The organism is Photorhabdus sp. RM322S, from assembly GCF_042879395.1.
Taxonomy (GTDB): domain Bacteria; phylum Pseudomonadota; class Gammaproteobacteria; order Enterobacterales; family Enterobacteriaceae; genus Photorhabdus; species Photorhabdus khanii.
In genome coordinates this window covers 173014-230684 of sequence record NZ_JBHFKW010000002.1, presented here as the reverse complement: position 1 = coordinate 230684, position 57671 = coordinate 173014, and the positions used below count along the sequence as shown (strand labels likewise).

Annotated in this window: 60 protein-coding genes (2 of these 60 only partly in view); 30 read left to right on the top strand and 30 right to left on the bottom strand. The window is 41.4% G+C overall.

Annotated features, from left to right (window positions below; all coding sequences use genetic code 11):
* Positions 1 to 225 carry the 3' portion of a pyridoxal kinase PdxY gene (pdxY, locus tag ACGF63_RS02225; RefSeq protein WP_036849511.1) on the top strand. The gene continues 639 nt to the left of window position 1, outside the view, so 225 of the gene's 864 nt are visible here — the last part of the coding sequence; its start codon lies beyond the left edge, outside the window; its stop codon occupies positions 223 to 225.
* 71 nt (positions 226 to 296) lie between these two features.
* Here pdxY and gstA read toward each other — a convergent pair whose 3' ends face one another.
* The 9 genes from gstA to pspF all read right to left on the bottom strand — a co-directional run bounded on the left by gstA (position 297) and on the right by pspF (position 10121).
* Positions 297 to 902, bottom strand: a complete 606-nt coding sequence (gene gstA, locus ACGF63_RS02220; protein ID WP_036849512.1) for a glutathione transferase GstA — start codon at positions 900 to 902, stop codon at positions 297 to 299.
* Between the two features lie 514 nt (positions 903 to 1416).
* A complete protein-coding gene (locus ACGF63_RS02215; RefSeq protein ID WP_387628561.1) occupies positions 1417 to 2175 on the bottom strand; it encodes a hypothetical protein in 759 nt (252 codons plus the stop codon).
* Between the two features lie 415 nt (positions 2176 to 2590).
* Positions 2591 to 3379 carry an enoyl-ACP reductase FabI gene (fabI, locus tag ACGF63_RS02210; protein ID WP_036849514.1) on the bottom strand — a complete coding sequence of 263 codons (789 nt, stop codon included), beginning with the start codon at positions 3377 to 3379 and terminating at the stop codon, positions 2591 to 2593.
* A 174-nt stretch (positions 3380 to 3553) separates the two neighbouring features.
* Positions 3554 to 4363 (bottom strand): putrescine export ABC transporter ATP-binding protein SapF, encoded by an 810-nt coding sequence (sapF, locus tag ACGF63_RS02205; RefSeq protein WP_036849515.1) that lies wholly within the window; start codon positions 4361 to 4363, stop codon positions 3554 to 3556.
* Complete coding sequence (sapD, locus tag ACGF63_RS02200; protein WP_152961876.1) at positions 4364 to 5356, bottom strand: putrescine export ABC transporter ATP-binding protein SapD; 993 nt, start codon at positions 5354 to 5356, stop codon at positions 4364 to 4366. It abuts the gene before it with no gap.
* Complete coding sequence (sapC, locus tag ACGF63_RS02195; protein WP_036849517.1) at positions 5356 to 6246, bottom strand: putrescine export ABC transporter permease SapC; 891 nt, start codon at positions 6244 to 6246, stop codon at positions 5356 to 5358. The genes sapD and sapC overlap by 1 nt, the downstream gene beginning before the upstream one ends.
* Positions 6233 to 7198, bottom strand: coding sequence for a putrescine export ABC transporter permease SapB (gene sapB / locus ACGF63_RS02190; RefSeq protein WP_387628556.1), 966 nt, complete (start codon positions 7196 to 7198; stop codon positions 6233 to 6235). The genes sapC and sapB overlap by 14 nt, the downstream gene beginning before the upstream one ends.
* Positions 7195 to 8859 (bottom strand): ABC transporter substrate-binding protein SapA, encoded by a 1665-nt coding sequence (sapA, locus tag ACGF63_RS02185; protein ID WP_036849519.1) that lies wholly within the window; start codon positions 8857 to 8859, stop codon positions 7195 to 7197. The genes sapB and sapA overlap by 4 nt, the downstream gene beginning before the upstream one ends.
* Positions 8860 to 9116: 257 nt before the next feature.
* Positions 9117 to 10121: a phage shock protein operon transcriptional activator gene (gene pspF, locus ACGF63_RS02180; RefSeq protein WP_036849520.1), complete on the bottom strand. Its 1005-nt coding sequence runs from the start codon at positions 10119 to 10121 to the stop codon at positions 9117 to 9119.
* 183 nt (positions 10122 to 10304) lie between these two features.
* On the opposite strand from pspF, the gene pspA reads away from it, so the two are divergent.
* From pspA to tyrR, 6 genes are all read left to right on the top strand, one after another.
* Complete coding sequence (gene pspA / locus ACGF63_RS02175; RefSeq protein ID WP_152961880.1) at positions 10305 to 10979, top strand: phage shock protein PspA; 675 nt, start codon at positions 10305 to 10307, stop codon at positions 10977 to 10979.
* A gap of 36 nt (positions 10980 to 11015) precedes the next feature.
* Positions 11016 to 11234, top strand: a complete 219-nt coding sequence (gene pspB, locus ACGF63_RS02170) for an envelope stress response membrane protein PspB (protein WP_036849522.1) — start codon at positions 11016 to 11018, stop codon at positions 11232 to 11234.
* The gene (gene pspC / locus ACGF63_RS02165; protein ID WP_036849523.1) at positions 11234 to 11587 is read left to right on the top strand and encodes an envelope stress response membrane protein PspC; all 354 of its coding nucleotides are present in this window, start codon (positions 11234 to 11236) and stop codon (positions 11585 to 11587) included. Before pspB ends, pspC begins: the two co-directional genes overlap by 1 nt.
* Positions 11588 to 11653: 66 nt before the next feature.
* Positions 11654 to 13051, top strand: a complete 1398-nt coding sequence (locus ACGF63_RS02160) for a YcjX family protein (RefSeq protein WP_152961882.1) — start codon at positions 11654 to 11656, stop codon at positions 13049 to 13051.
* Entirely contained in the window at positions 13048 to 14112 is a 1065-nt protein-coding gene (locus tag ACGF63_RS02155; RefSeq protein WP_152961884.1) for a YcjF family protein, read from the top strand. Before ACGF63_RS02160 ends, ACGF63_RS02155 begins: the two co-directional genes overlap by 4 nt.
* A 256-nt stretch (positions 14113 to 14368) precedes the next feature.
* Positions 14369 to 15952 (top strand): transcriptional regulator TyrR, encoded by a 1584-nt coding sequence (gene tyrR, locus ACGF63_RS02150; RefSeq protein ID WP_036849527.1) that lies wholly within the window; start codon positions 14369 to 14371, stop codon positions 15950 to 15952.
* A 41-nt stretch (positions 15953 to 15993) separates the two neighbouring features.
* On the opposite strand, the gene tpx is transcribed toward tyrR, so the two are convergent.
* On the bottom strand, positions 15994 to 16497 hold the full coding sequence (tpx, locus tag ACGF63_RS02145; protein WP_152961886.1) for a thiol peroxidase: 504 nt from the start codon (positions 16495 to 16497) through the stop codon (positions 15994 to 15996).
* Positions 16498 to 16667: 170 nt separating this feature from the next.
* Between tpx and ACGF63_RS02140 the strand changes: the two genes are divergently transcribed.
* Positions 16668 to 18290, top strand: a complete 1623-nt coding sequence (locus ACGF63_RS02140; protein WP_152961888.1) for an ABC transporter substrate-binding protein — start codon at positions 16668 to 16670, stop codon at positions 18288 to 18290.
* A 15-nt stretch (positions 18291 to 18305) separates the two neighbouring features.
* Positions 18306 to 19289, top strand: a complete 984-nt coding sequence (gene zntB / locus ACGF63_RS02135; RefSeq protein ID WP_387628549.1) for a zinc transporter ZntB — start codon at positions 18306 to 18308, stop codon at positions 19287 to 19289.
* Positions 19290 to 19636: 347 nt separating this feature from the next.
* Here zntB and ttcA read toward each other — a convergent pair whose 3' ends face one another.
* Complete coding sequence (ttcA, locus tag ACGF63_RS02130) at positions 19637 to 20566, bottom strand: tRNA 2-thiocytidine(32) synthetase TtcA (RefSeq protein ID WP_387628594.1); 930 nt, start codon at positions 20564 to 20566, stop codon at positions 19637 to 19639.
* A 276-nt stretch (positions 20567 to 20842) separates the two neighbouring features.
* On the opposite strand from ttcA, the gene ACGF63_RS02125 reads away from it, so the two are divergent.
* The gene (locus ACGF63_RS02125) at positions 20843 to 21322 is read left to right on the top strand and encodes an Hcp family type VI secretion system effector (protein WP_132351581.1); all 480 of its coding nucleotides are present in this window, start codon (positions 20843 to 20845) and stop codon (positions 21320 to 21322) included.
* 137 nt (positions 21323 to 21459) lie between these two features.
* On the opposite strand, the gene ACGF63_RS02120 is transcribed toward ACGF63_RS02125, so the two are convergent.
* The 9 genes from ACGF63_RS02120 to ACGF63_RS02080 all read right to left on the bottom strand — a co-directional run bounded on the left by ACGF63_RS02120 (position 21460) and on the right by ACGF63_RS02080 (position 27165).
* A complete protein-coding gene (locus ACGF63_RS02120; RefSeq protein WP_387628547.1) occupies positions 21460 to 21867 on the bottom strand; it encodes a hypothetical protein in 408 nt (135 codons plus the stop codon).
* A gap of 213 nt (positions 21868 to 22080) precedes the next feature.
* A complete protein-coding gene (locus ACGF63_RS02115) occupies positions 22081 to 22488 on the bottom strand; it encodes a hypothetical protein (protein WP_132351577.1) in 408 nt (135 codons plus the stop codon).
* 47 nt (positions 22489 to 22535) lie between these two features.
* Positions 22536 to 22955 carry a hypothetical protein gene (locus ACGF63_RS02110; RefSeq protein WP_132351575.1) on the bottom strand — a complete coding sequence of 140 codons (420 nt, stop codon included), beginning with the start codon at positions 22953 to 22955 and terminating at the stop codon, positions 22536 to 22538.
* A gap of 29 nt (positions 22956 to 22984) precedes the next feature.
* Positions 22985 to 23392 (bottom strand): hypothetical protein, encoded by a 408-nt coding sequence (locus ACGF63_RS02105; RefSeq protein ID WP_387628544.1) that lies wholly within the window; start codon positions 23390 to 23392, stop codon positions 22985 to 22987.
* 47 nt (positions 23393 to 23439) lie between these two features.
* On the bottom strand, positions 23440 to 23859 hold the full coding sequence (locus ACGF63_RS02100; protein ID WP_387628541.1) for a hypothetical protein: 420 nt from the start codon (positions 23857 to 23859) through the stop codon (positions 23440 to 23442).
* A 1-nt stretch (position 23860) separates the two neighbouring features.
* The gene (locus tag ACGF63_RS02095; protein ID WP_387628539.1) at positions 23861 to 24751 is read right to left on the bottom strand and encodes a hypothetical protein; all 891 of its coding nucleotides are present in this window, start codon (positions 24749 to 24751) and stop codon (positions 23861 to 23863) included.
* A 688-nt stretch (positions 24752 to 25439) separates the two neighbouring features.
* Positions 25440 to 25715: a hypothetical protein gene (locus tag ACGF63_RS02090; RefSeq protein ID WP_387628536.1), complete on the bottom strand. Its 276-nt coding sequence runs from the start codon at positions 25713 to 25715 to the stop codon at positions 25440 to 25442.
* A gap of 41 nt (positions 25716 to 25756) precedes the next feature.
* Entirely contained in the window at positions 25757 to 26161 is a 405-nt protein-coding gene (locus tag ACGF63_RS02085) for a hypothetical protein (protein ID WP_132351565.1), read from the bottom strand.
* Positions 26158 to 27165 carry a hypothetical protein gene (locus ACGF63_RS02080; RefSeq protein WP_387628533.1) on the bottom strand — a complete coding sequence of 336 codons (1008 nt, stop codon included), beginning with the start codon at positions 27163 to 27165 and terminating at the stop codon, positions 26158 to 26160. Before ACGF63_RS02080 ends, ACGF63_RS02085 begins: the two co-directional genes overlap by 4 nt.
* Before the next feature lie 437 nt (positions 27166 to 27602).
* Here ACGF63_RS02080 and ACGF63_RS02075 point away from each other — a divergent pair, with 437 nt between their 5' ends.
* On the top strand, positions 27603 to 27935 hold the full coding sequence (locus ACGF63_RS02075) for a multidrug efflux SMR transporter (RefSeq protein ID WP_036849537.1): 333 nt from the start codon (positions 27603 to 27605) through the stop codon (positions 27933 to 27935).
* A gap of 48 nt (positions 27936 to 27983) precedes the next feature.
* On the top strand, positions 27984 to 28289 hold the full coding sequence (locus ACGF63_RS02070) for a DUF333 domain-containing protein (protein WP_152961897.1): 306 nt from the start codon (positions 27984 to 27986) through the stop codon (positions 28287 to 28289).
* A gap of 126 nt (positions 28290 to 28415) precedes the next feature.
* Here the strand turns inward: ACGF63_RS02070 and dsbB are convergent, their stop codons facing one another.
* Positions 28416 to 28925, bottom strand: coding sequence for a disulfide bond formation protein DsbB (dsbB, locus tag ACGF63_RS02065; protein WP_152961898.1), 510 nt, complete (start codon positions 28923 to 28925; stop codon positions 28416 to 28418).
* A gap of 179 nt (positions 28926 to 29104) precedes the next feature.
* On the bottom strand, positions 29105 to 30652 hold the full coding sequence (gene nhaB, locus ACGF63_RS02060) for a sodium/proton antiporter NhaB (RefSeq protein ID WP_387628528.1): 1548 nt from the start codon (positions 30650 to 30652) through the stop codon (positions 29105 to 29107).
* A gap of 222 nt (positions 30653 to 30874) precedes the next feature.
* Between nhaB and fadR the strand changes: the two genes are divergently transcribed.
* The 4 genes from fadR (at position 30875) to ACGF63_RS02040 (ending at position 35550) form a co-directional block, all read left to right on the top strand.
* Complete coding sequence (gene fadR / locus ACGF63_RS02055; RefSeq protein WP_132351553.1) at positions 30875 to 31594, top strand: fatty acid metabolism transcriptional regulator FadR; 720 nt, start codon at positions 30875 to 30877, stop codon at positions 31592 to 31594.
* A 520-nt stretch (positions 31595 to 32114) separates the two neighbouring features.
* The gene (locus ACGF63_RS02050) at positions 32115 to 33425 is read left to right on the top strand and encodes a D-amino acid dehydrogenase (RefSeq protein ID WP_387628591.1); all 1311 of its coding nucleotides are present in this window, start codon (positions 32115 to 32117) and stop codon (positions 33423 to 33425) included.
* A 1-nt stretch (position 33426) separates the two neighbouring features.
* On the top strand, positions 33427 to 34503 hold the full coding sequence (gene dadX, locus ACGF63_RS02045) for a catabolic alanine racemase DadX (protein ID WP_152961902.1): 1077 nt from the start codon (positions 33427 to 33429) through the stop codon (positions 34501 to 34503).
* A gap of 294 nt (positions 34504 to 34797) precedes the next feature.
* Positions 34798 to 35550: a MipA/OmpV family protein gene (locus ACGF63_RS02040; protein ID WP_036849545.1), complete on the top strand. Its 753-nt coding sequence runs from the start codon at positions 34798 to 34800 to the stop codon at positions 35548 to 35550.
* A gap of 80 nt (positions 35551 to 35630) precedes the next feature.
* Here the strand turns inward: ACGF63_RS02040 and ACGF63_RS02035 are convergent, their stop codons facing one another.
* Positions 35631 to 36509, bottom strand: coding sequence for a D-hexose-6-phosphate mutarotase (locus ACGF63_RS02035; protein WP_387628524.1), 879 nt, complete (start codon positions 36507 to 36509; stop codon positions 35631 to 35633).
* 126 nt (positions 36510 to 36635) lie between these two features.
* Positions 36636 to 37631 (bottom strand): glyceraldehyde-3-phosphate dehydrogenase, encoded by a 996-nt coding sequence (gene gapA, locus ACGF63_RS02030; protein ID WP_036849547.1) that lies wholly within the window; start codon positions 37629 to 37631, stop codon positions 36636 to 36638.
* A 465-nt stretch (positions 37632 to 38096) separates the two neighbouring features.
* Between gapA and msrB the strand changes: the two genes are divergently transcribed.
* Both msrB and ACGF63_RS02020 read left to right on the top strand, forming a co-directional pair.
* Positions 38097 to 38507, top strand: a complete 411-nt coding sequence (gene msrB, locus ACGF63_RS02025) for a peptide-methionine (R)-S-oxide reductase MsrB (RefSeq protein WP_036849621.1) — start codon at positions 38097 to 38099, stop codon at positions 38505 to 38507.
* 84 nt (positions 38508 to 38591) lie between these two features.
* Positions 38592 to 38861 (top strand): YeaC family protein, encoded by a 270-nt coding sequence (locus tag ACGF63_RS02020; RefSeq protein ID WP_036849548.1) that lies wholly within the window; start codon positions 38592 to 38594, stop codon positions 38859 to 38861.
* A 61-nt stretch (positions 38862 to 38922) separates the two neighbouring features.
* Here the strand turns inward: ACGF63_RS02020 and pncA are convergent, their stop codons facing one another.
* The 3 genes from pncA to sppA all read right to left on the bottom strand — a co-directional run bounded on the left by pncA (position 38923) and on the right by sppA (position 42628).
* Positions 38923 to 39561 (bottom strand): bifunctional nicotinamidase/pyrazinamidase, encoded by a 639-nt coding sequence (pncA, locus tag ACGF63_RS02015; RefSeq protein WP_387628520.1) that lies wholly within the window; start codon positions 39559 to 39561, stop codon positions 38923 to 38925.
* Positions 39562 to 39573: 12 nt separating this feature from the next.
* The gene (ansA, locus tag ACGF63_RS02010) at positions 39574 to 40593 is read right to left on the bottom strand and encodes an asparaginase (protein ID WP_036849550.1); all 1020 of its coding nucleotides are present in this window, start codon (positions 40591 to 40593) and stop codon (positions 39574 to 39576) included.
* A 169-nt stretch (positions 40594 to 40762) separates the two neighbouring features.
* Positions 40763 to 42628: a signal peptide peptidase SppA gene (sppA, locus tag ACGF63_RS02005; RefSeq protein WP_387628516.1), complete on the bottom strand. Its 1866-nt coding sequence runs from the start codon at positions 42626 to 42628 to the stop codon at positions 40763 to 40765.
* 170 nt (positions 42629 to 42798) lie between these two features.
* Here sppA and ACGF63_RS02000 point away from each other — a divergent pair, with 170 nt between their 5' ends.
* Genes ACGF63_RS02000 through ACGF63_RS01990 form a run of 3 tightly spaced genes read left to right on the top strand, consistent with a single transcriptional unit; the run spans position 42799 to position 46340 of the window.
* A complete protein-coding gene (locus ACGF63_RS02000) occupies positions 42799 to 43350 on the top strand; it encodes an NAD(P)H nitroreductase (protein WP_152961907.1) in 552 nt (183 codons plus the stop codon).
* A 12-nt stretch (positions 43351 to 43362) separates the two neighbouring features.
* Entirely contained in the window at positions 43363 to 44406 is a 1044-nt protein-coding gene (gene selD / locus ACGF63_RS01995) for a selenide, water dikinase SelD (protein WP_036849553.1), read from the top strand.
* A gap of 5 nt (positions 44407 to 44411) precedes the next feature.
* Positions 44412 to 46340: a DNA topoisomerase III gene (locus tag ACGF63_RS01990; RefSeq protein WP_152961908.1), complete on the top strand. Its 1929-nt coding sequence runs from the start codon at positions 44412 to 44414 to the stop codon at positions 46338 to 46340.
* A gap of 57 nt (positions 46341 to 46397) precedes the next feature.
* Here ACGF63_RS01990 and xthA read toward each other — a convergent pair whose 3' ends face one another.
* Complete coding sequence (xthA, locus tag ACGF63_RS01985; protein ID WP_036849555.1) at positions 46398 to 47204, bottom strand: exodeoxyribonuclease III; 807 nt, start codon at positions 47202 to 47204, stop codon at positions 46398 to 46400.
* A gap of 501 nt (positions 47205 to 47705) precedes the next feature.
* Between xthA and ACGF63_RS01980 the strand changes: the two genes are divergently transcribed.
* The gene (locus tag ACGF63_RS01980) at positions 47706 to 48569 is read left to right on the top strand and encodes a LysR family transcriptional regulator (RefSeq protein WP_036849556.1); all 864 of its coding nucleotides are present in this window, start codon (positions 47706 to 47708) and stop codon (positions 48567 to 48569) included.
* 377 nt (positions 48570 to 48946) lie between these two features.
* Here ACGF63_RS01980 and ACGF63_RS01975 read toward each other — a convergent pair whose 3' ends face one another.
* Positions 48947 to 49900, bottom strand: a complete 954-nt coding sequence (locus tag ACGF63_RS01975; RefSeq protein ID WP_387628509.1) for a hypothetical protein — start codon at positions 49898 to 49900, stop codon at positions 48947 to 48949.
* A gap of 221 nt (positions 49901 to 50121) precedes the next feature.
* Between ACGF63_RS01975 and ACGF63_RS01970 the strand changes: the two genes are divergently transcribed.
* Positions 50122 to 50874 carry a hypothetical protein gene (locus ACGF63_RS01970; RefSeq protein WP_387628506.1) on the top strand — a complete coding sequence of 251 codons (753 nt, stop codon included), beginning with the start codon at positions 50122 to 50124 and terminating at the stop codon, positions 50872 to 50874.
* A gap of 185 nt (positions 50875 to 51059) precedes the next feature.
* Here the strand turns inward: ACGF63_RS01970 and ACGF63_RS01965 are convergent, their stop codons facing one another.
* Complete coding sequence (locus ACGF63_RS01965) at positions 51060 to 51542, bottom strand: winged helix-turn-helix domain-containing protein (protein ID WP_239002282.1); 483 nt, start codon at positions 51540 to 51542, stop codon at positions 51060 to 51062.
* 679 nt (positions 51543 to 52221) lie between these two features.
* On the opposite strand from ACGF63_RS01965, the gene ACGF63_RS01960 reads away from it, so the two are divergent.
* The 7 genes from ACGF63_RS01960 to ACGF63_RS01930 all read left to right on the top strand — a co-directional run.
* Entirely contained in the window at positions 52222 to 52671 is a 450-nt protein-coding gene (locus tag ACGF63_RS01960; RefSeq protein WP_036849558.1) for a phage tail protein, read from the top strand.
* 63 nt (positions 52672 to 52734) lie between these two features.
* A complete protein-coding gene (locus ACGF63_RS01955) occupies positions 52735 to 53823 on the top strand; it encodes a phage tail sheath family protein (RefSeq protein ID WP_387628501.1) in 1089 nt (362 codons plus the stop codon).
* Positions 53824 to 53879: 56 nt separating this feature from the next.
* The gene (locus tag ACGF63_RS01950; RefSeq protein WP_152961913.1) at positions 53880 to 55394 is read left to right on the top strand and encodes a phage tail sheath C-terminal domain-containing protein; all 1515 of its coding nucleotides are present in this window, start codon (positions 53880 to 53882) and stop codon (positions 55392 to 55394) included.
* A gap of 48 nt (positions 55395 to 55442) precedes the next feature.
* Entirely contained in the window at positions 55443 to 56639 is a 1197-nt protein-coding gene (locus tag ACGF63_RS01945; protein ID WP_152961915.1) for a phage tail sheath C-terminal domain-containing protein, read from the top strand.
* A 16-nt stretch (positions 56640 to 56655) separates the two neighbouring features.
* The gene (locus ACGF63_RS01940) at positions 56656 to 57114 is read left to right on the top strand and encodes a phage tail protein (protein WP_132351513.1); all 459 of its coding nucleotides are present in this window, start codon (positions 56656 to 56658) and stop codon (positions 57112 to 57114) included.
* Positions 57111 to 57290 carry a DUF5908 family protein gene (locus ACGF63_RS01935; protein WP_021325530.1) on the top strand — a complete coding sequence of 60 codons (180 nt, stop codon included), beginning with the start codon at positions 57111 to 57113 and terminating at the stop codon, positions 57288 to 57290. The genes ACGF63_RS01940 and ACGF63_RS01935 overlap by 4 nt, the downstream gene beginning before the upstream one ends.
* Positions 57277 to 57671, top strand: the 5' portion of a protein-coding gene (locus tag ACGF63_RS01930; protein ID WP_036849563.1) for a hypothetical protein. The gene runs 289 nt beyond the window's last position; the window shows 395 of its 684 coding nt (coding positions 1-395); its start codon is at positions 57277 to 57279; the stop codon falls past the right edge of the window. The genes ACGF63_RS01935 and ACGF63_RS01930 overlap by 14 nt, the downstream gene beginning before the upstream one ends.

The following is a 57671-nucleotide window of genomic DNA, read 5'->3' as shown; positions in this document are numbered from 1 at the left end:
GGCGAACGTCAGCCGGTTGGTGTTGGTGATTTAACCAGCGGTTTGCTATTAGTTAATCTATTAAAAGGAGAGTCTTTACAAACGGCTCTTGAACATGTCGCTGCTGCGGTTTATGAAGTTATGATAACAACCAAAGATATGGATGAATATGAGTTACAGATTGTAGCTGCTCAAGACAGAATGGTGACGCCTGACCATGAATTTCGTGCGACACAATTAGATTAATACGTAATTAGATTAATAATGTATTTAACCGTTCCACTGATGTTGTGTGGAACGGTTTGTTTATCTGTAGATCAAATTAATCCTTCAGCTTTCAATGCATCACGAACGTTTGGACGTTCTGCAATTTTTTCCTGATAGGCTTTAAGATGTATCAGGCCGGATAAATCTAACTGAACCAAAGGTGCCCAGTTGCTGACCGTAAATAAATAGGCGTCAGCAACAGTAAAATTATCTCCGGCAATGTAGGGCTGGTTTGCCAATACTTCATCTATATAATGGAATTTTTTAAGTAGATAATTAATAGCAACAGGAAGATAATTGTCTGGTGTTCCTGGTAAAAATAGTGGTGAATACCCTTTATGAATCTCACTGGAAATATAACTAAGACATTCGAGCTGGTGATATCGCTCCATCGTCCCGGCGGGTGCAATTAATTTTTTCTCCGGTTTCTGGTCTGCAATATATTGAACAATAACAGATCCTTCGGTAAGGATCTCATTGTTATCTAACAGAAGAGTTGGTACCTGGCCTTTTGGGTTAACTGCGAGAAAATCGTCGCCGTTCTCTGTTTTTTTCGTTTTTAGATCAACTTTAATAACGCTGAAATCAAGCCCTGCTTCACGGAGTATGATGTGAGGAGATAGGGAACACGTTCCAGGTTGGTAATAAAGTTTCATGTATCGCTCCTTAAAAGTTTCCGGTAGTAAATACAATTTAAATTACAGGTTCTGGGACAAAGGAACTCAGCAAGGCTTTTGTCATAGCCTTGATATATATTATCACGATATATGGAAATATGTTATGTCAAATTGATATACCCGTTATCTTTCAAGTTACCTCTTTGTTGGCTGCACTCGCTCACCCCGGTCACATAGTTCGCTATGCTCCCGGGGATTCGCTCCCTTGCCGTCGCGATGCATCTTGAAATCTATAGGGTATAATTAAATAAATATAAGGTGTGTGATTGTATCGTGATGAGATTTTTTTATCTCTTTGTTTATATCATTGGTGTTCTGTTTTTTTAAAATATTTTTGAATAGATTGGTGGCTAATATAGAAGTTTAGTGTTAGTTCTGGATGCAGTTAATTATCCAGAACTGACTTGTATTTTGTGTTATATAGCATATTTTCAACTAATTATATTATAAAAAGTAAATAATAGAGATTGTTGATAATTTCATCTTATATTGGCTATAAGATGATTAATACATTATTCTTATTAAATAACTTATAATCATAAGAAAATAAATTGAATTTATCCGTAAAGTTACTAAAGTAAACCATGCATTGTCTATAGTTTCTTGTGAAAATATCTTTTTTATTTTCCTCGTTAAAATATTCAATTAACTCATTGTAAGTGTCGTTAATTGTTTTTATTTGTCCATTAAGCCTATTAACTGAATTGTTTATAGTTTCCAGGCTAAATGAAACATCTGATATGTTTAAAATGATTTCTTCCATCAATAGGTAAGTTTTATATATTTGATTTTTATCTTCTCCGTTGGGAATATTTTTTAATAATTTCTGAATTTTTATATGTGTTTTTCTGGCGAAATTTTTCTTATGCTCAAAGTTAATTTTAGATATTTCAAATGATTGTGGTATTTTTGAAATAAAATTATTTACTTTACTAAAATCTGATTCAATTTCTTTCAATGCATGACTGACTATGGCAATATAGCCATGACCTAAATATCCACAGCTAAGTGATCCTAAATAAGTTGTTACTTTTTTTATATTCTTAATAATTGTGTCAATATCTTGTTCATCGAAATTATATGCATATTCATAATTTTCCAGTGCTGATGGCCAGCCATATAATGATCCACTAAATTCACGCCAAAAAGAATCAATTTCTTGTGATGGGTCATAATTTTTAAGACATTCGGGTAGTTTTATATTCGTAATTGATTTGAACATATTGGATATAATTAAAAAGTCATTTTTCATTTTATGCACCTTGCTAAAATAATAAACATTATTAAATCCTATAAAAGTATGAAATATAATATCTGAACTAAAAGGTTAAAATGATAATAAAAATAAAATATTGTACTGGTAATCGACTTTATAAAAGTTAACTTATTGATTATATTAAAGGACAGATTACTGATTAGTGCAAGAAAATGAGATGATATTTTTTATTTCATTAAAATAATTATAAGGTGATATCATTTAACTCTTTAATTACAAAAGCTTTAATCGATTTTTTAAATATTTTTTATATTTTAATTTAAAACTGATTCTTATCTATTAGTGATAATTTAATTAAGTAATTAATCTATTGTTTTTATCTATAATATAAAGCCCAAAAAATTCACTTTTCGGGCCTTATTAAGTTAATAATCAATGATTATTAACCAGATTATCTTAATTCCAGCTCATTCATTGCTGCAATGCTAAAACCGCCATCCACATGCAGGATTTCACCGGTAATACCGCCGGACAGATCCGAGCATAAAAATGCCGCAGCGTTACCGACATCTTCAGTTGTTACCGTACGGCGAATTGGGTTAATGGATTCACAGTGAGCCAGCATTTTACGGAAATCTTTGATGCCGGAAGCGGCCAAAGTACGGATAGGACCAGCAGAGATACCGTTAACACGAATACCTTCCGCACCCATGGTGTTAGCCATATAACGAACGTTAGCTTCCAGAGATGCTTTTGCCAGGCCCATCACGTTATAGTTAGGGATTGCACGCTCTGCCCCTAAATAGGTGAGGGTCAGCAAAGCAGAATTTGGGTTCAGCATTTCACGGCAAGTTTTTGCCATAGCAACAAAGCTATAAGAGCTGATGTCGTGTGCGATTTTAAAGCCTTCGCGGGTAACGGCATTTACATAGTCACCATCCAACTGATCAGCAGGTGCAAAACCAATGGAGTGAACAAAACCATCAAATTTTGGCCAGATTTTACCCAATTCAGTGAACAGGGTTTCAATACTTTTATCTTCAGCAACATCGCAAGGCAGAACGATAGTTGAGCCTAGGGAAGCCGCAAATTCTTCAACACGAGGTTTCAACTTGTCATTCTGATAAGTGAAAGCCAGTTCGGCTCCCTGATCATGCATTGCTTTTGCAACACCATAAGCGATGGAGAGTTTACTGGCAACGCCAGTGATCAGAATGCGCTTGCCGGTCATAAAGCCCATAACAGTATCCTTGTGTGATAAAGCCAGTAATGATATTAATGGATTAGAATTGCTAACAGAGATAATATCAATATGGCATTTTATTGTTAATAAACCCAGTGATTCTATCACGCTGGAGAGAAATGTGCTGTATTTTGCGTTCTGCTCCGAGCAGTGATTATCGTTTTGTATGCGTCAAGGAATATCCTGTCGCCAAGCATCAGAGGTGAGTGGCTCACCGAAATGGCTGGCGATCAGGCGGCGGGTTATATCATGCAGAGGAGAAGCCAACACTTCAGCTGTATTTCCCCGTTCGATAACTTCGCCTTGATGCATGACTAGGACCTGATCGCTGATATGTTTCATCATGCCAAGATGCTGGGTAACATAGAGGTAAGAAATACCCTGCTTTTCCTGTAATTCCAACATCAGATTAATTATTTGAGAGCGCATAGACATATCAAGTGATGCTAATGCTTCATCGGCAATAATAATCTGAGGCTGTAATATTAATGCCCGCGCCAGTGCTACCCGCTGTTTTTGGCCTGAGGCTAACATATGTGGATAATAATTGGCATGGTCAGGCAGCAGGCCAACTTGCCGCAATGTTTGATTGATCCGTTTTTCCCGCTCGGTTGTATTGAGTTCTGTATTGAGCAGAAGAGGAACGTCAAGAATTTGCCCAATCCGCTGGCGAGGATTCAGTGAGGTGCTTGGATCCTGAAATATCATGCGAATGCGTTGACTGCGATAACTATAGTCACCATAAGTGAGTTTATGCCCTTCAATCATGATTTCGCCGGAAGTGGGTTCCATGACACCTGAAAGCATTTTTGCCAGGGTTGATTTGCCAGAACCGTTTTCACCAATAATCGCCAGGGTCTGTTTTGCCTTTAAGGTAAAGCTGACAGGTTTTACTGCGTCAAGATGCTGACGATGAAAAAAACCGGTACGATAACGGAAAGTTTTAGCTAAATTCCTGACTTCCAGCAGAGTATTAACCAATTACTGCTCCTCCAGATTTAATGGAAAATGGCAGGCAAAAGCATGGTTTTTAATTACCCGCAACCGTGGTGTTTCAATACAGGTTTTTTGTGCGTAAGGGCAGCGTGGACCTAAACGGCAGCCAATGGGCAGGTGCTCAAGGGATGGAATGGCACCGGGTAATGTATTTAATCTGCTTTTATGGGGCAGCGAGCTGCCGAAATCAGGAATCGCACGGCTTAACGCTTGTGTATAAGGATGGTGTGGTGTTACCAGCAATTCATTGGGCGCGGCGCTTTCGACAGTTTGACCACAATACAGAACATTAATGCGATCCACCAGTTTGCTCATGATTTGCAAGTCATGGCTTATCAGTAAAATTGTGGTGTTATTGTTCTGATTCAATCGTGCTAACAGACGGAAAATCTGAGCTTGCGTGGTTGGTTCCATCGCATTAGTGGGTTCATCTGCAATCAGCAAGCGTGGTTGGTTAGCCAATGCGATAGCAATCATCACTTTCTGGCATTCCCCTTCAGTTAATTCGTAAGGGAAGCTACTCATAATATCTTTATGATCTTTAATTCCCACACGGTGAAGTAACTCGATGACCCGGCGTTTTCGCCATTTGAAGCGTTGCCACCAACGGCCTTTATAAGTCCAGCCGGGAATTGCCTGAATAAGTTGCTGACCAATATTTTCAGAAGGATCAAGACAAGATTGTGGCTCCTGAAAAATCATTGAGATATTGTGGCCGATCACTTTTCGGCGCTGTCGGGGAGTCAGGCGCAGCAGATCAATATCATCGAAGCGAAAACGGTCAGCGGTCACTTTGAGATTATCTTTAGTGACCCCGCTTATCGCTTTGGCAATCAGGCTCTTGCCAGAGCCTGATTCACCAACCAGACCGCGTATTTCACCTTCTGTCAGTGAGATACTGACGCGATCAACGGCTTTAACTGGCCCTTTGGCAGTCATAAATTCAATAGTGAGATTGCGAATATCAAGTAATGGCATTATTCCACCCCGGAATTAATTGCACGGTGTAATCCATTACCCAGCAAATTGATTAACAAGACACTCACCATTATCGCCGCGCCGGGCAACATAACGGTCCAGGGCGCAACATAGATTAGCTCCAGCGAATCGCCCAACATAGCTCCCCATTCAGGTGAGGGAAGTTGGGCACCAAGATCAAGAAAACCAAGAGAAACGATATCAAGTATGGCAATCGAAAGGGCGCGGGTCAGCTCGCTGACCAATACGGCGGTAATGTTTGGTAATACGGCATACCATAGAATATGGTAATTGGAGGCCCCATCCAAGCGCGCGGCAATGACATACTCTTTATCCAGTTCATCATGAACCGCACTGTAAACTGTGCGAACGATACGTGGTAATAGCGCCAGCCAAATAGCGATTATGGCATGGGACAAACTGGCACCGACAAAAGCGACGACAATAATTGCCAGCAATAATGAAGGGATAGAAAGTAATGAATCAAGAATATGATTGAGTACGGCGGATTTCAGTCCCCGTGTCATACCTGCCAGACAACCGATGATCAGACCGCATAAAGCCGCTGCCAACGTGACCAGTAGTGCTGAACCGAACGTGGATGCCGTACCTATCAATAATCGGCTGAGAATGTCGCGCCCAAGATCATCGGTACCCAAAAAAAAGGCGATATTACCGTGATGTGACCACGAAGGTGGCAGCAACTGATGCCCAAGAAATTGTTGATCAAGCTGATAGGGTGCCAGATACCCCCCAAACAGACTGAGGGCAACCAGAATAAGTACCCCATAGAATCCCGTCATTGCCAGTATATCGGAAGAGAAAAAATGCCAGATGACCTTTATCGGTGACGGCATTTTCTTTTCACGATAAAAATTATCTAAGGGCATACCATTCCTTATGCTTCAGAGGGGTAGTCATCGCGCCAATGATATCAGACAGAACATTGACTAAAATAACCAGCGTGCCAATAACCATCACACCCGCAGAAATGGTGGAGTAATCTTGCTGGCGGATTGCACTGACTAACCAGTGACCAAGCCCCGGCCAGTTAAATACCAGTTCTGTCATCATAGCCAGTGTCAGCATGGTGGAAAATTGTAATCCCAGTTTCGGAATGATAGGAGGCAGCGCATTATGCAGGACATGACGACGGATAATTGTCAGCCTTGATAAACCCCGGGTTGAAGCGGCTTTAATGTAGTTTTCACCAAAAACTTCCTCTGTGCTGTTTCTCATCAGCCGGATAACTTCGGTTGTTGGTGCCACCGCGAGTGTGATCACGGGTAAGAGCAAGTGTTGCATGGTACTGATAATCATCTCATTGCGATAGGGTGATGTTGATAACCAGGCATCAATGAGTGAGAAACCTGTCACAGGCTCAATCTGATATAGCAGATCAAAGCGGCCAGAAACCGGTAGCCAGCCAAGATAAAGGGAAAAAAACAGGGTCAGTAATAACGCCAGCCAAAAAATTGGAATAGAAAACCCAACTAAGGCGATGGAAGTGATAACAGTATCCGCTGTTTTGTTACGCCACACCCCCGCAATAATACCCAGTGGAATACCGGCCAGTAAGGCGGCAGAGAAAGCCAGAATACAGAGCTCCATTGTGGCAGGAAACACTTCCCTTAGTTGTTCACTGATGAGTTCACCATTAATACTGGATACACCAAAATCCCATAACAATAAACTGTGGAAATAGAATGTATAAGCGTCAAACAGCGATGCGCCGCCGAGAGGGGCATTGGGGGTAAAGTAACTGAGGCTGAAACTTATCAGCGACAGGAAAAATAGCGTGATAATCAGTAATAGCAGACGACGGAGAATGTAAATAATCATTTGTCGTCCTTCTGAGTTGTTGGGTGAGTCTCTTTTTCCCGGTAAACACCGGCAAAAGAGGTATTCCCAAATGGACTGAGTATCAGCCCTTTAATATCGTAACGGTAAGCTTGCAAGCGCAAGGAGTAGGCTAATGGTAATACCGGTAATTGCTGTTCAAGAATTTGTTGAGCAGCATGATAATACTTTATTCGGGATAATAATTGTTGGTTAATCAAAGCCTGTTGCAAAATCTTATCAAATATTGGATGACACCAATGGCTGAAATTTGTCTGTGAAGCGATCGCAGCACAACTTAACAATGGCCGGAAAAAACTGTCTGGATCATTACTGTCAGTAGACCAGCCTGATAGCGTCATATCATGGGATTTATCCATCAGTTTGGTTTCCTGAAAGCGGCCTTCAACAGGTTTGATATGCATGGTAATACCTACCTGCGCTAAATCAGCCTGGATCAATTCTGCCATTTTAAGTGGACTTGGATTATAAGACTGAGAAGTGGAAGGGACCCATAAGCTCAATTGCATCCCATTCAATCCAAGGTCATTGAGCATTTTGCGGGATTTTTCCGGGTTATATTCTGTAATTTCAGCTTGATTATCATAAGCCCATGATGCCCGCGGTAAAATTGATGCGGCGGTTTCCGCCGTTCCATAATAAATGGATTGCATTAACCGCTGGTTATTAATTGCGTAGGCAATGGCTTGTCGAACCTGTAATTTATCAAGTGGTGGTTTGCTGGTATTGAAAGCCAGATAAGCGATATTCATTCCTGGGCGTAAAGTGAGGCGCAGGCGGGGATCGTCCCGCAGGACTTTAAGCTGACTGGCCGCGGGATAAGCTAATACATCACATTCGCCAGTTAAAAGTTTAGACATTCTCCCGGTGCCGCCGGCACCGACGTCAATAACGATTTGTTGCATCTGCGGCTTGCCTTTCCAGTATTTATCATGGCGAACCAGACGGATAAATTGCCTGGTTCGATGATTTTCCAGCATAAATGGGCCTGTGCCGACAGGTTTCCAGTCAATTTGCTCGTGGCGGTTCATTTCATGCAATTGCTGCCCATATTCTTGTGAAAGTATCGGGGCATAATGGGTTGCCAAATGCCAAAGAAAAGAAGCATCGGGTTCGTTCAGACGAAATTCCACCGTATATTTATCAATTTTACGGATACTTTGAATAGAATCGGCCAGTTGGAGACTGTCAAAATAGGGATAATGCCCGCCATTGACGTAATGATAATAGTGTTGCTTATCAAACAAACGTTTAAAGCTAAAAATGACGTCATCGGCATTCATTTTACGGGTCGGAGTAAACCAGCCTGTTGATTGAAATGAGACATTATGGCGCAAATAAAAACGGTATGTCGCGCCGTCATCCAGCGTTTCCCAGCGGGAGGCTAATTCAGGCAGCAGACGGTAAGTATAAGGGTCGACATCCAATAGACGTTCATAGAGTTGCGCTGCCAGAGTATCGACCGTTAAACCGCTGGTGGTCAGTTGCGGGTTAAAGGTATTCAGGTTGCCACTAACGCAATAAACAAATCCTTGCTGCCGGATATCAGCTGGAACCCGGGGCTTTTTTTCAGGCGTAGCCATTGTCTCTGCAATAGCCGGAGCTGAGAGGGATAATATGATCCAATAAATCAAACTACGCATATAAGGCATCTGTTATTAATTAGAATTGACACATTGTATCTCAATTAGCGCTTGAGCCCAAAAAAACCGGGCGATGACGATAATGAGAAAAATTCTCAATAAAGTGCTTTACAAATCGTATTGAGAAACATTATCATTTGTATCGCACTTCCGGGGAACAGTCTTTGTTATCCTAGGAAAGGCACGACATTGCTCACATTGCTTCCAGTGTTTTTTAGCCAGCTCGGGTGCTGGCTTTTTTTTATCTGTCATTCGGATCACTTATCGTCTGTACTGATATTATGTTTCTTTATTAAGCCGCGCAATTGATGATAGGTCAGTCCTAGCTTTTCTGCCGCTTTTCTCTGATTAAACCTATTTGCCTTTAATGATAATTCTATTAATTGTCGTTCGCTGTCGTGTTGCCATTGTTTCAGATTAACCGGCAGGGAAGGCAGAGGCGGTAAAGATGAATCGTTATTGTCATCAACATTGACGATAGAATGCGGCGCAGAAACGAATGGATTAATAATGATATTATCAAGTTGATCGAAATTTTCACCGTGACGATAAACAGAGCGTTCCACCACATTTTTCAGCTCCCGGATATTACCGGGCCAGTTGTAATTTTGTAATCGTTGTTTTGCCTGTTCAGTGAAGCCGGGAAATAATGGCAAATCCAACTCGCGGCACATCTGAATAGCAAAATGTTGTGCCAGTAACATAATGTCCTGCTGCCTTTGGCGCAATGGTGGGATTTGAACCACATCAAACGCTAATCTATCGAGTAAATCAGCGCGGAATTTACCCTTAGCTGCCATGGCGGGCAGATTATCATTAGTCGCGCATATCAATCGAACATCGACCTGCAATGGTTGGCTGCCGCCAACCCGTTCAAGATGCCCATATTCAATGACGCGTAACAACTTTTCCTGAACCTGCATGGGGGCGGTTGCCAGCTCATCAAGAAATAACGTTCCGCCATCAGCACGCTCAAATCTTCCTTGATGTCTTTTTTGTGCGCCAGTAAATGCGCCAGCCTCATGACCAAATAACTCTGAATCCAATAAATTTTCATTCAAAGCAGCGCAGTTTAGGGAGATAAATGGTCCTTGCCAGCGGGGGGATAAATAATGCAAACGGCGGGCAATCAGCTCCTTGCCTGTTCCGCGTTCACCAATAACCAGCGCTGGTTTATTTAATTTTGCCAGCGCGGATACCTGCTCCAGAATTTCAATAAAGCTGTTTGCTTCACCTAATAGGTTTTCTGTAACTTCATTCATGACTATTTTCGCTAACAGTTGGTTATTATGACCACTCTATTTCGTTATGATAAAAAATCAAATAAAAAAATTTATTTATATTTCATGTGGATAAAACGAATAAAAAAGTTGGCACGACTCTTGATAGTATGTCATTAGCAGTACAACAAATCTAAAAATCTTAATCAAAGAGGATAATTTACTATGGGTATTTTCTCTCGTTTTGCCGATATCGTGAACGCCAACATCTCTTCATTACTGGATAAAGCGGAAGATCCGCACAAAATGATTCGCCTGATGATTCAGGAAATGGAAGATACTTTGGTTGAAATCCGCTCAACTTCTGCGCGCACGCTGGCAGAGAAAAAACAGTTATCTCGTCGCATTATGTCAGGCGAACAGCAAATACATGACTGGCAGGAAAAAGCTGAATTAGCGCTGAATAAAGACAGAGAAGATTTGGCGCGGTCAGCACTGATTGAAAAACAGAAAGTTGCTGCTTTAGTGGATACATTGAAGCATGAATTAACCATACTGGAAGAAACCCTTGAGCGCATGAAAGGGGAAGTCACTGAGCTTGAAAACAAACTCGGTGAAACTCGGGCAAGACAGCAGGCATTGACTTTGCGTCATCAGGCTGCCGCTTCTTCGCGACAGGTTCGTCGCCAGTTAGACAGCGGTAAAATTGATGAGGCAATGGCTCGCTTCGAGCAATTTGAACGCCGTATTGATCATATGGAGGCTGAAGTGGAAACTGTGGGCATGGGAAAACAAAAATCCCTGGATCAACAGTTTGCTGAATTAAAAGCAGACGATGAAATTAGTGCGCAGTTAGCAGCAATGAAAGCTAAAATAAATGCTAATAAAGAACAACATTAAATACTGGTGTACTCAACTCACCATTAAGGAAAAGTGATGAGCTCTATATTTATTAGCATTCCACTGATTATCTTTGTACTTTTTGTTTTACCCATCTGGCTGTGGTTGCATTATAACAGCCGGAATTCAAGCCAAAGTCAGTTGGATCAGAATGAAGTTCAACGCCTGGCAGAGCGTGTACAGCATATGCAGGCACGAATCAAAACGTTGGAAGATATTCTGGATGCGGAGCATCCTGACTGGAGGCAATCATAATGTCGAATTATAACCGCCGGAAACTGTACCGAATACCTGAAAAAGGCAAGATTAAAGGTGTTTGCGCTGGGTTGGCTTACTATTTTGATGTACCCGTAGGTTTAATTCGTGCAATGACTATATTGTCACTATTCTTTGGCCTGTTTGGTTTAGTCGTTATTGCTTATATTGTACTGGTTTTCGTCTTGGATCCGGCACCGGCCAGTTATACCGAAGAAGCCAGTTTTTCGGTACAGAAATTACTGAATGAAGCAGATTATCAATTGAAAGCGGGTGAGCTTCGTCTGCGTCAAATGGAACGTTATGTCACCTCAGAAACATTCAGTGTTCGCAGTCGTTTCAGACAACTTTGAGAGTAAGAATGGCATATTGCTTAGCTGATATAATAAAATTGTCGTAAGACCTACCATAGGACAGACATGAAACGGCTACAACATGAATTAACGGCGCTTGTTAACCGCGGGATGGATCGTCATTTACGGTTAGCTGTTACAGGATTAAGCCGTAGTGGTAAAACAGCGTTTATCACATCTTTGGTTAATCAGTTACTTCATCTCCATAGCGGTGCCCGGTTGCCGCTATTTTCCGCTGTGCGTGATGGTCGCCTGCTGGGGGTGAAACGGGTTCCTCAACGGGATTTGGGTGTTCCTCGTTTTGCTTATGATGAAGGATTGACTGCGCTTTATGGTACACCTCCCGCCTGGCCGACACCGACTCGCGGTGTCAGTGAGATCCGTTTGGCGCTTCGTTACCGTTCTCAGGATTCCCTGCTGCGCCATTTTAAAGAGACTGCCACGTTATATCTGGAAATTGTCGATTATCCCGGCGAATGGCTATTGGATTTGCCGATGTTGGCACAAAATTATTTAGTATGGTCACGCCAGATGAATGGTTTATTGCAGGGACAGAGAGCCGAATGGGCAAAACCCTGGCTGGAACTGTGTAAACAGTGCGATCCACTGGCACCGGTGGATGAGAATCTATTGGCTGCTATTGCTCAGGCATATACGGAATACCTGATTAAATGCAAAGAACAAGGATTACATTTTATTCAGCCGGGGAGATTTGTTCTGCCGGGTGAAATGATGGGGGCTCCGGCTTTACAATTTTTTCCGTGGCCGGATATCGGTCATATCACTGAGTCACAGTTTGCTCAGGCAGATCAACACACTAATATCGGTATGCTGCGTAAGCGTTTTGAATATTACTGTCAGTCGGTCGTGAAAGGGTTCTATAAAGAACATTTTCTGCGTTTTGATCGGCAAATTGTGTTGGTAGATTGTTTACAGCCATTAAACTGCGGGCCACATGTGTTTAATGATATGCGTCTGGCGCTGACACAATTAATGCAGAGTTTTCATTATGGTAAACGAACACTCTTTCGCCGCCTGTTTTCCCCATGCATTGATAAGTTAATGTTTGCTGCTAGTAAGGCTGATCATGTCACCGCAGATCAGCATGCCAATCTGGTTGCTTTACTACAACAGTTGGTGCAGGAGGCCAGACAAAATGCGGCTTTTGAAGGTATCAGCATGGATTGTGTTGGTTTGGCATCGGTACGGGCGACAGAAAGTGGAATGATTGAACATCATGGCGAAAACGTGCCGGCGCTGAAAGGACATCGCCTGACAGATGGTCAATTACTGACATTTTTCCCCGGTGAAGTGCCGCGGAGTTTACCGGGGGATGATTTCTGGCAAAAGCAGGGCTTCTGTTTCGAAGAATTCAGCCCCCGGCAGGTGAATATTGATGCACCATTGCCGCATATCCGGTTGGATACCGTGCTGGAGTTTTTACTGGGAGATAAAGTGAAATGACAGATTCCCTGAAGCCAAGAATTGACTTTGAAGAACCCTTATTGGAGTCGCAAGAACCGGTTTTAAAACCTGCTCAGATCTTTGATGGAAAAGACACGACGAATTTCTGTCCTGCTTCACCAGAGCTTGAGGCTGAAGAGTGCGAAGGCCAGGTAGAAGGAATAGTGAATGCGGCATTGAAACCCAGGCGCAGTTATTGGCGTAAAATGGTCTATGGCGCTCTGATTTTACTGGGAATGAGTGTTGTTGCTCAGTCTGTGCAGTGGATTTATCGATCATGGCAGCAACAGGATTGGATCGCGTTAGGTGTGGCAGCGGCGGGGGGAATGATAGTCTTTGCCGGTATTGGTTCTGTGGTCAGTGAATGGCGTCGTCTTTACCGGCTAAGAATGCGTGCTGAAGAACGTGATACAGCAAGAGAGTTATTGCAAAATCATGGTGTGGGTAAAGGCCGGGTATTTTGCGAGAAGCTGGCAAGTCAGGCAGGTATTGAGTCGCATCATCCGGCGTTACAGCGTTGGCAGGCTGCTTTACATGATGCACATAACGATCGTGAAGTAGTGGCGTTGTACGGTAAATTGGTTCAGCCTGTTTTGGATTCTCAGGCAAGAGCTGAGATCAGCCGCTATGCGGCGGAATCAGCATTAATGATAGCGGTCAGCCCGTTGGCAATTGTCGATATGGCATTTATTGCCTGGCGCAATATCCGGCTGATTAACCGTATTGCGGCACTGTATGGCATTGAACTGGGATATTTCAGTCGTATTCGGCTTTTCCGTCTTGTTCTGCTTAATATTGTTTTTTCGGGTGTTTCCGAGGTGGTGCGGGAAGTTGGGATGGATTGGCTATCTCAGGATATCGCGGCGCGTCTTTCTGCCAGAGCTGCTCAAGGGATCGGTGTGGGGTTACTGACAGCCCGGCTTGGCATTAAAGCCATGGAGTTATGCAGGCCATTGCCTTGGATAGAAGGTGATAAACCTAAATTAGGAGATTTCCGTCGTCAGTTAATCACCCAACTTAAGAATATCCTGCCAAATAAATCTAAGAACATAGTTGATTAAATGATATATACTTTAATTCTATACTAACGCACAAAATATCCAGATAACGGCGGCATTTTACGTTATTTTATTAAACCGTTTTATAGTTAATCTTAGAATCTGTTTATTTTAGTGAAAGTTTCAAATGCTGTGTTATTTACTCCACTAAAAAACTGGATTCTTGTCAATTTTTACTGACAGAATGCTTCATATGAATAATCGTAGAGAGTAGTATTTAGAAAAATTATATGCATTAGTGTAAATAAGGTCAAAACAGATGCGCTTAGAAGTTATTTGCCATGATCGAATCGGGTTGACCCGGGAATTGCTTGATCTACTGGTATTACAGAATATTGATTTGAAAGGGGTGGAAATATCCCAAACTGGCCGGATTTATCTTAATTTTTCACCCGTTGATTTCAACATATTCCGTAGATTAATGGCAGAAATTCGCCGTATTAATGGTGTTATTGATGTTCGTACGGTCTCTTTTCTACCTTCGGAAAGAGAACACAAAGCGATGTGCGCACTGTTGGAATCTTTGCCTGAGCCTGTTTTTTCAGTTGATCTAAAAGGAAATATTGAGCTTGCTAACTCTGCGGTGTTCAAGCTGTTTGGCGTTAGTGAGGAAGAAATCTATCAAAAACCTATCGGGCAGTTTATTAGCGGTTATAACTTCACGCGCTGGTTTGAAAATAAAAATAGCCAGCATCGTGCGGAAAGGATAACGCTCAAAGGTTTGGACTACCTGATGGATATTATGCCAATCCAACTGACTGACGAAAAGCAGCAAATACAGTGTGTCGGCACGGTGATTATGCTCAAATCCGCTGCCCGGATAGGTCATCAACTGAAAAAACTGACTGTCAATGAGGGTGGCGAGTTTAGGAAAATTATCTCTGTTAGCCCAAAAATGGCTCATGTTATTGAGCAGGCCCGCAAAATGGCGATGTTGGATGCGCCACTGCTTCTGATTGGTGAAACCGGAACCGGTAAAGATATTTTGGCGAAAGCTTGTCATTTGCACAGTTTGCGCGGGAAACAACCCTTTCTGGGTTTAAACTGTGCATCTATGCCGGATGATGTCGTAGAAAGCGAACTGTTTGGCTATGCAGCCGGGGCTTATCCTAATGCCATTGAAGGGAAAAAAGGTTTCTTCGAGCAGGCCAATGGTGGCACTGTTTTGCTGGATGAAATTGGCGAAATGTCGCCACAGATGCAGATTAAGCTGCTGCGTTTTCTTAATGATGGGACTTTCCGCAGAGTAGGGGAAGAAAACGAAGTTAAAGTGAATGTCAGAGTCATCTGTGCTACACAGAAAAACTTGGTTGAATTAGTGCAGCGGGGGGAATTCCGCGAAGATCTCTATTATCGCCTTAATGTACTGACGATTATGCTTCCGCCACTGCGTGATCGTAAAGCGGATATTATGCCGCTGGTGGAATATTTTATTGAGCGCTTTGCTGAAGAACAAGGGGTACCGAAACCTAAATTGTCTCCTGAACTTTCTCACTTTTTGGCTAGTTACAGTTGGCCCGGTAACGTAAGGCAGTTACAAAATGCCATCTATCGGGCATTGACTCAGCTTGAAAATATGGAGCTGGCTCCGCGGGATATACAACTGCCGGAATTTGAAACAGAGATCTCTTTTAGTGAAGATGTGTTCAATGGTTCCCTGGATGAAATCAGTAAACGTTTTGAACGCTCGGTGTTAACGCGTCTTTACCGGCACTACCCAAGCACTCGTAAACTGGCTAAACGCCTTGGGGTATCACATACTGCGATTGCCAATAAATTGAGAGAATATGGCCTGAGTAGCAGGAAGCATTCTACCGGGCATGAATTGGATAATGATGAGTGAAATAATGCCCACATTAAGTGGGCATTATAAAATCAATGGATTTATTTCAGTGCCGCCAGTGCGCTGTCATAATCTGGCTCATTAGTGATTTCATCAACTAATTGGCTGTAGATCACGTTATCGTTTTCATCAAGCACAACGACTGCCCGGGCAGTGAGACCACTCAAAGGACTGTTGCTGATAGCAACGCCATAATCTTCAGTGAAAGTACCGCCACGCAGAGTAGAAAGAGTGACCACATTAGATAACCCTTCTGCGCCGCAGAAACGTGACTGCGCAAAAGGCAGATCGGCGGAAATGCACAGTACAACGGTGTTTTCCAGGTCATTCGCGACCTGATTAAATTTACGGACTGATGTTGCGCAAACACCGGTATCAATGCTTGGGAAAATATTTAGCACCTTACGTTTTCCGGCATAGTGGCTGAGAGAGACATCGGAGAGATCTTTGGCTGTCAGAGTAAAATCTTTCGCTTTTTCCCCTGATTTTGGGAAATGGCCGCTTACGGAAATATCATTGCCTTGAAATTTTACTGTTTGTGTCATAGTTTTCTTCCTCTGATAAATGAACCACAGCCTCCCAGTGTAGAAGAATAGTCGGCTCTTGCCCATCAAAATAGCGTCTGTGAAGTAAAATTGTCTGATTGTGTCACTTTGACAATGGCTTATAATTCGGTTCTGGAATAATTATTTTACATACAGAGCAGATTACCTTAATGCGCTATTTCAGCTTGACTTCATGTGCACTACTTATCAGTGGCTCCTTTCTCATGGCTTCTGCCTTCGCTGCGGAAGTGCCTCCTGGTACTCATCTTAATGACAAACAAGAACTGGTGCGTCATCTAAAAGACGAACCGGCATCCTTAGACCCGATTAATGCGGTGGGCTTGACTGAAGCTCAGGTTCAGCGTGATCTGTTTGAAGGGCTGGTAAATCAGGATGCGTATGGCAATGCAATTTCCGGCGTCGCGACAGCGTGGAAAACGGCGGACAACAAAACCTGGCTTTTTACCTTGCGTTCTGATGCCCGTTGGTCAAATGGGGAACCGGTTACTGCGACGGATTTTGTGTATAGTTGGCAGCGATTAGTCACCCCGGTTAATACCTCTCCTTTTGCCTGGTTTGCCGCACTGGCGGGTATTGAGAATGCGCAGGAAATTATTGACGGGAAATTGCCTGCTGTAAAACTGGGTGTTAAGGCCATTGATAAGCACATATTACAGGTGACGCTAAACCGGCCTGTGCCTTACTTCCCCAATCTGACCGCGAATTTCAGTCTCTATCCGGTCAATAAGAAAACGGTAGAAAAATATGGGAAAGAGTGGATAAAGGTGGGTCATTTGGTGGGGAACGGTGCTTTCAAATTACATGATCGGGTTGTGAATGAGAAAATCGTTCTGACGCCAAATTCTTATTACTGGGATCATAAAAAAACCATTCTGACCAAAGTCACATTCGTACCCATTAATCAGGAATCACACGCGACTAAACGCTATCTGGCTGGTGATCTGGATATTACCGAATCCTTCCCGAAAAATATGTATAAAAAGTTGCGCCATGAATTACCTGGGCAGGTTTATACGCCGGATCAATTGGGCACCTATTATTATGCTTTTAACACCCAACGTGCACCAACCAATGATGCCAGAGTGCGTAAAGCGCTTTCTATGGCGATTGACCGTAAAATTATTGCGGAAAAAGTCTTGGGGACCGGAGAGAAACCCGCCTGGCATTTCACGCCGGATGTGACCGCCAGCTTCCATCCTGTGACCGGTGATATGGAACAACACACACAAGCAGAGCTGGATCAACAGGCTAAGACGTTGTTACAGGCGGCAGGTTATGGTTTGAACAACCCACTGAAACTTTCTCTGCTCTATAATAGTTCTGAGAACCATCAGAAAATTGCTATTGCTGTCGCCTCTATGTGGAAGAAAACACTGGGAGTGCAGGTGAATCTGGTGAATCAGGAATGGAAAACGTATATTGATAACCGCAACACCGGTAATTTTGATGTTATCCGTGCATCCTGGGTGGGGGATTACAACGAACCATCCACGTTTCTGAGCCTGTTGACTTCAACGCATAGTGGCAATATTGCCAAATTCCATCAGGCTGATTATGACAAGCTGTTGCAATCTGCCAGTTTGCAAACGGATGATGCCCGAAGAAACGATGACTATAACAAAGCGGAACAGATGATTGCTGAACAGGCACCCATTGCACCAATTTATCAATATACAAACGGCAGGTTGATAAAACCTTGGTTAAAAGGATACCCGATCACCAATCCTGAAGATGTGGCCTATAGCCATACTATGTACATTATCAAGCACTAAAGTAAGGAGCTGGATGTGGAAACAATTTATGGTTCATCATTTAAAGATGCCGATGCAGTCTATACTTGTCAGTTTGATGGTCAAGGTGGAATGACACTGATAGAGATGAATGCATTAGCCACACCAGCTCAACCTTTCTGGCAACATCTGGATTACCGTAATCCCAAGAGTTATCGCTGGATAATAGAGACGGATTTATTACCAGAATCGGTTAAAGCGGGGTTGGCTGGGGAAAGCTTGAGGCCGAAAATAATCCGTACCGGCGATGGTACGATGATCACGCTGCGAACAATTAATAGTAATGAAAGTGAACGCCCCGATCAGCTGGTGGTGTTCCGCATTTATATTAATTCTAAAATGGTTATTTCCAGCCGCCATCGTAAAGTTCATTCCCTTGAACAGGTTTTGAATGATTTGCAAAATGGCATTGGCGCGCAAACTACCGGGCACTGGCTGGTCGACATGGTTGATGCAATCACTGATGAAGTCGGTAATTTTATTGAAGATCTTCATGACAATCTTATTGAGCTTGAAAATATGATCCTGGAGCAACGGATACCGGGGCGGGGTGGATTGGCCTTGCTGCGTAAGCAATTGATTGTTTTGCGTCGTTATATGGCGCCTCAGAGAGATGTATTTGCCCGTCTTGCCAGTGAAAGATTACCTTGGATGAGTGATGAAGATCGTCGCCGGATGCAGGAGATTGCCGAGCGTCTGGGAAGGGAATTGGATGATTTGGATGGTTGCATTGCCCGTACCGCCATTATTTCAGATGAAATTACATCAATGATGGCGGATGCGATGAATCGTCGTACTTATGTCATGTCATTATTTGCGATGGTTTTTTTGCCAACAACATTCCTGACCGGATTATTTGGCGTCAACCTGGGGGGTATTCCTGGCAATGAATATTATTTGGGCTTTAGTATTTTTTGCTTATTATTACTGGGATTGATTATATTTGTTGCGTGGTGGTTAAAGCGCAGTAGATGGTTATGAAAATTAAACGATTGCTCAGAGAAATAAAACACAACTGCTGGGAAATATGGCTAAAACTGACCTTTAACTTGAGATATATCAATACTCACTTGGCGTCATTGGGGCATTATGACTTCCGCAGGTGAAAACAACGTTAAGCGATGAACGTTGTTCTCCGTAATTATAGTTTTTCTCACATGAGTCTTTATACAGAATAATTGCCCATTCTTGTGCCGATATTACTCTTTAATATCGGCTTTTTTCATTGTCGTTATAAGCAGAATAGGGAAAGAGTAAATAAAGATGGCAATGGAAAATAAAATGAAATTACCGCTCTGAAATATATCAGGAGCGGTATTATTAAATAACTATTTTACTTCGACAATATCCAGCCGTTCCGATTGATAATCGGGTTGATCTTCTATATCAACGGCAGGTTGTACCGGTAATTCTTCACGGTCAAAAGCGAGATCACCGCCATCAATAACTTCACTTCCATGAGTGATATTTTTAAAATCGAACAGATTAAAATCACTGAGATGGGATGGAACGACATTTTGTACCGCACGGAACATCGTTTCAATTCTTCCCGGATAGCGTTTATCCCATTCCCGTAACATATCTTTGATAACCTGACGTTGTAGGTTTGGTTGCGAGCCACAGAGATTACAAGGAATGATAGGAAAATCTTTGGCGGTTGCATAGCGCTCAATATCTTTCTCACGGCAATAGGCGAGGGGACGGATCACAATATGCTTACCATTATCACTCATCAACTTCGGTGGCATCCCTTTTAGTTTGCCGCCGTAAAACATATTGAGAAACAGGGTTTGCAAAATATCATCGCGGTGATGGCCTAATGCAATCTTAGTTGCGCCCAACTCGGTCGCTGTGCGATATAAAATGCCCCGCCGCAGACGGGAACAGAGAGAACACGTTGTTTTACCTTCGGGTATTTTTTCTTTCACAATGCCGTAAGTATTTTCTTCGACAATTTTATATTCGACACCGAGTTCATCCAGATAAGCGGGAAGAATATGCTCAGGAAAACTTGGCTGTTTCTGATCGAGATTAACTGCAACAAGTGAGAAATTAACCGGAGCACTTTTTTGCAGATTTTGCAGGATGGACAACAAGGTATAGCTATCTTTACCACCGGAAAGGCAGACCATAATACGGTCGCCTTCCTCAATCATATTGAAATCAGCGATGGCCTGACCGACATCACGACGTAAACGTTTCTGTAATTTGTTCTGGTTATATTGTGCTTTCTGATCCACCACGGACGCTCTGTAAATAATGTTTAAATGGAATTTAGGGGGGAGAGTATACCATTTTTATCACCCGGCACCTTAAAGAGTTTGTGACAGATTCCGCTCGTTTTTACCCGTTAATACTGATGAATTGACAGTTCTTTCTGTTATAGAAGCAAAGGAACGCGCCTTCTGATTGACTATAGGTATTCTATGTTTACATTTATATAAGATATCTAACTGTTTTTTACAATTTTATCATTGAAATATAAAGAAAGCAGTTCAGAATGAAAGATTAAGCAGAAATATAGGATAAATAGTATGGCAAATATGATTTATGTAACGATAAAAGGTGAAACGCAAGGGCTTATTTCTCAAGGATGCTCAACTCTGGATTCTATTGGCAACCGGTATCAGAATGGGCATGAAAATCAAATTATGGTACTGCAATTTAATCATGGCCTGACTGTTGCGCAGAATGTAAATTATCAGCCGGTAAACTTCATTAAACCATTAGATAAATCTTCACCATTACTCATGATAGCGGCGGCTAACCATGAAAAACTGGAATTGACATTTGATGTTTATCGGACCTCGCAAATAGGCTCACAAGAACTTTTCTATTCCATCTTGCTCACTGGGGCAAAAATTTGCGGTTTAAATGTTAATTATCCGCATGTTGTTAATGATAACAAAGGTCAACCGGAGGAAGTTGTTTCAGTTCAGTATGTTAATATTACTTGTCGGCATTATATGGCAGGAACATCAGGATATTGCATCTGGGATGAGATGGTTTATTGATAGCTATAATTTATACGCTTAGTTTTTATTTAATAACTAAGCGTGTGTTTTGAATAAACATATTAATATAAAGGAGTTGTGATTATTATAATCCTAATTCTAAAATACAATTCATACGTTTAGACTTTAGTTAGTAGTTAAGCATACTTTTCGAATAAACCAATGACTATTGATATAAAGAAGAATACAAAACTTATATTAATGGTAATGAAATAAATTTTTATCCAATGAGTTAAACGGGAAGGTAAACTTTGAATAAAGTCGTAAGATTCTTGGTACATGTATTTGCTATCAGGTTTATTTATTCTCATTCTTTTTCCAGTTAATAACATGTAGAAAAATGTAGCAACTTGAAACTGACCATAAACACCTAGAAATCGGACAATATTTACGCCTGTCGATAAACAAAGCTCTTTTCCTATATATAAATCAATAATTTCATCCATTTTTTTCTGATTTATTTTGTAAATGGCTATAGATATAACGAGAAAAAGAATGGAGGAAATATAACAAATAAGTAAGATGATAAAAGTGGTTCTATTCATATTATTATCCTATTGAGCATTTGACAGGTTTGTTTTTTCTTAGTTTTTACTTTAGAAATAAACGTATTTCATAAATAACTCCATAGTTATTGGTGTGGAGAAAGATAATAAAGAGGGGTAATATAGGTGTCTGTTATTATGATAGATTTATACATTGATAATCCTCAGTGAATTTTCTATTTTAAAATAAAAATACTCTTGGTTAATAGTTTTTCAGGTGTATTTGAAATATAAGGCAAATAATATTGCAAAGGCGAAGGATAACAGGCTGATAGAGATAGTTAAAATATAAATTTTCAACCAATTTGTCATATTTTTAGGTAATTTTTGAATAAAATCATAGGACTCCTTATACATATATTTACTATCTTTTTCATTTATTCTCATTCTTTTGCCGATTAATAATTGGTAAAAAAACACTGCGACATAAAACTGACCATGGACACCCAGGAATTGGCCCAATTTTACACCTGCTGATAAATAAAGCCCTTCTTCTATATACGATTCAATAATTTTATCTATCTTCTTCTGATTTATCTTGTAAATGGCTACTGATACAACAAAAAAAGCAAGAAATAAAATGTAAAGGATAAGCATGATAGCATAAATTAGTCTGTTCATATTAATATCTTATTGAATATTCAATATATTTTATTCGAGTTTAGCTGTTAGTTTAAAAGATAAGAATATTTGTGACATAATCCCGTTACTATTGATATAAAGAAGCATGTTCCACTTATATTAATGGTAATGAAGTATACTTTTATCCAATGAGTTAAACTGAAAGGTAAACTTTGAATAAAGTCGTAAGATTCTTGGTACATGTATTTACTATCAGGTTTATTTATTCTCATTCTTCTTCCAGTTAATAACATGTAGAAAAATGTAGCAACTTGGAACTGACCATAAACACCTAGAAATCGGCCAATATTCACGCCTGTTGATAAACAAAGCCCTTTTCCTATATATAATTCAATAATTTCATCCATTTTTTTCTGATTTATTTTGTAAATGACTATAGATATAACGAGAAAAAGAATGGTGGAAATATAAGAAATAAGTAAGATGATAAAAGTAATTCTATTCATATTAACCTTTTGCTAAGTATTCAATATAGTTAAGCATATTCTTTAAATAAAAATATTATCATTATTATAAAGAAAAATAAACCACTGGTATTAATGGTGATAAAATAAATTTTTATCCAATGAGTTAAACGGGAAGGTAAACGTTGAATAAAGTCGTAAGATTCTTGGTACATGTATTTGCTATCTTTTTCATTTATTCTCATTTTCTTTCCGGTTAATAATTGATAAAAAAACACTGCGACATAAAATTGACCATGGATACCCAAAAACCGGCCCAATTTTACACTTGTTGATAAATAAAGTCCTTCGTTAATATATGATTCAATAATTTTATCCATTTTTTTCTGGTTTATTTTGTAAATGATTACAGATACAGCAAGTGAAGTGAGAAATAAAATGTAAAGGATAAGCATGATAGTATAAATTATTCTATTCATATTAATATCCTACTGAATATTCGGCATGTTTTATTCGAGTTTAGTTGTTAGTTTAAAAGATAAGAGTATTTGTGACATAAACTCGTTATTATTGATATAAAGAAGCATGCTCCACTTATATTCATGGTAATGAAATATATTTTTATCCAGTGAGTTAAACTAGACGGTAAACTTTGAATAAAATCATAAGATTCTTGTGGCATATATTTACTATCAGGTCTATTTATTCTTATTCTTTTTCCTGTTAATAGCTTATAGAAAAATACGGCAGGATAAAACTGACCATGAATACCCATAAGATGACCCATATATGCTCCTGATGACAAACAAAATCCTTTTTCCATATATAATTCAATAATTTCATCCATCTTTTTTTGATTTATTTTGTAAATAATTATTGATATAGCAAGAAAAAGAAAAAAAGAAGTGCAAAAAATAAGTAAAATGATAAAGGTAATTCTATTCATGTTAATATCCCATTGAGTATTCAACAATAAGTTCGAGGAACCATTCCCCACTTTTACTACCGACATAACCACCTGCAAGCCCGCCCCCCGCCATGCAAAGTCCAAGAGCTAATCCTTCAGTTGCTACTCCAAGAGCGAAACATGCCGCACCTGCTGCTATACCGCCATAATATCCTCCTGCCATCCCACCCCCCGTTCTACCAGCAAATTTACTATATTCCTTAATTGCCACTTTTTCACATTGTCCTGATTGTCCGTAATTACAGGCATCAATAACTTGTCCGGTGGTATCAATAAAATCCAGACCGATCGCGATACGACCACCGTATTTCATCCATTTAACCATTTTTGTACTTTGGATAATTGTTTGACTATATCCCTTTATTGCACCAATCCCTGCTTTATCCCATTGATGAGCAATGGATTTAGTTGATAACTTTAGTGCATGTTTTAAGTTAGGATGTTCTTCGATTTTTAAAGAAAGTCGCCCAACTTTATTCAATAGTCTCTTTAGGTTACCCATGATCTTTTGTCTTTCTAGATAAAAATCAGGGCTGGCATACTTCTGATTTAGCCCATTTAACCTATATTCTTTCTGATAAAGAGACTGTAACCTTGACAGGTTTTTTTTAATTTCAGAAAAATAGCTGTCACCCAGTGATGAAGCGGTGCCGATCAGTGTCCCCCCCTGATCCAGTAAATAATGAAACAGACCAAAATGACGATGCAAAAATGCGGCATATTCATCAGGCAAGGGAGCAACGGATTGATTTATTTCATATTGGGATTGCTTTAAGAGCTGCATTATATGCGGCGGATTATAAGAATCGGGATCGGCAACAAGCAGGATCTGCCCCGGTTTTAGGAACCGGCTGTCTGAGTTCAGCGCCATAAAATAATGGGCTGCTTTGCTATTTGAATGGCTGAACAGCAGGCTTGCCTGAAAACTTAATCCTCCGGGTTGTTGTACTACACAGAAACCGGGTTGAATGTTCCTTTCCATACTCTATTTTGCTCCCAAAGTGCGTTGAATAAGGTTACTTAATTTCAGACAGAGTAGTTTTACTTTAGTTCCATAGCCATTACACAATCAGATAATATTTTTAACTTATAAATATACAAGTGTTTAATCTCACGAAGCTATGTTTTACTCGATGAGGGTAAAGGTTACCTGTCGTACTTTACATTTATATAAGATATCTAACTGTTTTTTACAATTTCATCATTGAAATCTAAGAAAGGTAATTCAGAGTTTTTGGCGAATATAAAATCTTCATTTTATCTGGAGTTTTCTATAAAAGAATATGATAGTGGTGATTTTCTCTTGGTTATTAACTGATAAAGAAAATAAGGAACAATAATACTGCCAAAGATCCCTGATAAGGAAGACATATAGATGATTTTGGGTAGCGTATTTTAAAATATTCATATTATTCACTTGTAGTCTTTCAGAAGTATTTTAAATATAAAACAAATATCATTCCAATGGCGAAGGATAATAGGCTGGTAGAGATAGTTAAGATATAGATTTTCAACCAATTGGTCATGTTTTTTGGTAATTTTTGAATGAAATCATAAGGTTATTTGGGCATATGTTTACTATCAGGTCTATTTATTCTTATTCTTTTTCCTGTTAATAACCTGTAGAAAAATACGGCAGGATAAAGCTGACCTTGAATACCGATAAGATGACCCATATATGCTCCTGATGACAAGCAAAATCCTTTTTCCATATATAATTCAATAATTTTATCCATCTTTTTCTGGTTTATTTTGTAAATGATTACAGATACAGCAAATGAAGTAAGAAATAAAATGTAAAGGATAAGCATGATAGTATAAATTATTTTATTCATATTAATATCCTATTGAATACCCAACAGATTTCAGTTTAAAATTAATCGTATGTTTTAAATAAGTACATTGTCATTAATATAAAGAAGAAGACTCCACTTATATTAATAGTGATGAAGTATATTTTTATCCAGTGGGTTAAATTGGAGGGTAGTTTTTGAATGAAATCATAAGGTTCTTGGGGCATATATTTACTATCAGGTCTATTTATCCTTATTCTTTTTCCTGTTAATAGCCTATAGAAAAATACGGCAGGATAAAACTGACCATGAATACCCATAAGATGACCCATATATGCGCCTGATGACAAACAAAATCCTTTTTCTATATATAATTCAATAATTTTATCCATCTTTTTTTGATTTATTTTGTAAATAGCTATTGATGTAATTAAAAAGAAGAAGAAAAGAATAACGGAAATAATTGTCATTAAGTCTGATATGCTCATAATAAATTCTCTATAAATAAATTTGCAGAAAATCCCATAGCCTTCTCAACCCCATAGCTACCTATAGTCCCACCAGCTAAACCACCACCTGCTATGCAAAGTCCAAGAGCTAATCCTTCAGTTGCCACTCCAAGAGCGAAACATGCCGCACCTGCTGCTATACCGCCATAATATCCTCCTGCCATCCCACCTCCCGTTCTGCCAGCAAATTTACTATATTCTTTAATTATCACTTTCTCACATTGTCCTGATTGTCCATAATTACAGGCATCAATAACTTGTCCGGTGGTATCAATAAAATCCAGACCAATCGCAATACGACCACCGTATTTCATCCATTTAACCATTTTTGCACTTTGGATAATTGTTTGACTATATCCCTTTATTGCACCAATTCCTGCTTTATCCCATTGATGAGCAATGGATTTAGTTGATAACTTTAGTGCATGTTTTAAGTTAGGATGTTCTTCGATTTTTAAAGAAAGTCGCCCAACTTTATTCAATAGTCTCTTTAGGTTACCCATGATCTTCTGTCTTTCTAGATAAAAATCGGGGCTGGCATACTTCTGATTTAGCCCATTTAACCTATATTCTTTCTGATAAAGAGACTGTAACCTTGACAGGTTTTTATTAATTTCAGAAAAATAGCTTTCACTCAGTGATGAAGCGGTGCTGATAAGCGTCCCACCCTGATCCAGCAAATAATGAAACAGACCAAAATGACGATGCAAAAATGTGGCATATTCATCAGGCAAGGGAGCAACGGATTGATTTATTTCATACTGAGATTGCTTTAAGAGCTGCATTATATGCGGCGGATTATAAGAATCGGGATCGGCAACAAGCAGGATCTGCCCTGGTTTTAGGAATCGGTTGTCTGAGTTCAGCGCCATAAAATAATGAGCTGCTTCGCTATTTGAATGGCTGAACAGCAGGTTTGCCTGAAAGCTTAATCCTCCGGGTTGTTGTACTACACAGAAACCGGGTTGAATGTTCCTCTCCATACTATTTTGCCTCTCAAAGCATTTTGAAATAAGATTACTCGAATTCAGACAGTATAAGTTTATTTTAGTTCCACGATTATTGCTTAATCAGATAATAGGATTATTTTTAATTTATAAATATATCGGTTCTTAATCTCTCGACGCTATATTTCATCAGGTGATGGTAAAGGTTATCGCGCTGAATGATTTTGGTCTGAATCGCAAAACTGGAAGCTATCATTAGCACTTTTCCATATTTCTTGTAAAATCTTTCCAACGATCTTCTTGTCATCAGGACACTTCCACGGGCACGCTGTAAATAATGTTTAAATTGGATTTAGGGAACGAAATATATCATTTTTGTTACGTTACTCTTGCCAGAATTTGTGATAGATTCAGCTCGTTTTTGTCTATTAGTATTGTTCAATTTATGTTTTTCTGTTATAGAGAGTAAAGTTATGAATGGATTTGTATATTTAGCAATGGCAATTGTTGCTGAGGTTGTGGCAACCGCTTCATTAAAAGCTTCCGATGGGTTTAGTAAATTATTCCCTTCTATACTGGTCATTGTTGGATATGGCATTGCTTTCTGGGCATTATCTCAGGTAGTTAAAGTTGTGCCATTGGGCGTTGCCTACGCGATATGGTCTGGTCTTGGTATTGTGCTGGTTTCTGTTGCGGCGATATTTTTATATCAGCAGAAGTTGGATTGGGCGGCGATGTTAGGTATGGCGCTTATCATTGCGGGCGTTATGGTAATAAATTTGCTTTCTGACAGCGGTGCGCATTAATTAATGATGCTGCATGGTTTTCCCTGAATTGTTTTTCGGAGAAGAGATATGTTAAATATCGACGATAAGAAAGGATTCAACAAAGCCTTATTAGGAGGAGTACTCTTTAATTTTGCTTTATTGGCTGGCTGTAGTAGCCAAACAGGGAAAACATTTGTCCAATATCAGGCGATGCAATATTCTCCGCCAGAAATTGGCCTTGGAATTGATGCCAGAGCAACGTGTATTTATGCAGGTGGTACACCTGCATTAGCCGTACAATTAAATGGTACACAAACACCGGTTTGTCAGTTGGTGAATGGCAAGCGTTGTAACGAAAGGGCGTTGCTGCAAGGTTCTTGCGCACCAATTTAAGGTTGAAGCAACTGCCTGTTATGAGCAGGAACATGCCGTTGGGATCACTGTGGTAGGCACCTTTAGGCATGATTCTGCGAGTATATTGGATTCACCAGCCAACCGTTTTAGCGTCTGAATGGGCAATTATCTCCGATTAAAAAATTGGCTGATCAATACTAATACAGCAACAATCAAATAAGCGGCAAAAATACCGATTAACCATTGTGGCATCTCTAATGACAGAAATTGCCATTGTCTTACTGAACAGTCACCGGAGGCTTCAAATACCGCAGGGAGCCATTTATCTAATGCCAGCCATGACGGAAAGTTTACAAAAAAATCACAAGTATTAAATGGGGAAGGATATAACTGGATCATCGTATGTTCCCATGCCAATTGCAGGCCACGCCAGGCACTGTAGATCCACAAAATAATCGCCAACCAACGTAACGGCGTTTTTGGTGCGATCGCGCCCAGTAATCCAGCACCTAACACACCAAACAGAGCAACCCGCTCATAAATACACATCACACAGGGCTGTAATTTCATCACGTGCTGAAAATATAAGGCTGAACCTTCCAGTATCAAGGCAGTAAAAGTCATTAACAGCCATGCGTTTCGTCCTTGGGAATAGTGGTTTAAAAATCGCATCATTTCCTTTTTTCCATGCAGATAAGATAAATAATTGAATGCCTATTTTGCCGCCTAAAATGGAACAAAAAAAGTCAATTAAAGTAAATCTGTTTTTTCGGGTAAAAAATAAAGTCGGATTGAGCGTAATTTGCGTTCAATCCGGCGTTAGTAATAACGTTATGAAATAAATTTGTGGCCGACTATGGCAAAGCGATTAAACCCCAATGAACCATGATGTCAGTCACCGGAATTAACAGAAATTCCACACAGAGTAAACCGACCAGCGTCATCACGATGGTATAGGGTAATGCCATCATGACCATGCGGCCATAAGACAGACGGATTAAGGGTGATAATGCCGAGGTCAGCAGGAACAGGAATGCGGCTTGTCCATTAGGTGTCGCGACAGAAGGCAGGTTAGTGCCGGTATTAATGGCAACCGCCAGATATTCATATTGTTTATGTGAGATCAGCCCTTCTTGCAGAGCCGCTTTGGCTTCATTGATATAAACCGTACCAACAAACACGTTATCTGACACGGCTGAGAGCAGGCCATTAAACAGATAGAACAGGGAAAGCTGAGAAGTTTCTGAAGACTGCAAGACGAACTGAATAAATGGCGTAAACAGTTGCTGGTCAACGATCACGGCAACAATGGCAAAGAAAACCGTTAATAATGCCGTGAATGGCAATGCCTCTTCAAACGCTTTGCCCAGCGCATGTTCTTCCGTGATACCGCAAAAAGAGGTGGTCAGAATAATAACTGACAGACCGATCAGGCCAACCTCGGCCAAATGAAACGCCAGAGCGACAATTAACCATAGGCCAATTAGTGTCTGAGCAATAAGCTGCGCTTTTTCCTGGCGGGTTCGTTTTGCGCTGGTTTTTTTATCATAATTTTCCAGCACTTGCCGGACGCGTTCCGGCAATTCTGCACCATAACCGAATAACTTAAAGTGTTCGACCAGAAAACAGACTAGCAGCCCACAGATAAAAACAGGCAAGGTAACCGGCGCCATGCGAATAAAGAAGGTGACGAAATCCCAGCCAACACTTTTGGCGATAATCAGATTTTGGGGTTCTCCCACCATGGTCATCACACCACCGAGCGCAGTCCCTAAACCTGCATGCATCATCAGGCTGCGTAAAAAAGCACGAAACTGGGCGAGCGTTTGTTTCCTTTTCTCTGCATCAATGTGACGATCATTATTCGGCTTCAGTGCATCATGCTGATCAGAGATAAAATTGTTATAGATAGAATAGAAGCCAAGGGAAACACTAATAACCACGGCGATAACCGTCAGGGCATCAAGAAATGCCGAGAGGAATGCACTGGCTAAACAAAATGCCAGGGCAAGCATCCGTTTAGATTTTATGGATAGAAGGAGTTTAGTGAACGCAAATAATAATAGCTGCTTCATGAAGTAAATTCCTGCAACCATAAATATCAGCAGCAGAACAACTTCCAGGTTATTAGCAATTTCATGACCAATTTGTTGAGGTGAGGTCATGCCGATGAGGACCGCTTCAATTGCCAACAGGCCACCGGGTTGTAACGGGTAACATTTAAGTGCCATTGCCAACGTAAAGATAAATTCGACAACCAGCAGCCAGCCGGCAACAAATGGGTTGATGAAGAAGAATACAAGCGGATTGATGATGAGAAAAACGATGATAGCTAACTTATACCAATTCGGCGAGTTGCCGAGAAAGTTTTTTATCGCCGCTTTCCGAATATTGGTTTCCATGGTAATTAAAATTCCTCTAAATTCGTAAAGTCGTGTTCTCTAAACAATAGTACGCTTTAATACAAAATATTTTAAGGGAGATGAAGCACAATTAAACAATTCGTGTGCTTTTTTCGTGACCGTTTTTGCGGTTTCTAGACTAGACAGCTATATTGGAGGGGCGCATTCTGATATAATTTCATCTATTATTAGTTGAAAAATTCACGTTGGAATAACAAAAATATGGTCATTAAGGCTCAAAGTCCCGCAGGTTTTGCGGAAGAATATATTATTGAGAGTATATGGAACGGCCGTTTTGCTCCTGGCTCTATTCTTCCGGCAGAACGTGAATTATCTGAGTTAATTGGTGTAACAAGGACTACCCTGCGTGAGGTATTGCAGCGTTTGGCACGTGATGGTTGGTTAACTATTCAGCATGGTAAGCCAACAAAAGTGAATAACTTTTGGGAAACATCAGGTCTTAATATTTTAGAAACACTGGCTCGTCTTGATCACGATCGCGTTCCTGAATTGATTGATAACCTACTGGCAGTGAGAACGAATATTGCTGCAATATTTATTCGCACGGCTTTTAGGCATAATCCAAGTCAGTCATTGGAAGTGTTGGCAAAAAAAGAGAATGTGGAAGATAACTCAGAGTCTTTCAGCGCTCTGGATTATGATATTTTCCGTGGTTTGGCTTTTGCTTCAGATAATCCAATTTACGGCCTTATTATCAATGGATTAAAAGGGTTATATACCCGTGTAGGACGTTATTACTTCTCTAATCCTGAGGCACGTAAATTGGCATTGAACTTTTATCAGCAACTGGCGACGTTATGCCGTGATAAATCCTACGATAAAGTCATGGAATGTGTACGTAACTATGGCAAAGAGAGCGGTATCATTTGGCACAGTATGCAAAGTACGATGCCAAGTGATTTAGCTGAAGTTGGTCGTTGATACCCCGTCAGTATTTTTACTTAATGCCAAGTCTTAATCCAATTCATTAGTTTCAAATCAGAACTATTTTGAATTGACCCGGGTCAGAATGCGCTGCCCCGGGAATTTTGTTGTTTTTTTCCTCATATCTTAAGGCAATCACAAGGTGTCAATTTTAGAATATTATTCCAAAATTATAGATTTTTTTTGGACTTTTATTTCGATTAATTGATGGTTATTGGTATCTTGTGGTTGTTTAATTGAATCATTATTTTCGCTGAAAAACTAAGAATAATTACTGGATATTCAATAGTTATCTTACGACATGAATAATAATTTTTACTTTAATTTCATCATCTTATTGCCATTTTTTGTTAGTTGCTTGTATAAAAGCAATAAATATTCTTGTTGCATAAATGTAATGTTATTGTGACCTAAATCATAAATGTAGATTATTGACGTTACCGAGGATTGTCCTATATTGGTTTTTTTTAGGCAGCATATTATGCTTGGCTAAATTTTTAATCATCAGGGGACCATGATGAAAATCCTTGTTTTAGGTAGCGGCGTTATTGGTGTAACCAGTGCCTGGTATTTGGTACAGCAAGGTCATGAAGTAACCGTTATTGATCGTCAGGGAAGTGCTGCGCAGGAGACCAGCGCGGCGAATGCCGGTCAGATTTCGCCGGGATACGCGACGCCGTGGGGCGCGCCGGGCATTCCACTGAAAGCCATTAAATGGATGTTTCAACGTCATGCTCCACTGTCTATTCGCCCTGATGGCTCGCTGTTCCAGTTACGTTGGATGTGGCAGATGCTGCGCAATTGTGATGCAAATCACTATGCAATCAATAAAAGCCGGATGGTACGGCTGGCAGAGTACAGCCGCGACTGTATCAAACAGTTAAGGGCCGATACCGGTATTCAATATGAAGGTCGTCAGGGGGGCACGCTTCAATTATTCCGCACCAATAAGCAGTTTGATAATGCGATGAATGACATCGCGGTTCTTGAACAAGAAGGTGTGCCTTACAACCTGTTAACGGCAGATAAGCTGGCGACAGTCGAACCGGCATTGGCCCATGTTGCTCATAAACTGACGGGAGGCTTACAGTTACCGAATGATGAAACGGGTGATTGTCAGCTTTTTACCAAAGAACTGGCAAAAATGGCAGAAGCGGCTGGGGTTACGTTTCTGTTTAATAAACAGGTCAAACAGTTGCTGGTAGAAGGGCATCGTATTACGGGTGTCCAGTGCGAAGATGGCGTCATGACGGCAGACAGCTATGTTGTTGCGATGGGCGCCTATTCCACTGAACTGTTGAAGGGTCTTGTCAAAATCCCGGTATATCCACTGAAAGGTTATTCATTAACTATGCCGATTGTAGATGCAGAACGGGCTCCGGTCTCGACTGCGTTGGATGAAACATACAAAATTGCGATCACCCGGTTTGACAATCGTATTCGTGTTGGCGGCATGGCAGAAGTTGTGGGCTTCAATTTGAATGTGCTTAAAACACGTTGTGAAACATTAAAAATGGTCGTGCAGGATCTCTATCCGGGAGGGGGCGATATTGCTCAGGCTAATTTCTGGACGGGCTTACGGCCAATGACACCCGATGGGACTCCAATTGTTGGTCCGACTGACTATAACAATCTCTACCTCAATACAGGGCACGGCACGTTAGGATGGACGATGGCATGTGGTTCCAGTCAGTTACTGGCGGATCTTATTTCAGGTAAGAAGCCCTCCATTGCATCTGATGATTTGTCAGTATTCCGTTATATTAATGGTTTTAATACGAAATTGGGGCCATTGGGCCATCAATTGCACACTGAACTGAGGAACTGATATGCCACGTCCGATTTCGGCAACGATCCATCTTGATGCGTTGAAAAATAACCTGGCGATTATTCGTAATAGGGTCGGTAATAGCAAAATCTGGTCTGTAGTTAAAGCAAATGCTTATGGGCATGGCCTGCGTTGTCTATGGCGGTATCTCGATCAGACAGATGGGTTTGCTTTACTTGAGTTTAATGAGGCCATTTTATTGCGGGAGCAGGGTTGGCAGCGGCCGATCTTGCTGTTGGAGGGGTTTTTCAAACCTGAAGATTTGTCGATAATTGATCAGTATCAGTTGACAACGGTGGTACACAGTCATTGGCAACTTAAAGCAATCGAGATGGCTAATTTGAATAGGCCAATCGATATTTATCTAAAACTAAACAGCGGCATGAATCGGTTGGGCTTTCCTGCGGATCAATATAGAGAGGTTTTATCGCTGGCAAGGGGGATCCGGCAAATTGGGCAAATCACGTTGATGTCGCATTTTGCGAATGCAGATAAGAAGGCAATTGGCGTTACGGAACAACTTAACGTTATTAATTCAGTCAGTCAGGGTTTGGATATTGCTCAATGTTTGGCTAATTCAGCCGCGTCTCTGTGGTATCCGCAAACTCATCGGGATTGGGTACGTCCCGGTATTGTGCTTTATGGTGCTTCTCCGAGTGGAAAGTGGAAAGATATTGCGGATATTGGGTTGCAAGCCGTGATGAGTCTGCAAAGTGAGATTATTGCCATTCAGCATCTCAAGGCCGGAGAAAAAATCGGTTATGGCGGTAAATATACAGCATCAGGCCCTATTCGAGTCGGTACTGTTGCCTGTGGTTATGCTGATGGCTACCCCCGTAAAGCAATGACAGGAACCCCGGTTATTGTCGATGGCGTCAGAACTCAGGTGTTAGGAGCAGTATCAATGGACATGTTGTCAGTGGATTTGACACCTTGTCCGCAAGCCCAAATTGGCAGTTCTGTTGAATTATGGGGGCAAAACCTGCCGGTGGATGATGTGGCAGAGATCCCTGGCACTATTGGTTATGAATTGTTGTGTGCATTGGCGGATCGGGTCCCGGTATTTATATGTCGTTAAATATCAATGTCGCTAAATATCAGACAGGACGGTTTTGTTCTGATAAAGGGAATGATAAATAATAATTTATTGCTGGTATTATTCAGAAAATAAGTTATCGATTTCTCTAAATTAATATATTTGTTTTTCACATATAATCTGTATGTTTTCGTTAAGAAAATTAAGCATAATTTAGACATATAGTGCTTTTTGGACAAAAATACTATGTTATTCTTGGAAATAAGGGAGATGATCTTTTACACTTACACTTGATAATAGCCAATCGCATAATTGTTTTATAGGAAATAGTTAATAATGATCAACAAAGCAAAAGTTCTAGCGGCAGCCATCACTTTTTGTTTTTCTTCATCGGTAGCTTATGCAGGGCAGTGGTCAGTTGGCGTATCTGTTCTGGCTCAGTCACTACCTTATAAGGGAGTAAAGAGCGAAGATAAAGTGCTACCTGTTCCAATGGTTAATTATGAAAATGACAATTTCTATTTTCATACTTTAGCTGCTGGATATTATTTGTGGAACGAACCGAAAGATCAATTATCTTTAGACGTGTATTATTATCCTCAAAGTTTCAGTCCAAAAGACAATGAAGATAAGCAGTTGAAAAAGCTGGATAAACGTCGCGATACTATGATGGGTGGTTTTAGTTATCGTCATAATGAAGATTGGGGGACATTACGTAGTGCTTTTGCGGTGGATACTTTAAGTAAAAGTAAAGGTATTACGGTTGACCTGGCTTATTTATATGACTTTGACATGGGGAGTTGGTCATTACAACCAGGGTTAGGTGTGGTCTGGAATAGTAAAAAACAAAATCGTTACGAATATGGTATTAAGGAGAGGGAATCACATCGTAGCGGGTTGGAAAAATATACTCCAGGTGATAGCTGGACTCCTTATTTGGAATTATCTGCCAATTATGAATTTAGTCAGAAATGGTCTGCATTCATGATGGGGCGTGTTGAGTGGCTACCGAGTGAAATTAAAGATAGCCCAATGGTTAATAAATCATATTCAAGTATTGTCTGGACAGGTATTACATATAGTTTTTAATTACCCGAAACGATAATACCGGATAGAGACTGAGTCCACCGGATTGTATTCAGTCTTTTTTGTGGCTTTTTTTGAGATATTTACTGATGGTCTTTCCGGCAACGAATGACAACCGAAATGTGGGCTGGGCTATCATCTTTGGCAATTAACGGTTTATTTATACGAGCTGTTTCTACACAAATCATATTTTTGTAACCTTCATCACACATATCTTTCATATTATTCGATAATTCAGCGCCTGGATTCCAGCATACAACATCACTGTGATGGTAATGGTGAATTTCAATGGTTCGTTTCAGTGAGTTATCTCTTATCAGATTAAAATCTTCTGGCTCTGTATAGATGCGATCAGTACGGCCGGTGAAAATAAGATCTTCTCCTGTTGTGTATTGCTCTTTGTCAGCAACAGTATCAATAAAATGTTTACCCAGGCCACTGACTGAAATTTGATTAATATTGCCTACATTCAGGTAAGTGTGCAGGGCGCAGGTTGCCTGATAATCACCATAGGCTTCCAGCTCCACTTCACAGGTTTCACACAGTTTAAAACGGGCAATCAGGGTAAAATCATAAGGCCACAATTTACGGCTATATTCATTGTCTTTCAGCATGAAAGTTAATATTACGCCATTTTCATGTTCATGATGTGCACTAAATTCCCAAGGAAGCGTTCTGGCAAAACCATGTTTTGGTGCTCCTGTGGGGCCAAACCAGGGCCAACAAATAGGAATACCCCCGCGGATAGCGGTGCCGGCTTTAAATGCTGTTTTCCTGCTCAACCACAATCCCGGTTCTTCATCACAGGGTTGCCAGGCGATAAGGTGCGCCCCTTGCAGGCTGATTGCGCCCCGAACTTTAGGATGAGATACGACTATCAATGGGAAGCCATCTATATTCCGTTGACTGATAGAAGGGGAGATCTGTTCTGCAACCGGTAATGCAAAAATTTTATCGTTCATGTGTCATGACCTTATGAACCCAAGGCAGTCATATTGCATGGCCCAAGAATAACGCATGTTGTACGCAGATTAAAATAAAAGAGCCGCCAGGAAAGGCAACTCTTTTCAGGCAAGGTAATAACTCAGTTATTTAGAGATGTGAGTGATCAGATCCAGAACTTTGTTAGAGTAACCTGTTTCGTTGTCATACCAGGAAACCAGCTTCACAAAGTTATCGTTCAGAGCGATACCGGCTTTTGCATCAAATACAGAAGTCAGTTTTTCGCCGTTGAAATCGTTAGACACCACGTCATCTTCGGTGTAACCCAGAACACCTTTCAGTTCACCTTCAGCCGCGTCTTTGATGGCATCACAGATTTGCTGATAAGTGGCTGATTTTTCCAGACGTACAGTCAGATCAACAACAGAGACGTTAGGAGTAGGAACACGGAAAGCCATACCGGTCAGTTTACCGTTCAGCTCAGGGATAACTTTACCTACCGCTTTCGCCGCACCGGTAGAAGATGGGATGATATTCTGAGCGGCGCCACGACCACCACGCCAATCTTTCGCAGAAGGGCCATCCACGGTTTTCTGAGTCGCAGTGGTTGCGTGAACAGTGGTCATCAGGCCTTCAACGATGCCGAATTTATCATTGATAACTTTAGCCAGCGGCGCCAGACAGTTAGTAGTGCAAGAGGCATTGGAAACGATGTCCTGGCCTGCGTAAGCTTTGTGGTTAACACCCATAACAAACATCGGTGTGTCATCTTTGGATGGGCCGGTCAGAACCACTTTTTTCGCACCCGCAGTAATGTGCTTACGTGCAGTTTCATCAGTCAGGAAGATACCTGTTGCTTCTGCAACAACATCAACGCCCACGTCATTCCATTTCAGGTTAGCGGGATCTCTCTCTGCTGTCACACGGATAGTTTTACCGTTAACAACCAGGTGGCCGTCTTTTACTTCAACCGTTCCATTGAAGCGGCCGTGAGTTGAATCGTATTTCAGCATGTAAGCCATGTATTCTGCGTCCAGCAAATCGTTGATTGCGACGATTTCGATGTCTGAACGTTCTTGTGCAGCACGGAAAACAATACGGCCAATACGACCAAAACCGTTGATACCTACTTTGATAGTCATAGTGTTCCACCAGCTATTTTTTAGTGAATTAAAAATTATTACTAAAGTTACCAAAACCTTGCCAGCCGTCAAGCGGAATCGTGTCAATAGTCGAAAAATATCGACTTTGAGTGCACCATTTAGACGTTCGCTATGCGGTACTGGCAATCGATTTGCCCCTCATTATCGGGGTGCAGACAGATATTTAAAGTTAATCGGTTAGATATGCGAGTCACATCACAAATAGTGGGATAAACATCTTCAGTTAACCGCTTAAAATAGATTCCACTGATGTAATGTTAATTTCTTGTTATACCCTATAGATTTCAAGATGCATCGAGACGGCAAGGGAGCGAATCCCCGGGAGCATAGCGAACTCTGTGACCGGGGTGAGCGAGTGCAGCCAACAAAGAGGCAACTTGAAAGATAATGGGTATATTATCATTTGATTTTATTGAGAACACGAGTCTTATTAAGGTGGTCGTTATGGCTAAGAATCCTGATGTTTCCCTTTATACAGAGCTTACTGATATTCAGCGTCATGTTACCCAGAATGCCGGGACGGAACCGCCATTTTCGGGGAAATTGCTACATAATAAAAAAAGTGGCGTGTATCATTGTCTGTGCTGTGGGCAGCCGTTATTTATGTCCGATACTAAATTTGATTCTGGCTGCGGTTGGCCGAGTTTTTACCAGCCTGTCAGCGATGATGCAATACTGTATCTTGATGATAATAGCCATAATATGCAGCGTATTGAAGTTCGTTGCCGCCATTGTGACGCTCATTTGGGGCATGTGTTCCCTGATGGCCCGAAACCGACAGGAGAACGTTTTTGTATTAACTCGGTTGCGTTAAGTTTCACTGATGAAAATACAGGTGAAAAAACAGTAGGTTAATCATTTTATCATTGCCGGCATTGCCGTTAATTTATGTAAGAAAAATCGTTTCAGCTAATTCTGGAAAATAATGAGGAAATATCAATGGAACTGGATGATCTGTTATCAGTAATGACACCAGAGATATATCAACGCTTGGTTCAGGCAGTCGAACTGGGTAAATGGCAGGATGGTGTGCCTTTAACTGTGGAGCAGAAAGAGAATAGCCTGCAAATGATTATGTTATGGCAAGCAAGGCATAACCATGAACCTGAGCATATGACAATCGGTACTGATGGTCAGTTGGTGATGAAGAGTAAACAAGAACTGAAAGCGGCCTTTCAGTCTGAAATGGTGGCAACATTCAAGACATAATCTTCGCAAGATGGATATGAAAAGGCTGAGTTTGTTGAACTCAGCCTGGCCTTGATTGTTCTCAGAAAAGGGCGCTTTCCAGTTGGGCAAGTTCTATCAATATTGTACCTTGCGCTTTTATCTCTTTGAATGCGGATTGGCTGTCGCCTGGACTGAGATTAACCCCCCGGCAACCATCAGCAATTACCCAGGTTTCATAACCTAGTGCCAGCGCATCTAGCGCGGTAAACTTCACACAATAATCAGTGGCGATACCAATAATAAACAGGCGCTCAATTTGCTCTGTTTGCAACCAGTCATCAAGCCGGGTTTTACTCTGATGGCCGTTGTCAAAGAAAGCACTGTAGCTGTCTATTTGTGGATTTTCGCCTTTGTAGAAAATCTCAATAATGGCCTGCTTGTTCAATTGTGGATGGAAATCAGCGCCATGTTGCCCCTGTACACAGTGTTCCGGCCACCATACTTGTGGAATACCGTTCAGTATACCGATATCCCCGATCTTCTGGCCGGAGTTGACTGCGAAGCTCATATGTTCAGCAGGGTGCCAGTCTTGGGTGGCAATAATGCTGATATTGTGTTTCAGACAGATATCAATTGCCTGATTTGCAACATCAATGACGTGCTCACTCTCTTTTACGGCTAACGCACCGCCGGTACAGAAATCGTTCTGTAGATCAATAAGTAATAGGGCTGTTTTCATCTCTTTCTCGGATTATTTGTCGGCATAACTTAATTCACCACGTAAATTTTGTTGCATTAAATAACGAATTTTTTCACTGCTATAGGGTTGACTGAGTAAATAGTGCAACTTAGTTAAAGTGGCTTCAAAGGTCATATCGTAGCCACTGATAACACCGGCTTCAGCCAGAGCATGACCGGTTGCGTAACCATCCATGTTTACCCTGCCAGAAATGCACTGAGTCAGATTGACAACCACAATCCCTCTCTCTGTTGTCTGTTTTAGCTCTTTCAATAATTCAGGATGTTGTGGCGCGTTGCCGACGCCATATGAGCGCAGGATTAAGGCTTTAACCGGTTGCATTAAAATATTATTCACAACCTGACTGGAAAGGCCGGGATAAATGGTTATCACGCCAATGGGCTGAGGGGTGATCTGATGAGTGATAAATTCGTCATGGTTGGCAGGGGCCGGACATGCATTGAAGGTTTTGATGTTAATACCTGCTTCCATCAATGGGGAACAGTTTGGTGAGGCAAAAGCATCAAAACCGTCTGCATGTGCTTTGACCGTCCGGTTCCCACGGAACAATTTATTATTGAAAAACAGACTGACCTCGTTAACCGGGTAGTTAGCAGCAAGGTAAAGCGCATTCAGCAAGTTTGTCTGCCCGTCAGAACGCAGTGCTTCCAGTGGAATTTGCGATCCTGTCACAATTACCGGCTTACCCAGATTCTCAAACATAAAAGAGAGAGCGGATGCGGTAAATGCCATCGTGTCCGTGCCATGCAGGATCACGAAACCATCATAATCATCGTAATTTTGCCGGATATCATCAGCGATAAGTTGCCAGTCTTCTGGCGTCATATCAGAAGAATCAATCAGTGGTTGATGTTCACGGAGGGTGAATGTCGGCATTTCAGACCGGTGGAATTCGGGCATCTTGGTGAGTTGGCGCTGTAAATGCCCGGAAACGGGAATATATCCCTGAGATGAGCGTTGCATCCCAATGGTTCCGCCGGTATAGACGACATAAATAGATTTCTTCTGCATGACTGTGCCTCCTAAAAAGATCAGCTGGATTATAGGAGTATTACAAAATAAAAAAAGCCTGACAGGGTATCTGTCAGGCTAAAAACATCATTAATTAAGTTATCACCAGAATCATACCGGGGGATTCTAACGGCATGTTTCTGCTAATATCATGCATTATTATGGTTTTTTAGCGAATATCTCCGCAGTTTAAACAGAACGCATAACGATTTTGTGGATCATTCAAATGGCGATAAAACTCAGCTTGCTGTTTTACTGCTTGCGCGACCTGCGTCAGTGGCGCAGGCAACCATGCCTGAATTGCTTCCGGTACAATCGCTTGAGCGGTTGTCGTCAACTGGCTCATCAGCAACTCACTGAATGACATTTCCGGCTGTATCCAGTCAAGTTCTGGATTATCCAGTTTTGCTAATTCAGCCGCTTTGGCAACTGCGTCGTCGAAATCACCTAATTGGTCGACCAATCCATTGGTTTTAGCATCATTTCCAATCCACACATGCCCTTGAGCAATTTTATCGACCTCTTCTGATGTCTTATTGCGTGAGTCAGCAACAAGGCCGATAAAGTTCTTATAGCCGCTCTCAATATTAAGCTGTATCAGCTCTGAGAACTCTTTACTGAGCCCTTTAGTGACAGAAATACCCGCTAGTGGTGTCGTGGAAATGCCGTCAGTGTGGATACCAATATGATCCAGACTGTTTTCATAAGTGGTAATGACGCCGAAGATACCAATAGAACCGGTCAACGTACTTTGGTTTGCGATAATGTAATTCGCAGGGGTAGAGATCCAGTAGCCACCGGATGCAGCCATTCCACCCATAGAAACAACGATCGGTTTATTCGCTGCACGCAGAGCTGCCAGCTCAGTGCGGATAACATCGGAAGCGCTAACACTGCCGCCAGGACTGTTTACCCGCAGAATAACGGCTTTGATATTATTATCTAAACGCGCTTGACGGATTTGAGCGGCGGTTGTATCACCACCAACCATTCCTGGAACCTGTTGCCCATCAACGATCGCGCCCTGCGCTATGATAACGGCAATATTGCCTTTGGATGGTGATTTGTTTGCCAGCAATTGTGGCGCGTAATCATAAATACTGATGGCATTGAAATGTTGGTTTTTTTCATCCCAACCAAAGGCTTTTGTCATCTCACTTTCAATGATATTGCGTGGGGCGACATAATCGACCAGTTTGCGTTTAAGTGCATATTGGGCATTGTCTCCGCCGATCGCACGCAGGCCGGCAATCATCTCATCCGCGCCTGGGAATACTTGATGAACAGAAAGTTTGCGGTTAGCGGCGATAGTATTGAGGTAGTTTTGCCAAAGACCGTTGACCCAACGGCTGTCAGCTTCCCGTGCTGCCGGAGACATATCATCACGCATAACCGGCTCGACGGCTGATTTATACGTCCCGACCCGGAAAATATGTGTGGTGACTTTCAGCGAATCCAGCAGGGATTTGTAATAGAGGTTATTGGTCGAATAGCCATAAAGACCAACTGCACCTTGTGGTGACAGATAAATTTTATCGGCGAAAGTAGCCAGATAATATTGCGGCTGGTTGTAATTATCACTGATCGCGTAGACGGGTTTGCCTGAGGTTTTAAACTCATTAATCGCTTTACCGATATACTGCATAGATGGCTGGTCAGCGCCGATGAAATCGTCAAGTTTCAACACCAGACCCGTGATTTTGTCATCGGTTTTTGCCAGGCGAATGGTATCAACAATATCAAACAGAGAATTTTCCTGTAATTTATTGCCGGATGAACCAAACAGTTCACGTCCTAATTGATTCAATGGGTTACGGCTGGAAACCTGATCCACAACAACACCGGTGAGATTGACATATAATGCTCCCTGATAACTATCCACCGTTTTATTGGGCTGTTGATAAAGCATAAAGCCCCCAACAATCACCAAGATGAGCAGGATAAAAATCAGGTTTGAAATGACTTCCCGAACAAAATTCAGCAGTCGCCAACTCCATTTAAATAATCTTGCGACCCACTTCCATAAAATACGCATATCATCTCCAAAGATAGGATCAAGTAGGGCTATCCTAATGACCAGACATATAAATGTCAGCTTCAAATAGTGTCAAATTGTCCGAAAAGGCCGCTTTTGGGCTTTTATTCGTTAACAAATAAACAGAAAATGTTAGCTTATAACAAAATAACTTATTCAGGAGAAAAAATATGAATGCATTAGAACTCTTGTTGAACCGACGTTCAGCATCACGTTTAACGACACCTGCGCCTCAAGGTGAAGCATTACAGAATATTCTGGCCGCGGGTATGAGAGTGCCTGATCATGGCGCCTTACGGCCGTGGCGCTTTATTGTCATGCAGGATGAGGGTATTGATCGGTTTAGCCAATTACTCCACCAGGCTGCCGTTGACAGTAATCTGGGGGTTGAAGCGGAAGAAAAAGCCAAAAGTGCGCCTTATCGTGCACCATTAATTATCGCGGTTATTGCAAAGGTAATGGGGAATTCCAAGATACCGGAATGGGAACAAGTGGTTTCTGCCGGCTGCGCTGTGCACGCGATGCAGATGGCTGCGGTGGCGCAAGGGTTTGGTGGTATCTGGCGTACAGGTTCATGGACTGATGATGATACGGTGCGTACTGGTCTGGGTTGTAATGAGCATGACAAGGTAGTAGGTTTTCTCTACCTTGGAACGCCTGTTTTGAAAGCGCCAGGCAAAGTTGCCACGCCGGATATGACTAATTTTGTCAGCTACTTCTGACCGGAGTCTGTTATGTCAACAGAAGTTCGTCTTACCCAGTACAGCCACGGTGCTGGATGCGGCTGTAAAATTTCACCGAAAGTTCTGGAAACCATTCTGCATAGTGAGCAGGAAAAATTTCTTGATCCTCACTTACTGGTGGGTAATGAAACGCGTGATGATGCTGCGGTTTATGATATTGGCAATGGTACGGGCATCATCAGTACGACAGATTTCTTCATGCCGATCGTCGATGATCCGTTTGATTTTGGACGGATTGCCGCGACAAATGCTATCAGCGATATTTATGCCATGGGCGGTAAGCCCATTATGGCGATAGCGATCCTGGGATGGCCGATGGATAAACTGGCGCCGGAAATTGCCCGCAAGGTGATTGAAGGTGGTCGGGCTGCTTGTAAAGACGCGGGAATTTCACTGGCTGGAGGACACTCTATTGATGCACCTGAGCCTATTTTTGGTCTGGCTGTAACCGGTATCGTTAATATTGATCGGGTGAAACGGAACAGTACAGCGAAAGCTGGTAGCCAGCTATTTCTGACAAAGCCGCTTGGCATTGGGGTATTGACCACGGCGGAGAAAAAAAGCCTGTTGTTGCCTGAGCATCAGGGCGTCGCGACAGCAACCATGTGTCGCTTAAATAAACTGGGGTCTGATCTTGCCGAAATTGCGGGTGTTACAGCAATGACTGATGTGACCGGGTTTGGTTTGTTAGGGCATTTGAGTGAAATTTGTCAAGGATCGGGTGTCCGGGCAACTCTCCGTTTTGCAAAAATTCCTAAACTACCGGAAGTGGGATCCTATATTGAAAAGGGGTGTGTTCCGGGGGGCACTGGGCGTAATTTTGACAGTTATGGTCATCTTATTGGTGAAATGACAGCGCTTCAGCGTAACCTGTTATGTGATCCGCAAACATCAGGCGGCCTGCTGCTGGCCGTTCTGCCAGAAGCGGTAGATGAAGTGAAAGTGATTGCACGATGTCATGGCATTGAACTGACAGCAATGGGTGAGTTGTCTGAGCAACAGTCAGGCAGAGTGCTGATTGAGGTTAATGAATAATATCCATGCAGCTTTTTATTGCAGAAAAACCAAGCCTGGCCAGGGCGATTGCTGATGTTTTACCAAAACCGCATCGCCGTGGTGATGGCTTTATTGCTTGTGGAAATAACCAGTTTGTGACCTGGTGTGTTGGGCACTTGCTGGAACAGGCGGAACCTGATGCTTATGACAGTCGCTTTGCCCGTTGGTCACTGGCTGATCTTCCCATCATTCCGGAAAAATGGCAGCTAAAACCGCGGCCTTCTGTGGCGAAACAGCTCAACATCATCCGGGATTTGCTGGGAAAAGCAGATGAAGTGGTACATGCGGGTGACCCGGATCGTGAAGGGCAATTGCTGGTGGATGAGGTTCTGGATTTTTTGAAATTGGATGGTGAAAAGCGAAAAAAAGTTCGCCGTTGCCTGATAAGTGATCTAAATCCACAAGCGGTTACCAGAGCTATTGATAGGTTAAGGGATAACCGGGATTTTATTCCGCTATGTGTTTCCGCTCTCGCCAGAGCCAGGGCTGATTGGTTGTATGGTATTAACATGACCCGGGCTTATACCTTGCTTGGACGCAATGCGGGGTACCAGGGCGTATTATCTGTCGGGCGGGTTCAGACACCGGTTTTGGGGTTAGTTGTTCGCCGGGATGAAGAGATTGAACATTTCGTACCAAAAGATTTCTTTGAGGTGAAAGCCCATATTGTTACGCCAAAGGATGAGCGTTTTACCGCTCTCTGGCAGCCAAGTGAATCTTGTATTGATTTTCTGGATGACGAAGGGAGATTGATACATCGGCCTCTGGCTGAGCATGTTGTTGCCAGAATCACCGGCCAGCCGGCCTATGTGACATCTTATCAGGATAAACGGGAATCTGAAGTTGCTCCTTTGCTGTTTTCATTATCTTCGTTACAGATTGAAGCTGCTAAACGTTTTGGCCTGAATGCACAGCAAGTGTTGGATATTTGCCAGCGATTGTATGAAACGCATAAACTGATTACTTATCCCCGTTCTGATTGCCGTTATTTGCCCGAAGAACATTTTGCAGGGCGCCATGCGGTGCTTAATGCAATATCTGTTCATACAACCAATTTGTTGCCACAAGCATTACTGGAAACCGACAGAAAGAATCGTTGTTGGGATGATAAAAAGGTTGATGCCCACCATGCAATTATTCCTACGGCACGAAGTAACCATATAAATCTGACAGACAACGAGGCTAATATTTATGGTTTGATTGCCAGACAATATTTGATGCAATTTTTCCCAGATGCCATATTCCGCAAATGTATTATTGAATTGGAAATTGCCGGTGGAAAATTTATTGCTAAAGCGCGTTTTCTTGCTGAGGCAGGTTGGAGAACATTGCTTGGCAATAAAGAGCGTGATGAAGAAAATGATGGAACGCCATTACCGGTTGTTGCTAAGGGTGATGAATTATTGTGTGAAAGAGGAGAGGTGGTAGAACGCCAAACTCAACCACCAAAGCCATTTACTGATGCAACTATCCTTTCTGCTATGACGGGGATTGCCCGTTTTGTGCAGGATAAGGAATTGAAGAAAGTCCTTCGCGCAACGGATGGGCTGGGTACTGAAGCAACACGTGCCGGCATTATCGAACTGTTGTTTAAACGGGAGTTTCTTTATAAAAAAGGGCGTCATATTCATGCAACGCCTGCGGGTAGGGCACTCATTCATGTATTACCTGATATGGCTGCTTTACCGGATATGACAGCCCACTGGGAGTCCCGATTAACGCAAATCAGCGAAAAACAGTTCCGCTATCAAGATTTCATGGGGCCACTTGAGGAGACATTGCAGCAATTAATTTGGCAGGCTAAACAGAACCGTAACTTAAAAGCTTTTCGTGATTTGCCCCCGGTTCCGATTAAAGAGAAAAAAGGGAAAAAAACAAAATCGACAAAAAACGCTAAAGCAATTGCGCCGTAGGGCGCAGTTGCTACGTTATTTTAAAGGAAATGATTGATATTCGGCGTTAACAGAATATCACATTTCAAATTCTACCCAGACAGGCGCATGATCTGACGGTTTTTCCATTTCACGGATTTTATAATCAATACCTGTCGCAATACAGCGCTCCATCAAGGGCTTACTGGCAAGAAGTAAATCTATACGTAGCCCGCGATTATCATCAAACCCTTTTGATCGATAATCAAACCAGGAAAATTGGTCGATACATTCAGGATTCATATTCCTGAATGTATCGACCAGACCCCAACTTTTCAGGCGATCCATCCAATCTCTCTCTTCTGGCAGGAAAGAACATTTACCTGTTTTTAACCAGCGTTTTTGGTTGTTCTCTCCAATGCCGATATCCAGATCCGTCGGACTGATATTCATATCCCCCATAATAATCACTTGTGATTGAGGCGATAAATTTTGTTCCAGATAGCTTTGCAGGTCCTGATAAAATTTCTCTTTTGCAGGAAATTTCACTGGATGGTCACGGCTTTCTCCCTGTGGAAAATAGCCATTAATGACTGTCAATAGCCCGTGTGGGGTTTCCATATCTGCCATGATAATACGACGTTGGGCATCTTCATCGTCCCCGGGAAAACCATGGCGCACAGTAAGAGGAGCCTGACGTGTTAACAGTGCAACGCCGTAATGGGCTTTCTGACCGTAATAAAACACATGATAGCCAAGCTTCCTAACTTCTTCTAAAGGAAACGCCTCATCATGGACTTTTGTTTCCTGTAGGCCGATAACATCGGGTTGATGTTGCTCGACGATCGCAGCTAACTGATGGGGGCGGGCACGTAATCCATTAATATTAAAAGAGATCAATTTCATCTTTTACAGCCATCCAGTAAAAAGACACAAGAACAATAATAACAGATGGATCTTAAAAAGTAACTATTGACAATGGTCAGGACGAAATAGTAACGGAACCCTAATATTATAATTAATTGTGAAAAATATAATAATTTATGGTGAGAAAACACTGAGGTTAGACCGTTTTTATCTCTAGTGTTACAAAAATTGATTACTGAAAAATGTAGAACCCTATCCTAATCTTTGATAGAAAATTGAGCTCGTTAGTAATGTTTATATTTTCTAATGGTTGATTGGTTGAGATTAATTTTTGAACCATGATAAACATGAATAAATAGAGTTTATTGAGCCACCTATGTATTGAACATAAGCTTTTTTTATGTGGTATATGTTTGAGAAGTATTTGTTTTTTTGTACAAAATTTACGCCTTCACAGTATCGAACTGATTTATCTGTCATTTGGTGAAGGCTATTTCAAAGAAATTATTTTAGCCACAAGTTATATAGGAACGGTGAATTATGTTTTTTTCTCGTAAATTAGAAGCATTCATGGCAGTGGTGGAAAATGGTTCTTTAAGTAAAGCGGCAAGAGTGATGAACCGAACAACTCCTCCAGTAGCTAAATCAATCAAAGACTTCGAAGCAACATTAGGGAAGCGCCTTTTCAAAAGGGAGAAATTTGGGATGAGTCTGACTAAAGATGGTTTAGAATTATATAATGATCTTAAAGATCTTTATTTACAAGAAAAAGAAATAACTAAAAAACATATCAGTGGTAGTATATGTAACATAGTTAATATTTATTACGATTGGGGGAAAAACAAACACCTAATTTATTTATATAAGGCAGCTGACAGAAATAGCTCCCAAGTAAATATATTCCGGTTTAGTTATGATAACATTGAAGAAATAGTGGATTACGACGGCAACACGCTCATTATGAGCTCAGAAAAGATACTAAGTGACCGTTTTAGTCTTATTCGTAAAATAAAAGGACCAGAATTGGGAATTTGCTGCCGAAAAGAGTTATTGGATATTGCTGGTGGTGATGTGATGCAATTGCTAAAAAATAATACTTGGTTGTGTGATCCTGTACTTTATAAAAGCAGTTTCATTAAAAATCTGGAAGAAGAAGTTATTCAAAGTGGTGGGAAAGTGAATATGCGTCAGATGGATAATATGGGGTGCTGCATGAATTTCATTTATTCAAGAGACTATATTTTCATTACAGATTCTCATCCTGATGAATTGGAAGGAGGTGATGCTTTAAGTTTTGTTCCTATTGAAAAACCGGGTACAGCAAACCAATGTTATATTTATAAGTCTAAATCACATTCAAGTGTACTTAATCGTTTTATCGATTCAGTAAATGATATGAGTTAAATTTATTTTACGCGGAGTAGATTATTGTAAGCTCCGCGTTGTTGTTTTGCGGAGATGACGATAGAAAGTTTTCACTGTACCCAGATGATAAATTTATATTTGTTATTTTTTGTTATACCCGGAATAATTTTTCATGGTAGTAGGGAAAGATAGACTGTTTCCTCGCCTTTTGGACTAACACGCTGCAAGCACTACGTTGTTATTTTGCTTTGCTTAATTCGAACCTTGCTCGAAGTGCAAAGCATCCTGCATGTGAGTACCATGTATTCATTGAGATGGGTGATACATGATTTCTAAGCCGGGGTTCTCCCGGCTTCAGGCTTTCAGGGACGTTCCTGGTGATATTTACCCTCTGGCGCGTTTACCACAACCTTGTCTTATTGTTTCAGCCACGGCGTTGCCGTACTCCAAAAAATGATGTTCGCCCCCAGGTAGTTTTCAGCGAAATCAGCAAACTCCTCCTGAGTGAAGGGTTTCTTGGTTTTTGGGTTAGTGTAGGTCAGAGTCGGTTCCTGGACCGCCATTGCGACCAAATCTAGCTTGCCTTTGTAACGGTTGAAAAAGGGATAGGCGTTTTTCATCTGTGCGGATTGATATGGCACGATATCGGGGCCACCCAGGCCGATCTTATTTTTTGACGCGAAATTAAATAGGCGGGACATGTATTGGTGATCATTATTCCGTTCGCATGGCCAGAAGTTAACGTATTGCACCACGTAGGATTTTTTGAATACCTGGCGGGCAAATTTAATGTTATCAAGTTCAGCGGCAAAATAGTGGTCGCAACTAAAACCGGTTGTGTCGTGCTTCATGTCAATATCAATGGCGGTTTCTGGCAGATTAATGCCGGTAATACGGCCATCAAACTCTTTTGCTAATGCAGAAAGGAGATTCTGATAGCGTTTGCGCAGATCGGCATTCCACTGAATAGCAACCCAGCCATAACCTTGCGCTTTACCTTCACCGGGATTATCAACCTGTGCAACTAAACCACCTTGATATTTCGAGCTCTGTTGAAGATAAAACGGGATATAGCGGGCATCTTTCTCAAAAAAGCGATCCTGAATCTGGATAAACAACTTCTTTTGGATTTTACTAAGCAATGCGAGATCTTTTTCGATCGCGGAAAAATCATATTTTCCCGGCGCACTCTCCAGTTGTTTCCAGTTATAAACAATTTGTACACCATCGATGTCCTGACGTTCCAGCAATTCATGTAGCTGGTTGAGGTCATCAGATGAAGTGTAGAGATAGTTTTGAGGTTTCGCTGCTAATGCAGCAGTTGACAGTAAACTAAAAATCAGGCTGGTGGAGATAAGTTGTCTTAGCATTTTTTTTCCTATTCTTAATGAGAGGTCTTATAGAGTAGCGCCTTTGCGCTATAAATTATGGTTTATCATTTTGCTTTTAATACTGGTTGCCGGCACACTCGTTTATGCTTGTCTAAAAGACACGACCGATTTCGTTCACGCGGCGCTTTATAGCAGCTTACCTTCCTTTAATATTATTTTGACGCCTGAACAGCAAGGCATGGCATCACTATTAGGCGATATTGAAAGATATTCCTGCTTTTCCTCATAGAGAGCGTGCGCTATTTTCGCCATCAAGAGATATCCCGCCATTATTGGATAAAATAGATCAGGATTTTGAGAAACAATGCCCGGGTTATCGCTATCTTTTACGTAAGGTTTATCTCGCAGAATCCCCTTCTATAGATTTGTCTCGCTATCAGGAATTGATCGGCCAACGCTGGAAAGTACAACGGGCACACATAGCGAATCGGGATGAGATCGATAAGTTATATAATGAGGCGGCTTTTGAGGGGCTGATAATGGTTATCGCATTGCAGCTTTGGCCTGCCAAGGATGACAGAAAGGCGTACAGTGAATTTGTTTCTGCTCAACTATTCTCATCCACAAAATTTGCTATTCAAAATAAGTTAAACATCCTTGCTGGCATGGGGTGGCCTTTACCTTCGTTACCGGGAGAAATAATAAAAGATTTGCATGTATTGTTTGAATATAACCGTATTGATAAAAAGAACATGAAACACCTCTGGGTAACGGGTATCACTGATAAAGTGCGGACTGAGCTGATGATTTACAGTTATGATAATTCGCTCAGTTTCTCCCCGGAGAACCCGATTCATTTAATTGATCACTCTTTTGGTCAGTCGGGGCCGCTGTCTGTATTTTTGACATCAGCTATGCTGACTGAAGCAATTCACCTGACAAATAGCGACCATATCGTCATTAATCAATTATCTGAGGGTAGCGCAGTACTCTATTTAATGACGAAGGAATGACATCAATGAAAAAACAAATAACCTCAATGCTATTATGGTGGGAGTGTTTTCTCATAATGATGAGTCATGATCTTTTCTTATTAAAGCGGCTCATCAATTATTGGAGTGAGCCGCGGAGGAGAGTTGATAACTTTAATTTATCTCCATTGACGGAGAAGTAACCGATCTGCAAATAAAAATCATCATTATTTCTTAGCCAGAAAAGGGGCGGTATATAGGATAGTCGATAGCCAGAGACTTGCCGTAATGAACATAATAACAAGTCTGGTGAAACGCGAATAAGACGGCTTTGGAGTTGTATCAGTGGGCGTGGATAATTGGGTATTTTTTGACTGATTATCATCTTGTTCATTATCCTGAAATGGCAGGATAAAACGATAGCCTTGTCGGTATACGGTATGGATTGCTTCACCCAGGTCACAATAGCGTAGTGTTCGGCGTAATTTACAGATCAATTGCAGCAGATTGGTTTCTGCTACACCATTTTTGCGTTCAGGCCAAACCAAAGGGATTAGCTGTTCCCGGTTTAACGTATTCCCTTGCGATGCATGTTCCCACAGTGCGAGTAGCAGGCGTTTCTCTTTTTCCGTAATGACAAATATATTTTTACCATGGATTATTTTGTTTAAGTCACAGTCTAAATAAACATCTCTAGTTATTTTCAGCATAACGCATTCTCTGCCTCTGTTTAGTGTTTGTCTATTCGTCATAGCTAGGAGAGCTCAAATAGGCTTATGCCTGTTAAAATTTATATAATTTCTGCATGAGTAATGCAAGAAAATAAATGATTTAAATTTTTTTATTTTATTTTTTCATGTGGGTTATTTTTCTGTTTCTTATTAAGAAATAAAATTAATGATAATTATTTATTTATCAGTTTTATTTATATTTAATGATGAGTTATCTATTTACTTTGGAAACAGAGTGGTTTTTATAATTCATACTATAGATAAGAGCTTTTTATGGATTAATGAGTGAATAAGTCGTCATGAATAATAACCCAATAAACTGAGTGGTATTTTTTTATGATATTGAATTAATGGAGAAAAATAGAAATTAAAATAATTAATTTTTATTTTTAACTTTTATTTAAGTGTGATTGCGTGATTATTTAGCCATGACTAATTCCAACGTGATGTTTATCACGTATTAACTGAGTTAGTCATTGGTCAGTAGTCGTTAGATCACCTCATTCTTTAATGAGGAGGTGGATATATGAATATAAATCCAGGCGAATATACCAGAATTAGGCATGATACCTAAGGGCGGTAGCGTACCTAAAATGATAATGATGAGTATTCTAACCCAGCTTATTAAATGTAATAAACTCCTTAGAAGGAAATAACAATGTCTACAACTGCCGAGCAAATTGCTGTTCAATACCCAATTCCCACTTACCGTTTTGTCGTTACTGTCGGTGATGAACAAATGTCTTTCCAAAGCGTATCGGGATTAGATATCAGCCATGACACAATTGAATATCGTGATGGAATTGGTAACTGGTTACAAATGCCTGGTCAGCGTCAGAGGCCAACGATTACCTTGAAACGCGGTATTTTTAAAGGGCAATCTAAATTATACGATTGGATTAATTCTATTTCTCTTAATCAGATAGAAAAGAAAGATATTTCTATCAGCTTGACTGATGAAACCGGTTCAAGTTTGTTAATTACCTGGAATATTTCTAATGCTTTTCCAGAAAAATTAACCGCGCCCAGCTTTGATGCTTCCAGTAATGAGGTTGCGGTGCAGGAAATCAGTTTGAAGGCCGATCGGGTTACTGTTGAATTCCATTAATACACTGTTTAGTGCCACGAATAGCTTGGCATGTCAATTCAGTGGTTTTTAAAGGCTAATATTATGACAACTGTTACAACTTATCCGGGTGTCTATATTGAAGAAGATGCCTCATTGGCACTCTCTATTCGTTCAAGTGCAACGGCGGTACCTGTTTTTGCTGTTGAAGATCACAATTCATTTGTATCAGCTGGTACCTCTCTTCGAGTTAATAGCTGGTTGGAATATCTGACACTAAAAGGCAGGTCATTTAATTCTGGTGATAGGCTTGATATTTCACTGCGCGCCTATTTTATTAACGGCGGTGGATATTGCTATCTCGTCAAAGCCACAGATTTAGAAAAACAAGTTCCAAAGCTTGACGATGTCACATTGCTGGTTGCCGCTGGAGAAGATATCAATGAGGTGACGGGAAAACTGTGTAAAACGGGCAAAGGATTATTCGCCATTTTTGATGGCCCAGAAGATCAAATAACTTCGGAGCAAAAACCAGACGAACTCCTCGAATCTTATTCCTCTACTCCTTATGGCGCGGTTTATTATCCTTGGCTGACCGCTGAATGGGGAGATAAAAAAGCCAAAGTTGATATTCCTCCCAGTGCAGTGATGGCGGGTATCTATGCTAGTGTCGATAACAGTCGGGGTGTTTGGCAAGCACCGGCTAACGTGGCTATTCAAGGTGGATTACAACCTAAATATCTGGTAACTGACGATCTGCAAGGGGAATATAACCGAGGAAAGGCGCTGAATATGATCCGCACCTTTCCTAAGAGCGGCACATTGGTTTGGGGAGCCCGTACGCTTGAGGACAGTGATAATTGGCGCTATATCCCGGTTCGCCGCCTGTTTAACAGCGCAGAGCGGGACATTAAAAATGCCATGAGTTTTGCGGTCTTTGAACCTAACAGCCAACCTACTTGGGAAGCAGTGCGTCGGGCTATTGATAATTATCTTTATTCCCTTTGGCAACAAGGCGGATTGATGGGAAATAAAGCTGAACAGGCTTATTTTGTTCAAATCGGTAAGGGTACCACCATGACTGATGACGATATTAAACAGGGCAAAATGATTGTCAAAATTGGTATGGCTGCTGTTCGTCCAGCTGAATTTGTTATTTTGCAGTTTAGCCAGTCAATTGGGCAAGCCCGATAAATAATTGTAGCCTGCTTAATAGTTGCTAATCATCTAAATTGAATGAGGAAGTCATAATGCCGTCTGACGCATATACTACACCCGGTGTTTATATTGAGGAAGATGCTTCGCTATCGTTATCAATTAGCACCAGCCCAACGGCTATTCCGGTTTTCATTGGTAAGTTTTTTAAAAAAGACGGTAGCCAAATAAAACAGAGTAGCTGTATTAAAATTACCAGTTGGTTAGATTTTATCTCGCAGTTTTCATTATCTTCATCTTTTATCGTGTCAATACAGGCTACAGAAGAAAAGGCAGAGGAAAAGACGGAGGAAAAAGCAGAAGAAAAAACAGAAGAAAAGGCAGAAGAAAAGGCAGAAATAAGCGCAGAGACTGTTGCTAAGCCACTAAAAAACAGTCAGAAAAATGCTAAAATTGGTAGTGGTATCTTAGTGGATAAGGAAGTTAAAAAAACCTATACCTATGTTGCCACTGTCCAGATCGCTTCTTTCAGTGCTTTTGCTGTGCAGCATTATTTTAGTAATGGCGGTGGTGTTTGTTATTTGCTGCCATTGGTAGCGGCAGCGACAACTGATATTCCGAAAGTAAAAGCTGCTAAAGCAGTAAAGACTGCTGAGGCTGTAAAATATGAATTAGCAACTCTGCCGGACTTGATAGAAAAACAGCAGGAGATCACCTTACTGCTATGCCCTGAAACGGATAAAACGTTAGCACCTAGTCAAAAACAGGAGGTTTACAGTGGAGTAAATTCTTTGTTAAAAAACAAAGTGGGTTATTTCCTGATTGCTGATAGTACAGGTGGGGAAGATAAACCAACTACACAGCCGGATAAAACCGCTGTTTATTATCCTGATTTAGAGACCTCTTTTACTTATAACCAGCCAGCGGATGCTGATATTGCTCTGAGTGGTTATGAGGATCCATCAGCTAATCTGGAAACATTGAAAACAGCTTCACCAGAGGAATATGTTAAAGCTAAAAAAGCTGTCGATGACGTATTTAAAGCGACTAAAATCATTTTACCCCCAAGTGCCGCAGTCGCGGGTGCCTATGCGGCAACCGATGCCAGTCGGGGGGTATGGAAAGCGCCAGCCAATGTCGCATTAAATAATGCGAAACCTGTTGAGGTCATTACCGACAACGATCAAAGCACGATGAATAAAGTGGGTATTAATGTCATTCGTCACTTTACTGGCAAAGGCACACTGATTTGGGGCGCACGAACCCTGAAAGATGATGATAACTGGCGCTATATTCCGGTACGGCGTTTATTTAATGCAGCAGAACGGGATATCAAACAGGCAATGCGATTTGCTGTTTTTGAACCCAATAGCCAACCAACCTGGGAGCGGGTGCGGTCAGCCATTGACAACTATCTCCATCAACTCTGGCAACAAGGGGCGCTGGTCGGCAGTAGTCCCCAAGAAGCCTATTTTGTCCAAATTGGCCTAGGTGTCACTATATCCGACGACGATATTAAGCAGGGAAAAATGATCGTCAAAGTGGGTATGGCGGCAGTACGTCCGGCTGAATTTATCATCCTGAAATTTTCGCAAAAAGTAGCACAGTAATCATACTGAGGCGCGGTTTGCCGCGCCTGTTTTGTTGAGGAAACGACAATGGCGATTAAACAGCCGGGTGTCATAGTAACGGAAAACCTGATATCCCAGAAGCAGGATGATGCATTTATCGGTGTACCGGTTTTTATTGGTTGTATTCAACCTGCTAAAAACAACCACATCAGTGATAGAACCGCCGTAAAAATAAATAGCCTGACCAATTTTACCCTGAAATTTAGAGAGTCAGGATTAATGTACTACTCCGTGCGCCACTTTTTTGAAAATGGGGGTCAGCAAGCTTATGTCCTGCCACTGGGGCCTGATGAGCAATTAAAAGATTTTCAGTCATTGATCACTACGCTACAACAGGAATGGATTAAACAGGCTATTGCCGCAGAGAGTACTATCACACTGATTGTGGTCCCTGATATTGTCCGCTTTAATCAGGAGGGGGAGTTTGGCGCCACCGTAGATCTTTGGTTACAGTTCTGGCAGTCAGTGTTTGATCTTTGTAAAAGTCGGCGTGGCATCATGGGATTGCTGGATGCTCCTGATAACCCAGCATTGGCTGCTAAATGTTTAGCGCAATTTTCTTCAAATGATCGGCAATGGGGAGCGGTATACTGGCCGGGACTGAAAAGTGCATACCAAGAAAGTGGTGAACATATCATCCTTTCGCCTACTGCGGCGGTCGCTGCTATCATCCAGAATCACGATAATCAGAAAGGCATATGGACCGCCCCTGCTAATGTGGTTTTAGCCAAAGTGGTTAGCCCGATACGCTCTTTTATTGAAGCTGATGCACTCTTTAATCGGGATGACGACATCCCGCTGAATCTGATTCGCAGTTTTCCTGGCAAAGGGATTAAAATCTGGGGATGTCGAACCTTGGACAACACACTTGATTCCCCTTGGCGCTATATCCAAATTCGCCGCCTGGTCTCCTATATTGAAGCTCATATAACCCGACTGGGCCGGGCCTTTGTTTTCGAACCCAATAATCCGATCACTTGGATGAAACTTAAGGGCCAAACCTACAACTGGCTGCATCAGTTATGGTTAAAAGGTGGACTGTCAGGTACCCAGGAAGAGCGGGCATTTGACATATTACTCGGTGTTGACGAGTCAATGAGTGAAGCGGATGTGCTGGCCGGGAAAATGATCATGAAAATCAAACTGGCTCTGCTCATTCCGGCGGAATTTATTGAGCTGAACTTAACGTTTGATACTCGTACCGGCGCAACCCGATTAAATTAATAAACAGAGGCAAAATATGCATAACCTCTACACCCCGTCAGTATCACACCGTTTTATCGCCAGTTTTCTTTTTAATAATATTCCCAGCCCATTTGATATTGCCTTTCAGCAGATATCAGGTCTCAGCCGTGAATTGCAAACGACTCAACACAATCAAGGCGGGGAAAATGCCAGAAATGTCTGGCTGGCCGATAAGATCCAACACGGTAGTTTGGTGTTGGAACGTGGTGTTATGACAGTGACACCGCTCACTCTGATATTTGATCATGTCTTGCGCGGAGAAAAGGCGATTTATGCCGATGTGGTCATTATGTTGCTGAATGAAAATTTTTTACCCGTGGCGAGTTGGACAATCAGTAATGCGTTACCGGTTCGTTGGTCTACCGGTAACTTTGATGCCAATAGCAATGCTGTTTTGGTGAATTCTCTGGAGTTACGTTATCAAGATATACTCTGGTTAGGAGTGAAAGCATGACTGTAGAAATTAAGGAACTGATTATTCAGGCTAAAGTTACCGATTCTGCGAGTGATTTATCATCTCCGCGAACATTAGTGCAGGAAGCGTTGGACGACGCTCGCCTGATTGAGAGGATAAAGCATGAGGTGTTAGAGGCACTACGGGAAACAGGAGGCCATTATGAGCTTAATTGAACGTAGTCTGTCCAAACTCACGCTGACGGCTTTTAAAGATCGGGAAGGTAAAACCTTGGTAGGCAGTTTACAGATGATGTATAACCCTGATGCTATCCAACTGGATTATCAAGCCAGTTATAAAAAGGGTGAAAGTATTACCAGTACCCACCAAAGCAACCACTATGTGTCATCTCAACCTGCTGGCTTGTCATTAGATCTGTTGTTTGATGCATCCATGCCCGGCAACACTACGCCGATAGAAACCCAACTGGCGATCCTGAAAACGCTCTGTGCCATTGATGCTGGTACCAAAGTCTCTCACTTTCTTAAAATCAAGTGGGGGAAAATGCGCTGGGAAAACAAAGGCTATTTTGCCTGCCGGGCCACCGGTCTCAGCAT

Coding starts and splice junctions, on each gene's coding strand:
- gstA (WP_036849512.1), bottom strand. CDS start 902: ATGAAACTTTATTACCAACCTGGAACGTGTTCCCTATCTCCTCACATC.
- ACGF63_RS02215 (WP_387628561.1), bottom strand. CDS start 2,175: ATGAAAAATGACTTTTTAATTATATCCAATATGTTCAAATCAATTACG.
- fabI (WP_036849514.1), bottom strand. CDS start 3,379: ATGGGCTTTATGACCGGCAAGCGCATTCTGATCACTGGCGTTGCCAGT.
- sapD (WP_152961876.1), bottom strand. CDS start 5,356: ATGCCATTACTTGATATTCGCAATCTCACTATTGAATTTATGACTGCC.
- sapC (WP_036849517.1), bottom strand. CDS start 6,246: ATGCCCTTAGATAATTTTTATCGTGAAAAGAAAATGCCGTCACCGATA.
- sapB (WP_387628556.1), bottom strand. CDS start 7,198: ATGATTATTTACATTCTCCGTCGTCTGCTATTACTGATTATCACGCTA.
- sapA (WP_036849519.1), bottom strand. CDS start 8,859: ATGCGTAGTTTGATTTATTGGATCATATTATCCCTCTCAGCTCCGGCT.
- pspF (WP_036849520.1), bottom strand. CDS start 10,121: ATGAATGAAGTTACAGAAAACCTATTAGGTGAAGCAAACAGCTTTATT.
- pspA (WP_152961880.1), top strand. CDS start 10,305: ATGGGTATTTTCTCTCGTTTTGCCGATATCGTGAACGCCAACATCTCT.
- pspB (WP_036849522.1), top strand. CDS start 11,016: ATGAGCTCTATATTTATTAGCATTCCACTGATTATCTTTGTACTTTTT.
- pspC (WP_036849523.1), top strand. CDS start 11,234: ATGTCGAATTATAACCGCCGGAAACTGTACCGAATACCTGAAAAAGGC.
- ACGF63_RS02160 (WP_152961882.1), top strand. CDS start 11,654: ATGAAACGGCTACAACATGAATTAACGGCGCTTGTTAACCGCGGGATG.
- ACGF63_RS02155 (WP_152961884.1), top strand. CDS start 13,048: ATGACAGATTCCCTGAAGCCAAGAATTGACTTTGAAGAACCCTTATTG.
- tyrR (WP_036849527.1), top strand. CDS start 14,369: ATGCGCTTAGAAGTTATTTGCCATGATCGAATCGGGTTGACCCGGGAA.
- tpx (WP_152961886.1), bottom strand. CDS start 16,497: ATGACACAAACAGTAAAATTTCAAGGCAATGATATTTCCGTAAGCGGC.
- ACGF63_RS02140 (WP_152961888.1), top strand. CDS start 16,668: ATGCGCTATTTCAGCTTGACTTCATGTGCACTACTTATCAGTGGCTCC.
- ACGF63_RS02125 (WP_132351581.1), top strand. CDS start 20,843: ATGGCAAATATGATTTATGTAACGATAAAAGGTGAAACGCAAGGGCTT.
- ACGF63_RS02120 (WP_387628547.1), bottom strand. CDS start 21,867: ATGAATAGAACCACTTTTATCATCTTACTTATTTGTTATATTTCCTCC.
- ACGF63_RS02115 (WP_132351577.1), bottom strand. CDS start 22,488: ATGAACAGACTAATTTATGCTATCATGCTTATCCTTTACATTTTATTT.
- ACGF63_RS02110 (WP_132351575.1), bottom strand. CDS start 22,955: ATGAATAGAATTACTTTTATCATCTTACTTATTTCTTATATTTCCACC.
- ACGF63_RS02105 (WP_387628544.1), bottom strand. CDS start 23,392: ATGAATAGAATAATTTATACTATCATGCTTATCCTTTACATTTTATTT.
- ACGF63_RS02100 (WP_387628541.1), bottom strand. CDS start 23,859: ATGAATAGAATTACCTTTATCATTTTACTTATTTTTTGCACTTCTTTT.
- ACGF63_RS02095 (WP_387628539.1), bottom strand. CDS start 24,751: ATGGCGCTGAACTCAGACAGCCGGTTCCTAAAACCGGGGCAGATCCTG.
- ACGF63_RS02090 (WP_387628536.1), bottom strand. CDS start 25,715: ATGAATAAAATAATTTATACTATCATGCTTATCCTTTACATTTTATTT.
- ACGF63_RS02085 (WP_132351565.1), bottom strand. CDS start 26,161: ATGAGCATATCAGACTTAATGACAATTATTTCCGTTATTCTTTTCTTC.
- ACGF63_RS02080 (WP_387628533.1), bottom strand. CDS start 27,165: ATGGAGAGGAACATTCAACCCGGTTTCTGTGTAGTACAACAACCCGGA.
- ACGF63_RS02075 (WP_036849537.1), top strand. CDS start 27,603: ATGAATGGATTTGTATATTTAGCAATGGCAATTGTTGCTGAGGTTGTG.
- ACGF63_RS02070 (WP_152961897.1), top strand. CDS start 27,984: ATGTTAAATATCGACGATAAGAAAGGATTCAACAAAGCCTTATTAGGA.
- dsbB (WP_152961898.1), bottom strand. CDS start 28,925: ATGATGCGATTTTTAAACCACTATTCCCAAGGACGAAACGCATGGCTG.
- nhaB (WP_387628528.1), bottom strand. CDS start 30,652: ATGGAAACCAATATTCGGAAAGCGGCGATAAAAAACTTTCTCGGCAAC.
- fadR (WP_132351553.1), top strand. CDS start 30,875: ATGGTCATTAAGGCTCAAAGTCCCGCAGGTTTTGCGGAAGAATATATT.
- ACGF63_RS02050 (WP_387628591.1), top strand. CDS start 32,115: ATGAAAATCCTTGTTTTAGGTAGCGGCGTTATTGGTGTAACCAGTGCC.
- dadX (WP_152961902.1), top strand. CDS start 33,427: ATGCCACGTCCGATTTCGGCAACGATCCATCTTGATGCGTTGAAAAAT.
- ACGF63_RS02040 (WP_036849545.1), top strand. CDS start 34,798: ATGATCAACAAAGCAAAAGTTCTAGCGGCAGCCATCACTTTTTGTTTT.
- ACGF63_RS02035 (WP_387628524.1), bottom strand. CDS start 36,509: ATGAACGATAAAATTTTTGCATTACCGGTTGCAGAACAGATCTCCCCT.
- gapA (WP_036849547.1), bottom strand. CDS start 37,631: ATGACTATCAAAGTAGGTATCAACGGTTTTGGTCGTATTGGCCGTATT.
- msrB (WP_036849621.1), top strand. CDS start 38,097: ATGGCTAAGAATCCTGATGTTTCCCTTTATACAGAGCTTACTGATATT.
- ACGF63_RS02020 (WP_036849548.1), top strand. CDS start 38,592: ATGGAACTGGATGATCTGTTATCAGTAATGACACCAGAGATATATCAA.
- pncA (WP_387628520.1), bottom strand. CDS start 39,561: ATGAAAACAGCCCTATTACTTATTGATCTACAGAACGATTTCTGTACC.
- ansA (WP_036849550.1), bottom strand. CDS start 40,593: ATGCAGAAGAAATCTATTTATGTCGTCTATACCGGCGGAACCATTGGG.
- sppA (WP_387628516.1), bottom strand. CDS start 42,628: ATGCGTATTTTATGGAAGTGGGTCGCAAGATTATTTAAATGGAGTTGG.
- ACGF63_RS02000 (WP_152961907.1), top strand. CDS start 42,799: ATGAATGCATTAGAACTCTTGTTGAACCGACGTTCAGCATCACGTTTA.
- selD (WP_036849553.1), top strand. CDS start 43,363: ATGTCAACAGAAGTTCGTCTTACCCAGTACAGCCACGGTGCTGGATGC.
- ACGF63_RS01990 (WP_152961908.1), top strand. CDS start 44,412: ATGCAGCTTTTTATTGCAGAAAAACCAAGCCTGGCCAGGGCGATTGCT.
- xthA (WP_036849555.1), bottom strand. CDS start 47,204: ATGAAATTGATCTCTTTTAATATTAATGGATTACGTGCCCGCCCCCAT.
- ACGF63_RS01980 (WP_036849556.1), top strand. CDS start 47,706: ATGTTTTTTTCTCGTAAATTAGAAGCATTCATGGCAGTGGTGGAAAAT.
- ACGF63_RS01975 (WP_387628509.1), bottom strand. CDS start 49,900: ATGCTAAGACAACTTATCTCCACCAGCCTGATTTTTAGTTTACTGTCA.
- ACGF63_RS01965 (WP_239002282.1), bottom strand. CDS start 51,542: ATGCTGAAAATAACTAGAGATGTTTATTTAGACTGTGACTTAAACAAA.
- ACGF63_RS01960 (WP_036849558.1), top strand. CDS start 52,222: ATGTCTACAACTGCCGAGCAAATTGCTGTTCAATACCCAATTCCCACT.
- ACGF63_RS01955 (WP_387628501.1), top strand. CDS start 52,735: ATGACAACTGTTACAACTTATCCGGGTGTCTATATTGAAGAAGATGCC.
- ACGF63_RS01950 (WP_152961913.1), top strand. CDS start 53,880: ATGCCGTCTGACGCATATACTACACCCGGTGTTTATATTGAGGAAGAT.
- ACGF63_RS01945 (WP_152961915.1), top strand. CDS start 55,443: ATGGCGATTAAACAGCCGGGTGTCATAGTAACGGAAAACCTGATATCC.
- ACGF63_RS01940 (WP_132351513.1), top strand. CDS start 56,656: ATGCATAACCTCTACACCCCGTCAGTATCACACCGTTTTATCGCCAGT.
- ACGF63_RS01935 (WP_021325530.1), top strand. CDS start 57,111: ATGACTGTAGAAATTAAGGAACTGATTATTCAGGCTAAAGTTACCGAT.